Raw genomic sequence first — 57,239 nt, 5'->3', positions numbered from 1 at the left:
CCGATAGCCCGGCGCCTGCGCGTCAGTCGATGCCGAGGGCTTTGCGGAGCCTCGCGACGTGGCCGGTCGCCTTCACGTTGTACTGGGCCAGGGCGACCGTGCCGTCCTTTGCGACGACGACGGTGGAGCGGATGACGCCGGTGACAGTGCGCCCGTAGTTCTTCTTCTCGCCCCACGCGCCCCACGCCTCGAGGACACCGTGGGAGGGGTCGGAGGCGAGGGGGAAGACCAGGGACTGGGCCTCGGCGAAGCGCTCGAGGGCGCTGATCGGATCGGGGGACACGCCGATGACGGAGTACCCGGCGCCCGCCAGGCCCTCCAGGGAGTCGCGGAAGTCGCAGGCCTCCTTCGTGCATCCGGGCGTGGACGCCTTCGGGTAGAAGTAGACGACGACGCCTTTGCCGCTGCGCTCCAGCGCATCGGCCAGCGACAAGCTGCCCTTCGTCGTTTCGAGCGTGAATCCGGGGGCGCGCTGCCCCGCTTCGAGCCGGGTCATGCCCCCAGTGTAGGAATCCCCGCCCCCGGGCGCCCGGGCGGCCGGGCGGCCGGGCGGCCAGCGTACCCGGTTGTTGCCGGCGCCTGTGTGCCTGTGTGCCTGTGTGCCTGTGTGCCTGTGTGCCTGTGTGCCTGTGTGCCTGTGCAGGCAGCGTACCCGGTTGTTGCCGGCGCCTGTGGTTCCCGGCCCCGCGCACGCCTACAGCCAGCGCCGTGCACTGCGGCGGTAGCGCTCGTACTCGTCGCCGAAGGCTCGGCGCAGGGCCCGCTCCTCGATGGGGATGATGAGCCAGTTCAGCACCGAGAAGCAGACCAGAGGGCACAGGAGGGCCACCCAGGACCCGCTCGCCAGCGCGCAGCCCAGCACGGCAAGCACGTAGGCCAGGTAGAGCGGGTTGCGGGAGAGGCCGAAGGGCCCGGAGGCGAGCAAAGCGGTCGGCTCGTCGACGGGGTTGGTCGATGTGGCGGCGCGGCGCAACGCGCCCAGCACCGCGCCGATGACGAGCGCCGCCGCGACGACGAATGCCCCGCCCACCAGCCTGAGCCAACCGGGCAGGACCACCGCCCACGGCCAGAGCCACGCCGAGGCGACGGCCGCAGCGCCCAAGCCCAGGAGGCACAGGTCGGGGATGTGGTTGTACACGGGACTCCGCTCCATCTGACGAGCATACTGCCGTGAGCAACGGGACACCGACGGACGGTCCGATGGGTGCCGACGACTAGGTCGAAACGAAGTGGGATCCGACCGGATCGCGGGCGCGTGGTCTGCGTCAGGCCCTCGAGAAGGCGAGGGAACGAAGCAGGGCTCGGTCGGACTGCGGGCGCGTGGACCGCATCGGGGTTGGCCAGCATTTTGCGGATCAAGACGAATACGGCCGAATGAGAATCGGTCATCGTGGGACACGGCTAGGATCATGCTCGATCGCTCGGCCTCCCAAGATAGTCCGCCCTGAAAGGACTCGGGAACCCATCGCCGAGCAGCGTGAACGACGAGTTCGGGACGATAGTCCGCCTTGAAAGGACTGGGGAACCCAGCGAAGGAACCACCAACACGTTATCGGACTCACTCCCATACGGCGGCCTGGTGCGCCGCCGCGCGCTGGGCTCTCAGTACTGGCCCGCGCCCCGGGTATTGTCACGGGCACTCCGGGCGTCTAGGGCCGTTTTCACAGCGATACCTCCACTTTCACAGCGATACCACACTTTGCAAGCGTTATAACACTTGCAAAGTGAGGGTATCCCTTTGAAAACTCCACTTCGCTTTCAAAACAAACCCCCGCGCCCGTTCTAGGGGCGAGACATCCCTTTGAAAGCGGTCAAGTCCAGTGGAGTGGTGTAATCGTTTCGTGTCCTTCGGGTGGGATTATGCGGTGAGTGTGAGTGGGGTGTTCTCCTGGTGGGTGGGGTGTGAGCCGAGATTAGCCCCCCTCCAGATCGGGGCGATGGTCCGAAATGCGTCTGGGTTTCGCCGCTTCTGGGAGTCACTGCGGCAGGTTGGTCCAAAATGCGTCTCAGTCTCGCGGTTTTGGCTGGATCCAGGCGAATTCGCGTAGACTCAGACGCATTTTGGACCAGATGCCCGGAAAGACCCCGTTCCCGCCCGGGACTCAGACGCATTTTGGACCAGCGGAGCGAAACAGGGGTGCCACGTGGCGCGGGTGCGGTTCCCCATCGGCCTTCGAGCGTGAAGTTATCACTGTGAAAACAGCCCCTTCCCGCCGCGTACCTCCGCCTCCCCGCAGGGCGGCGGCCTGCCCCGCCTGAGACGGCCGCAGAGTCTGTTTCCCAGAGTGAGGGTTCGCAAGACGAACCCGTGGTGCGCGAGATGGGACTCGAACCCACACGTCTAGGACACTGGAACCTAAATCCAGCGCGTCTGCCAATTCCGCCACTCGCGCGCCCGCCCAGTGTATCCGATTCGCCCGCGCTCCTGACGAGGCGAGCGCCGCCCGCCACCAGAGCCGACCCGCCGGAGCCGGCGACTGCGAGGGCCGACCACGCCCGGCCGCGCCCGCAGCCCCGCCAGTACTCCAACGCCCGCACGCCTCACGAGGCACCGAGCACGCGTAGCGGAGCAGTCGGCCTTCTCGTGGGCGGAGAGCCGCGCTCCCGACGAGGCGAGGGCCGCGCCCGCCCCCACTCGGCCTTCTCGTAGGCGCAAAGCCGCCCGCCTCACGAGGCGAGCGCCGCCCCGGCCCGGGACGTGGCGTCGATGGTCCCCTCCCCCAGGACGCGGTCGCCCCGGTAGACGACCAGGGACTGCCCGCGGGCCACGCCCCGGGCGGCCTCGGCGAGGCCGACGACGATCCGCGCGCCGGCGCCCCCAGGCGCCTCGCGGACCAGGGACGCCACGGGCACCGGGCGGCCGTGGGCGCGGAACTGGGCGAAGAGGCCGCCGGAGGCGGCGTCGCCCGGGTCGTCGGGCGCCAGCCACACGGCGTTGGAGCACTCTATGCGGTCGACGGTGAGCAGTTCGCGGGCGCCGACGACCACCTGGTTCGTCTCGGGCCTGGTCTCCAGGACGTAGCGGGGGCGCCCATCGGGCGCGGGCACCCCGATGCCGAGGCCCTTGCGCTGGCCGACCGTGTAGTTCCAGTAGCCGCCGTGGCGGCCAAGGATCCGCCCGTCGGGGGTGACGATCTCCCCCTCGGCCGACCCCAGGTGGGCGCGGAGGAACCCCTGGGTGTCCCCGTCGGGGATGAAGCAGATGTCGTAGGAGTCGGGTTTGTCGGACACTCCCAGGCCCAGGCGCTCCGCCTCGGCGCGCACCCACGCCTTGGAGGGGGCCTCCCCCAGGGGCAGGACGACGCGGCGCAGCTCGTCGGGGCCCATGACGGCGAGCACGTAGGACTGGTCCTTCGCGGCGTCGGCGCCCCGGTGGAGCTCGGGCCCCTGCTCCCCTTCGACGATGGCCGCGTAGTGGCCTGTGCACACGGCGTCGAAGCCGAGTGCGCGCGCCCGGTCCGCCAATTCGCGGAACTTCACGAACTCGTTGCAGCGCACGCACGGGTTGGGGGTGCGCCCCGCCCGGTACTGGGCGATGAAGTCGGTGATGACGGTCTGTTCGAACTCCTCGGCCAGGTCCCACACGTAGAAGGGGATGCCGATGGTCTCGGCGGCGCGGGCCGCGTCCCCGGCGTCCTCGACGGAGCAGCAGCCCCGCGACCCGATGCGGCACTGGGCGGGCTGGCTGGACAGCGCCATGTGGACGCCGACCACGTCGTGGCCCGCCTCGACGGCTTTGGCTGCGGCGACGGCGGAGTCGACTCCGCCCGACAGCGCGGCGAGCACCCGCATCAGTCCGCCTCCTGGTTCCTCGTGTTCCGCGCGCGGGGCACCCCGTCCAGGGCCTGTCCTGCGCGGATCGCCGCCGGCAGCGCCGCGACGAGGGCGTCGATGTCGTCTTCGGTGGTGGCTGCGCCCAGGGAGACGCGCAGGACGCCCAGCGCGCCGGCCTCGTCGCGCCCCATCGCCATGACGACCCGGGAGGGGCGCGCCACGCCCGCGTGGCAGGCGCTGCCCGCCGACACGACGACGCCCGCCATGTCCATCGCCATGAGCACGGCCTCGGGGCGCGAGGTGGGGATCGACAGGTGGATGATCGAGGGGACGGCGTCGGCCGGGGCCACGGTGGGGGCGCAGCCGGGCGGCAGGGCCGCGAGGAGCCGCTGGCGCAGGGCAACGGCCCGGGAGGCGAACGCCTCGCGCCTGGCGGCAGTGGCCTCCAGGGCGGCTGCGAGGGCGAGCGCGCCCGCCACGTCCGGGGTCCCCGAGCGGAGCCCGCGCTCGTGGCCGCCGCCGGGGCGGTCCGTGAGCACCGGGATCCCGCGCCGGGCCACCAAGCACCCCACTCCGACTGGCGCCCCCGCCTTGTGCCCGGCGATGCTCATGAGGTCCACGCCCAGTTCGTCGAAGCGCACCTCGACGACGGGCACGGCCTGGGCGGCGTCCGTGTGGGTGCGCGCCCCGCCTGGAGCCACCGCCCGCGCCAGGGCCGCCACGGGTTGGACCGCGCCCGTCTCGGAGCACACGAGGCACATCGAGGCCACTGCCACCGACGGCGCCAGTGCGGCCAGGGCCCCCTCGTCAATGGGGGTGGTCCCGGTGGGGGCGACGGGCAGTTCCTCCCAGGCGAAGCCCTCCCTGTCGGCGACCGCGCGCTGGTTCGCGACCGCGTCGTGCTCGACGGAGGAGACCAGGATCCGCGTGCGCGCGGGGTCCGAGGCGCGGGCCCCCCTCGCCGCCGCCATCACCCCGAGGGCGTCGGACTCGGTGGCGCCCGATGTGAAGAGCACCTCGTGGATGTCGGCGCCCAGCTGGTGGGCGACCCTCTCGCGGGCGTCGTCGAGCATGCGGCGGGCCCGCCGTCCCCCTGAGTGGAGGGCGGCGGGGTTGCCGGGGGCGGCCCCGAGGTCGCGCTGTGCCCGCACCCACGCCTCGAGCGCCGCGGGGTCGAGGGGCGAGGTGGCCGCGTGGTCCAGGTAGTGGCTCACTCGGCGGCGCGGGCCTTGCGGATCTCGTCGAGGGCCTGGGGAACGACTTCCGCGACGTCGCCGACCACGCCGAAGTCGGCGAGTTCGAAGATGGGGGCGTCCGGGTCGTCGCAGACCGCGACGATGTGGGCGCTCGACTGCATTCCCACCGTGTGGTGGACGGCGCCGGACACGCCCAGGCCCACGTAGAGGTTGGGCGAGACGGACAGGCCGGTCTGGCCGATCTGCTCGCCGCGGGGGGCCCAGCCCTCGTCGCACGCCACGCGGGTGGCGCCGACCGCGCCCCCCAGGGCGTCGGCCAGTTCCTTGACCATCGTGAAGTCGCCGTCCACGCCGCGCCCGCCGACGACGACGGTCGAGGCGTCGGCCAGGGACACCCCGCCGGTGTCCTCCGGCGTTGAGGCGAGGACCGCGACCGCCTGGGCGCGGGGGCTGAGCGCCACGTCGAGGGCCTCCACGGCGGGCGTCGTGGGCGAGGCGGCCCTCGCCTCGTCGACGGCCCCGGAAGCGACGCCGACGACCGGGGTCTGGCCCTCCACGACGATGCGCAGCGACCACGATCCGGCCAGCGCGGTCTTGGCGATCTCCAGGACGCCGCCGTCGTAGGAGACGGAGGAGGCGCCGGAGACGACCCCGGCGTCGGTGGTGGCGGCCACGGCTCCGGCGATCTCGCGGCCCCGGTAGTCGGAGGGGAGCAGTACGAGGCCGTAGGAGCCCGCCTCCAGGGCGGCGACGACCGCGTCGGCGGCGGCCACCGAGGCGCGGGCCGCCCCGCCCAGGGGCGCGCTGAGCACCCGGTCGGCGCCCAGGGCCCCCAGGGCCTCCATGTCGATCGCGTCGGTGAGGACCAGGGCGTCCACGCCGCCCGAGGTGAGGGAGCGGGCCAGGGTGAGCAGCTGCCCGGCGGCGGGCGTCAGCCGCGCCTGACCGGCGGCGTGGTCGGCGAGGACCAGTACGGGTGCGGACATCGTTTCTGTCATTTCACTTCACCACTTCGAGGATGTAGGCGGCCAGCGCGCGCCCGGCGTCGCCGGAGTTCTGGATGATCGTCCCCGCGCCCGAGCGCGTGATCTCCTCGCTGTGCCTCACGGACGTCAGGGCGCGCCGCAGGGTGGGCGCCCCCCCTCCGGGGGTTTGGACGAGGTCGTCGATGCCCCACTGGTCGATGGGCTTCTTGCGCGCCGCCCTCATGGCGGCGAACGCCGGGTAGCGCGGCTCGTTGATCTGGTCCGTGACCGAGACGACGGCGGGCAGCGGGGCGCTCAGTCGCTCGTCGTAGCCGTCCACTGTGCGGCTGATTTCGACGCGCTGGCCCTCCACGTCCATCCGCCTGGCCAGGCCAAGCAGCGGCATCCCCGCCTTGGCGGCCAGGGCGGCGGGCAGCATCGAGGTCATGGCGTCCAGCGACGCCATGCCCGTGACCACCAGGTCCACGGCCCCGCCCTCGTCGGCGATCCTGGCGATGGCCGCGGCCAGCACGGACGCGGTCGTCACCACGTCGGAGCCCTCCAACAGGTCGTCGCTGACGAGGACCCCGCGGTCGGCGCCCATCTGCAGCGCGCGCATAATGGCGTCCTCGGCGTCCTCGGGCCCCATCGTCAGCGCGACGACCTCCGCCTCGCGCCCGGCGCCCCTCTCTTCCTCCGCCAGGCGGACGGCGGCCTCGATGGCGTTCTCATCGAGCTCGTTGAGGACGTCGTCCTCACCGCGCACCAGGCGGCCGTCCTCGAAGCGCCGCTGCGAGGCCGCGTCGGGCACATGTTTCACACACACGACAATTCTCATGGCCCCTAGCGTGCCACAAACGCCGTCCGCCTCCCATATGAGCATCTCCTCATGCGCCGGAGCAGGATTGTTCCCGCTTCGTTGTGGGGGTACGGTGGCGCCTGGCGGGTATGTCGCTACAATTGGGCGGGTCGTCCGTCCACTGTGGCGCCCGTGCGCCGCCGGGGCATGACGGGCGCCGGAGTTAAAGAAGTAATGGCTGTCCGCATATGGAAGGCTCGAGGAGATGAGTGAACTGCTCGTGTTCGACACCTCCCCGACGCGCGTTCGCGTAGGGGAGCCGAATCCGATCCCGACGCGACTGGGCGTGCATCCCTCGGCGGGCGGCCTCGATGTGGCCGTCGTCGCGCGCAACGCCACGGGCGTGGACCTGTGCGTCTTCGACGAGGCCGGCCACGAGACCCAGTTCGCCCTCCTCGGTCCGACGACCGGCGTGTGGCACGGGCACATCCCCGGACTGGGGGCGGGAACCCGCTACGGCCTGAGGGTCCACGGGCCGTGGGACCCCGACGGCGGCATGTTCCACAACTCGCGCAAGCTCCTGCTGGACCCCTACGGGCGCGGAGTCGAGGGCGGCGTCGACCTGGGGGCGTCCGTGTACGCGCACTGCGTGGACGAGGACCTCTACCCCGACGAGTACCCGATGCGCCGGTCCCCGCTGGACTCGGCGCCCCACATGCCGCGCAACGTCGTCGTCACCCCCTCCTTCCCCATCGCCGCCAAGCCCCGGATCCCGTGGGACCGCACGATCCTGTACGAGGTCCACGTCAAGGGCTTCACGAAGAACATGCCCGGCGTGCCGCCCGAGCTGCGCGGCACCTACGCGGGCCTGGCCCACCCCTCGTGCGTGTCCTACCTGCTGGACCTGGGGGTGACCTCCATAGAGCTGCTGCCCGTCCACGCCAAGTGCGACGAGCCCTTCCTCACCGAGCGCGGGCTCACCAACTACTGGGGCTACTCGACGCTGTCGTTCTTCGCCCCCGAGCCCACCTACGCGACCGCCGCCGCCCGGATGCGCGGCGCCCAGGCCGTCGTCGACGAGTTCCGCGGAATGGTGTCCATCCTCCACGAGGCGGGCATCGAGGTCATCCTCGACGTCGTCTACAACCACACGTGCGAGGGCGGCGACTCGGGCCCCTCCCTGTCGTGGAGGGGCCTGGACTCGGACCTGTACTACCGGCACACCTCGTCAAGGCCCACGCAGATCATCGACGTGACGGGCACGGGCAACACCTTGAACATGGACAACCCCAAGGCCATCCAGATGGTCCTGGACTCCCTGCGCTACTGGGCCTCCGACATGGGCGTCGACGGGTTCCGCTTCGACCTGGCGGCCACGCTGGGCCGCTTCGCCACCGGCTTCTCCCCCATGCACCCCCTGCTGGTCGCCATGGCCGCCGACGAGGTCATCGGATCGGCCAAGCTCATCGCCGAGCCCTGGGACGTGGGCCCCGGGGGCTGGCAGACGGGCAACTTCCCCGTGCCCTTCTCCGAGTGGAACGACCACTACCGGGGCGCACTGCGCAACTTCTGGCTGGCGGACGTGCGCGCGCAGGCGTCGGGGGCCCGCGTGTCGGGGCCCAACGACCTCGCCACGCGCCTGGCCGGATCGCGCGACGTCTTCGACCACGGGCACGGCAGCCTGCGCGGACCCCGCGCGTCGGTGAACTTCATCACCGCCCACGACGGCTTCACCCTGGCCGACCTCACCGCCTACGACCGCAAGCACAATATGGCGAACCTGGAGGGCAACCGCGACGGCTCGAACGACAACCGGTCGTGGAACCACGGCGTCGAGGGCACCCTGGCGGCCTCGGCGACCCACCCCAATGCGCTGACGCCATTCACCATCTTGCAGGACACGACGATCGCGGGGCTGCGCCAGCGCTCCCAGCGCAACCTGCTCACCACGCTCTTCGTCTCGGCGGGCACGCCGATGCTGCTGGGCGGCGACGAGTTCGGGCGCACCCAGTACGGCAACAACAACGCGTACTGCCAGGACGACCCGATCTCCTGGGTGGACTGGAACCTGGCGGCCACGCAGCAGGAGAACATCGACCTGGTGTCGTGGCTCATCGCCCTGCGCAAAGCCCATCCGGTGCTGCGCCCCGACTGCTTCGCCACCGGGAGCCCCTACGGGGCCGACACCATCCCCGACGTCTCGTGGTACACGGCGTGGGGCGAGGCGATGCCCGATTCGGCGTGGAGCGACCCGGCCCACCGCACCTTCCAGATGCTGCGCTCGGGCGTACCCTGGGGGGACCGCGACGCCCTGGTCATCATCAACGCGAACCTGCAGGACGTGACGGTGACGCTGCCACGCGGCCACGACCTCGACTGGCTGGTCGCCATGAACACCGTGTGGGACTCCCCCGACGACGGCGGCATCGGGCCCAGGCGCGACCCCCGCGACCTCGGTCTCGATGTCGAGCACATCGCCCCGCGCTCCGAGATCCCCATGCAGGCGCTGTCGATGATGGTGCTCCTGTCCGACGTGGCCGCCCACGTCGGACGCTGATCCCCCCACGCCCCCGATAGACCCCACACAGTTAGGATTGCCCGTGACACGCAGTGAAGACGCCCTGGCGAGCTCCACATCCGACGCCTCCTTGGCCCGTTCGAAGGCCCGCAGCGCCGAGATCGACCTCGCGATCGACCAGGACCCGTCGCGTTTCCGCGTCCTCACGGGCGACCGCCCGACGGGGCACCTCCACCTGGGCCACTACTTCGGCACCCTGCGCAACCGGGTCTTCCTGCAGGACCGGGGCGTGGACACCTGGGTGCTGGTCGCCGACTACCAGGTCATCACCGACCGCGACGGAGTCGGGCCGATCCGTGAGCGCGTTCTCGGACTCGTTGCCGACTACCTCGCAGCCGGGATCGACCCGGAGCGGTCCACGATCTTCAACCACTCGGCCGTGCCCGGCCTCAACCAGCTCATGCTGCCCTTCCTCTCTCTCGTCACCGAGGCCGAACTGCACCGCAATCCCACGGTGAAGGCCGAGTTGGAGGCGACCGAGGGCCGTGCGATGACCGGGCTCATGCTCACCTACCCGGTGCACCAGGCGGCGGACATCCTCTTCTGCAAGGCGAACATCGTCCCCGTCGGCCAGGACCAGCTGCCGCACCTGGAGCAGGCCCGCCTCATCGCCCAGCGCTTCGACAAGCGCTACGGCAGGGTGGATCCCGACCAGCCGGTGTTCCGCAGGCCCGAGGCGCTGCTGTCGGAGGTTCCGCTGCTGCTGGGCACCGACGGGCAGAAGATGTCGAAGTCCCGGGGCAACACCATCGAGCTGGGGATGAGCGCGGACGAGACGGCGAGGATCCTCAAGAAGGCGAAGACCGACGCTGAGCGGCTCATCACATTCGACCCCGTTGGCCGTCCCGAGGTGTCGAACCTGCTGATGCTGGCCTCCCTGTCGTCGGGCGAGGCGCCCGAGGCCATCGCCGAGCGCATCGGGGACTCCGGCGCGGGCGCGCTCAAGGCCCTGGTCACCGAGTCCCTCAACGAAATGCTCGCGCCACTGCGGGCCCGCCGCGCCGATCTGCTCGCCAACGAGGACCACCTGCTCGCCGTCCTGGCCGCGGGCAACGAGCGCGCCAACGCGCAGGCCGACGAGACCCTCGCCCAGGTGCGCGGCGCAATGCGGATGGACTACTGAGCCCCACCCGGCGGCCCCTCGGCGGAGGGTGAGGAACGCCCGTGTACTCGTCGCCCGCGTTTTCCATTAGGCTGGGAGTGTGAGCGACGAACTATTGCCCCGAATCCCCGCAATCGAAGTGTTCCCCGTCGTCGAAGACGGGACACTGCCCGCGAAGGCCACGCAGGGGGAGCCGTTCCCCATCCGCGCGACTGTGTTCCGCGAGGGCCATGACGCCTACGCCGCCGAGGCTGTCCTCATCGATCCCGACGGGCGCGAGTACTCCCGCACCCGCATGGTCGACATCATGCCCGGCCTCGACCGCTACGAGGCGTGGGTGTGCGCCGACCGCCCCGGCGACTGGACGTTCCGGATCGACACCTGGTCGGATCCCTACGCGACGTGGCGCCACGACGCGACGGTGAAGATCGACGCGCGCGTCGACGTGGAGCTGATGCTGGAGGAGGGCGCGCGCCTCATGGAGCGCGCCGCGGCGGGCGAGGCACTGGCGAACCCCGGTCAGTCCCACCCCTCCCCCGCCGACGCCGAAGTCCTCGTCGATGCGGCCGCCCGCCTGCGCGACGCGAACCGCAGCCCCCAGCAGCGCCTCTCGGCAGGCGTGTCCTCGCGGGTGCGCGTCATCTTCCGGGACTCCCCGCTGCGCGACCTGGTCGGCTCGACCCGGTCGTACCCGTTGGGAGTCGCCCGCCCGCTGGCCCTGGCCGGCGCATGGTACGAGATCTTCCCGCGCTCCGAGGGGGCCTTCCAACGTCCTGACGGCTCCTGGGTGTCGGGCACGCTGCGCACGGCGGCGGAGGACCTGCCGCGCATCTCCTCCATGGGATTTGACGTGGTGTACCTCACGCCAGTCCATCCGATCGGCACGACCCACCGGAAGGGCAAGAACAACGCCCTCGTGGCGGAGCCCGGCGACCCTGGCTCCCCTTACGGGATCGGCTCGGCCGAGGGCGGCCACGACGCGGTCCACCCGGACCTGGGGGGCTTCGAGGCCTTCGACGCCTTCGTGTCGCGCGCGCGGTCCCTGGGCATGGAAGTCGCCCTCGATCTGGCCCTCCAGTGCTCGCCCGACCACCCGTGGGTGGCCGAGCACCCGGAGTGGTTCACCACCCGGGCCGACGGGACGATCGCCTACGCGGAGAATCCGCCGAAGAAGTACCAGGACATCTACCCCCTGAACTTCGACAACGACCCGGAGGGGATCTACGACGCGATCCGCGCGGTAATCGAAGTGTGGATCTCGCACGGAGTCACGATCTTCCGGGTCGACAACCCCCACACCAAACCCGTGCGCTTCTGGCAGCGGATCCTGGACGACGTGCACCGGGCGCACCCGGGGACCCTCTTCCTCGCCGAGGCGTTCACCCGGCCCGCGATGATGCGGACCCTGGGCGCAGTGGGCTTCGACCAGTCCTACACGTACTTCGCGTGGCGCACCCACAAGCACGAGATCGAGGAGTACCTGGAGGAGGTCTCCACGCAGACCGCGCACCTCATGCGCCCGACCTTCTGGCCGACCACCCACGACATCCTCACTCCGCAGATGTGGGACGGGGGGACTGCCGTCTTCGCGATCCGGGCGATGCTGGCAGCGCTGGGCTCGCCGACGTGGGGCGTGTACTCCGGGTACGAGTTCGTGGAGAACACGCCGCGCGGCTCCTTCGAGGAACCCAACGACAACGAGAAGTACGAGTTCCGCCCGCGCCGCTGGGCCGATGCCGATCCGATCGGCATCTCGAAGCTCATTACGCTGCTCAACGCCGCCCGCTCCAAGCACCCCGCGCTGCGACAGCTGCACCAAATCCGTATCCACCCCACCAGCGACGACCGCTTGATCGCTTTCTCCCGCCAGATCCCGGGGCGTTTCACCGACTCAGGGCAGACGGACACAGTGATCTGCGTGATCTCGCTGGACCCCCACAACGGCGTGGACGGCTCCGTGTACCTGGACCTGACGGAACTGGGACTGGAGACCTCCGGCGGCCACTTCACCGTGGTCGACGAGCTCGACGGGCACACCTACCTGTGGGGCGCCGACAACTGGGTGTCCCTGTCGCCGGTGACCCGCCTGGGCCACGTCCTCTCCGTGGAGCAGGCCCACACCTCTCCCTGGTCGCACCACGAGTGAGACGGGCGGGGGCCCTGGACGCCCCCGCCCCCCTGTTCTCCGCGCGGGCCGGCCCCTCCCGCGCGACTCCCGCCCCCAGGGGCGCGGCGCCCGTCACACGAAACGGCGACGGGCTGGGGCCAGCACCGATACACTGGCAAACGAGAGCCATTCTCGAGGAGTAAGGAACCGCAATGACTGCTCTGCCCAATCCGATTCCGGTCGATGATGACACCCTCGACGCCGTCGCCGCGGGCGCCTTCTACTCGCCCCACTCCGTGCTCGGCGCGCACGTGGGCGAGGGAGGGATCACAATACGCGCGGTGGCGCACCTGGCCGACGCGGTAGAGGTCGTCACCCCCCAGGGGGCCTTCCCGGCCGTCCACGAGCGCGGGGGCGTGTGGGTGGCCGTCGTCCCCGGCGACCAAGTGCCCGACTACCGGCTGAGGGTCACTTACGGCAAGGACACGAACACCGTCGACGACCCCTACCACTACCTGCCGACCCTGGGCGAGATGGACACCTACCTGATCTCCGAGGGCCGCCACGAGAACCTGTGGAAGGTCCTGGGCGCGCACGTGCGCCATTTCGACGGTGACATGGGCGGTTCCGACGGCGTCGCCTTCGCCGTGTGGGCGCCGAACGCCCGGGCGGTCCGCGTCGTCGGCGACTTCAACTACTGGGACGGCACGGCCTCGTCGATGCGCTCCCTGGGCGCCTCGGGCATCTGGGAGCTGTTCATCCCGGGCGTGGGCGTGGGCGCCCGCTACAAGTTCGAGATCCAGGGCCCGGGCGGCAACTGGTTCCAGAAGGCCGATCCGCTGGCCCGCGCCACGGAGATCCCGCCCGCCACCGCCTCAGTGGTCACCGACTACTTCCACGAGTGGGGCGACGACGAGTGGCTGGCCAACAGGGCGCGCCACAGCGTCCACAACGGCCCGATGTCCGTCTACGAGGTGCATGTCGGCTCGTGGCGGCAGGGACTGGGCTACCGGGATCTTGCCGACGAGCTCGTCCCCTACGTGAAGGAGATGGGCTTCACCCACGTGGAGTTCATGCCCGTGGCGGAGCACCCCTTCGGCGGCTCGTGGGGCTACCAGGTGACCTCGTACTTCGCCCCCACGTCCCGCTACGGCACCCCCGACGACTTCCGCTACTTGATCGACGCCCTCCACCGCGCCGGCATCGGCGTCATCCTCGACTGGGTGCCCGCCCACTTCCCCAAGGACGACTGGGCGCTGGCCCGCTTCGACGGCACCCCCCTGTACGAGGATCCGGATCCCCTGCGCGGCGAGCACCCCGACTGGGGCACCTACGTCTTCAACTTCGGCCGCCGCGAGGTGCGCAACTTCCTGGTCGCCAACGCCCTGTACTGGCTGGAGGACTTCCACGTCGATGGCCTGCGGGTGGACGCGGTCGCCTCGATGCTCTACCTGGACTACTCCCGCAAGGACGGCCAGTGGCGCCCCAACCAGTACGGCGGCCGTGAGAACCTGGAGGCCATCGGCTTCATCCAGGAGGCGAACGCCACCGCGTACCGCCGCCACCCGGGCATCGTGATGATCGCCGAGGAGTCCACGGCGTGGCCGGGCGTCACCGCCCCCACCAGCGGAGGGGGCCTGGGCTACGGGATGAAGTGGAACATGGGGTGGATGAACGACACCCTGCGCTACATGGAGGAGGACCCTGTCAACCGCCGGTGGCACCACGGGGAGCTCACGTTCTCCCTGGTGTACGCCTTCTCGGAGAACTACGTTCTGCCCCTGTCCCACGACGAGGTCGTCCACGGCAAGGGCTCCATCATCTCGAAGATGCCGGGCGACAAGTGGCAGCGCCTGGCGGGGCTGCGCTCCCTGTACGCCTACCAGTGGAGCCACCCGGGCAAGCAGCTGCTCTTCATGGGCCAGGAGATCGGCCAGGAGCAGGAGTGGAACGAGTCCTACTCACTGGACTGGTGGCTGACGGACCAGGAGGGCCACGCCGGGGTCCAGGCGCTCGTGGCGCGCCTCAACGCCATCTACACGTCGAATCCCGCGTTGTGGGACGACGACTACACGGGCTTCGAGTGGATCGACGCCTCCGACGGCGACCACAACCTCATCTCGTACCTGCGCAAGGGAACAGGCAAGGACGGCAGCCGCCAGGTGCTCGTGTGCGTGTCGAACTTCGCGGGCAACCCGCATGAGGGCTACCGGATCGGCCTGCCCTTCGGCGGCGAATGGGCGGAGGTCCTGAACACGGACGCCGAGGAGTTCGGGGGCTCCGGCGTGGTGAACGTCGGAACGCAGATCGCCGAGGACCTCCCGTGGAACGGCCGCCCCGCCTCCATCGAGTTGCGGGTGCCGCCGCTGGGCGCCGTCTGGCTGGCGCCCGTCTCGCAACAGCAGTGAGCTGAGCGCGCCGGGGCCGGGGCTGGATATCCAGCCCCGGCCCCGGCGCTCGAGCCGTTCCGGGCAGCAGCCCGACAGTGCTCCCCCGCGCGAGCGGGGCGGACGGTCCTCACATGAGGAGCATCGACAGCAGCGTTCTGGCCTTCTTGACCTCGGGGGTGGCGCCCGCGACGCGGAAGAGGTCGACGAGGCGCTGGCGCAGGGCCTCGCGCTCCTCCGGGTCGGAGGCTGCCCCGATCAGGTCCAGGAGCACCTGGAACGCGCCCGCCTGGTCGCCCGCGGCGAAGAGGGCGTCGGCCCTCGAGGCCGGGTCGCCGGCTCCGTCCGCCTCCGCGTTCCTCTGCGCGAGGCGCACGCGGGACAGGTGGGCCTTCGCGGCCTCGTCGCGGGGGTTGAGCTCGATGACCCTCTCCCACGCCGCCACGGCGTCCGCCAGGCGCCCCTCCGCCTCGGCCGCCAGGGGCGCCTCGTGCTCGGACGGCGTCGGCTCCTGCGTCTGCTCGACGGACACGGCGACGCGCCCCGTCACGCCCATCTGCGCAGCGGCCTCGAGGACCTGGTCGATGACGGGAACGATCTGCTCCTTCGCGGCGCTCCCCTGGAAGAGCGGCAGGGGGCGGGCGCCCACCAGGGCGATGACGCTGGGGACCGCCTGGACTTGGAACGCCTGGGCGATCTGGGGCGCGGCCTCGACCTCCACCTCGACCAATTGGAAGGCCCCGGCCTTCTCGCGGGCGATCTCCTCCAGCACGCCCATGGTCGGCTTCGACTCGAGGGAGCGCTGCGACCACAGGACCAGGACGACGGGCACAGTCTGCGAGGTGGACATGACGTCCTGGAAACCCGCCTCGTCCGTCTCGGTCACCAGCGGGATCCGCAGGCCGTCTCCGGGCCCGTCCGGCTGGGCCGTTCGCGTCGGCGCGGCGGCCAGGTCGACCGCCCCCCGCGAGTCGGCGGCCCGGACCGTGGTCTCCTGCTGGGTGTCCTTGTCCTCGTTCATCAGCGCTCCTTGACGTGGCGGCCTACGCGGCCCGATAGTTTCTCCGGGCTCGATTCTAGGCGAGGCGGAGGGCTGCTACGACGGATAACGCCGCGAGTGAAAACACTCGCGGCGTCCCGTGCCCGGCCGATCCCCGTCAGTCCGGCTTGGACGAGGCGTCGAGCGTGACGGACTGGATGAGCCTCTCACCTCCGACGACCTGGATCTGGCCGCCCGCCGTAGCACTGGGGATGCGCATGACGACGGTGCCGATGTACTTCACCGTCGCCGTCCCCTCCACTGTGGCGCCATCGGGCGATAGGGACGCGGTCTGCCCGCCCAGCGTCATGGTGGAGCCCGCCACCGTGCGCTGGTAGGTGAGCGTGTAGGTGAAGTTCGCCGAGACCAGGGCGGAGCCGTCCTGCAGGACCAGGCCCGAGACGGGGTAGTCCGTGGCGGACGCTTGAGCGGTCACCGTTCCTGCCGCGGACACCGACGAGTTGAGGCTGGAGATGTCGTCGATGTACTTCTTCGTGAACTCATCGGCCGTGAACGCACTGGTGTCCTGCGTGCCCGAGTTGATCATCGTGATGTACTGCGTGAGCGCCATTTCGGGGCTGGACACGAAACCGGACTCGTTCCCCGTCACGTAGGCGCTTCCCGTTCCCACCGGCGGGAGGACGAACTGCGTGCCGCCGAGCAGGCGCGCCCACGAGGTGAGCTGGTACTCCGAGCGCGCCGAGTCCTGGACGAAGACCTCCAGGACCGGGAGCACTGACGAGGAGGAATCCGCCTCCGTGATGTGGAAGATCGCCCTCGGCCAGGACTCGGAGTTCGTGATCGCGATGCGCGACGAGGTCGTGAAGTCCAACGGCGCGATCGCGTTGCCCGAGGCCTTCGCGAGCGCGTACTGGGCGCCCCTCGCCTCAAGGGCGCCCTGGGAGACCCGGCCGGACAGGGGCGCGGTGTCGAGTTCGGCGTCCGCTTTCGTCATGGCGTCGTTCGTGGCCGACAGCACCGACGCGATACGGTCGATATCGAGGTTCGCGGCGGATTGCGAGTTCGCCCCGGACTGGGCGACGAGCTCCCTCGAGCACGCGCCCAGCGCCACCGCAGCGGCGAGCGCGGCGCACACCGCCAGGGCACCCAAACGGAAGTTCCGCATCACTTCCCCCCCTTTCCGCTGTCACTGAGCCAGCCCGACATGATGGAGGTCCAACCGCCGGTCGCCGAGGCGTCGTCGTCGGCGGCACCGGTCGGCGCCTCGCCCAGGGCGTCCTCGTCGTCGCTGACGGCGGGGATGAGGCCCGTGTCGTACTCCTGGCCATCGACGACCAGGACGTGCTCGCCCTTCTCGCGGGCCTCGCGCAGCGCCCGCCTCGAAGGAAGCGTGACGCCGGGGCGGATCGCCGACAGGTCGATGATCCCCGTGTCGGTGGGCTCGGTCTGCGGAGGATCCTCGTGGATGACGCGTTCCCCGATTCCGTGGCGCCCGCCCTGCGAGGCGCCGTCGTCGGCGGAGGGCCATTCGCCCTGCGGGGGACCCCACTGCTGGGGCTCCTCCTGCGCCTCCTCGGCGTCGTACCATTCGGCCGGATCGTCGTAGCCGCCGTCCGCGTCGGAGTCGAGGGCGCCCCCGGTCTCCTCCGCGATGGCCTCGACGACCGCGTCGATGTCGCTACTGGACGCGCCGTCGGACTCCGCCGTCGCGCCGCGCGCGGCCTCGACCCTGGCGGTCTCCTCGTCGCGCAGGGCAGCCGCCTTCTTGGCGACCTCGTGGGAATCGATGGAACTGGTCTCCAAGCCGTCAGCACGGCGCCGCTCGTCGATGCGGCGGGCGCGCTCGGCGCGGTGGCGCAGCAGCTGCCACCTGGTGAGGAAGAGCACCAGGGCGATGAGGGCGAAGACGAGCGCCGCTAGGAAGGCGATGATCGCGGGGGTGTTGGACTGGTCGTTCACCCACGACAGGGTGAGGGTCACGTCGCCCGCTCCTGCTGTGGACACCGCGAGCACCGAGCGCGCCTGGGGGACGTCGACGAGGTCGAGCGAAGCGCTGCCCTCCCCCGAAGAGCGGGCGAGCCACATGTCCGAGCCCGCCAACTGCTCCGCCAGGTTGGAGGCGCCGGAGCCGGACTGGGCCTGCGTGGCCCCTGCGCCGATCGCGTCGTGGACCTGGGTCTTCAGCGCCTCGCGGTTGGCCTCGAGCCCGACGACCTCCGTGTACGCGGCATCGCCGATCCACCCCTTGACGTCCTGCGTGGTGCCGAAGATCAAAGTGACTTCGGCGCCGGAGACGGAGGTCGCTGTGACAGTCACATCGTCCTTGACCAGGGGGAGGACGCCGTCGCGCGTCATCACCAGGTCCGTCGAGGACTGCACCGAGGACTCCGAGCGCGCCGGCGGGCGGAAGACCGTCAACGCGAGCAGACCCACGAGCACGCACACCAGCGCCACGACGCCCACGCACGAGGCCGCCGGGTACCGTTTGAATCTCAACACGTTCGCTCCTCGATTCACCTGCGTCCACCGGGGACGCGCACTTGACCTACCCCACTTTAAGTGCTTGGGGCCGCCCTCGGCACATCAGTGCCCCGCGTGGTGACACATCACATTCGCCAATCAATCATAGTGGTGCGCGGAAAGGCGCGCCCACGGGCGCCCCGCGCCGACGGGGCCCACGGCCTGTGCCCTCACGTGGGTCGGAGCCCCCGGCGCCAGCACTCCGTGTGCCAGTGGCGCCTGGCCCCGACGCCCTGGGGGAGGCCGAAGGGCGTCTCCTCCGGCCAGGCCACCACGTGCGCGGAGCCCGGACGGACGGGGCGCAAGCACCCGGGGCACGTGTACTCCTTCGCCGCACTGCGCAGGTAGCGGACCTGGTAGTCGGCGCCATCGGGGCCCCGCTCGGTGCGCGCCACTGACGCCAGCGCGCCCATGTCGAGAGGGCGGCTGGTGCCCCATGGCCGTTTCGATGATCGTTTCCCCCTCACACGACCACAGTGCCACGCCTGCGGACGCAGCGCACGTTCAAATCCGCGTCCACCTCGACGATGTCCGCGCGCTTGCCGGCCGCCAGGGCGCCGACACTGGAGTCGCCGAGGATCCGGGCGCCCTGCTCAGAAGCCATGTAGACGGCGTCGACCAGCGGGATCCCGGCGGCCATGACCGCGACGCGCACGCAGTCCAGCAGATGGGCGGTGCCGCCCGCGATCGACTCCCCCTCCGCCAGGCGCGCGACGCCGTCGCGCACGACGACGTCCTGGGGGCCCAGGGTGTAGCGACCGTCGGGCATGCCCGCCGCCGCCATCGCGTCGGTGACGAACACGGCGTGGTCGCGCCCCACCAGTTCGTACACGTCGCGCACGATCGAGGGGTCGAGGTGGATGCCGTCGCAGATCATCTCCACCACTGCCCCGCCGCGCGCCGCGTCGGAGAGGAACTCCGCGATAGGGCCCGTGTCGCGGTGGTGCAGGGGCCTCATCCCGTTGAACAGGTGGGTGATCGTGGCGCGGGGGCCGCGCGGCGTGCGCGCCTCGGCGAACCGGCGCCGCGAGTACTCCAGGGCAGCGCGGGCGCAGGCGGCGTTGGAGTCCGTGTGCCCCCACGAGGGGATGGCGCCGCCGTCGATGAGGGCCTCGGCGACCGACCCCTCCCCGTAGGCGCGCGGCTTCTCCGGCGCCAGCGTCATGGACAGGGCGTGTCCGCCGCATATGTCCAGCAGTTCCCGGGTGAGCGCGGGATCGGGGTCGATGATGTAGGCCGGATCCTGCGCCCCGCAGCGCGCCTCGGAGACGAAGGGGCCCTCGAAGTGGATGCCCGCGATCTCGCCGCTGCCGGCAAGGCCCGCGAGCGTGGCGGCCCGGGCCCGCAGGACGTCGGCCGACGCGGTGACGCACGAGGCGACCAGGGAGGTGGTGCCGTGGCGGCGGTGCTCCATGACCGCCACCAGTGCTTCCTGAGGGGTCGCGGCGTTGGGGAAGGACTCCCCTCCCCCGCCGTGGCAGTGGACATCGACCAGGCCCGGCAGGAAGGTAGAACCGGTCGGGCCCGGCAGGCCCTGGCCGTACTGGGAGGCGGGCGCGACGCGGACGATGGCGCCGTCGCGCACCTCGATGACGCCGTCGTCGATCACGGAGTCGGCCAGCACCACGCGGCCGCGGAGAACACAATCACTCATAGAACATATTGTGGCACAAATCGCAGGCGCGCATGGTTGCTCACGCCAGCCAGCGCATGCGCCGCTCCATCGCCGCCCGGGCCTGCGAGCGCGCGGTTTCGGGGGCGCCGTCGAGGAACTCGAGGCCGCCCGAGGGCAGGCGCACAGCCACGACCCTGCCCCTGCGCACCACGATCGGCCTGAACATGCCGTTGCGCGACGGGCAGATCGTCCTCTCCCCCGCCTCGTCGGTCAAGCAGGACCGGTCCCGGTAGCCCACGTGCAGCTCGTCGAAGGACGGCAGGGCGAACACCCCGTCGGCCCGGCGGCGCAGCCCGGCCACCAGATCCGGCAGATCCTCGCGCTCGAACCCCCGGGAGCGCTCCACGATGGGGATGGCCCCGCCCCTGGATGCCTCGACGGCGGCGGCGAGGGCCCGCCTGGCCCCGGAGACGGGAAGGGAGGCCCAGCGCGCCAAGTCCTGGGCGCTGACGGGGCCGTGCCCGCGGGCGTAGCGCTCGGCCAGGCGGGCCAGCGCTTCGGCGTGGGAGGCTCCCCCCTTGGCGACATCCCCCGCAGCGGGCAGCGAGGAGGCGTCGACGACCAGGTGCTCGTTGCCCCGCACCGGGCCCTGTGCGAGCACGCCGTCAATGTGGAGGCGGACCATCAGGTGGCGCCTGTTGACCGGGCTCCCCGGCGCGTCTTTCCCAAGCGCCTCGGGGCCGCCCGTCGCGATCCCCGCGTCCTCCCACACTTCGATGAGCTGGGCGCGGGTGCGCGGGCCCGAGCGGGCGATCTCCTCCACCGCGACCTGGCCCGCACGGTCCACGACCGATTGGGCCAGCCCGTTCCGGGTGGTCTGCGCCAGCCACGCGGAGTAGCGGTGCGCCAAGCAGGCGCGCAGCCAGTGGTGGTCGCGCGCGCTGGTCACGTGGATGGTGCCCCGCATCGGCCACGAGCGCACCAGTTCCACCCTCTCGAAGGCGTCCTCGATGTCGGCGCGCACCGCCCCCTCGGCGCGCACTCCGATGGCCCATGGGATCGCGCTGGGCTGCTGGCCCTGGATGGCCAGCAGGGCCTCCACCGCAGCGACGGGGCCCGGAAGCGGAGCGGCCAGGCCCTGGCTGACGATGCGGGCCGCGGACACTTCGCGCGGCGCGTCCAGGGCCGCCATCAGAACAAGCGGGACTCGGGGTCGTCGAAGCCGCGCATCGCGTCGTAGTCGAGGACGACGCAGCGGATGCCCCGGTCCTCGGCCAGGGTGCGCGCCTGTTTGGATATCTCCTGGGCCGCGAACACCCCCGTGAGCCCCTCCAGCAGGGAGTCGCGCCCCAGCAGCGACAGGTACCGGGTCAACTGCTCCACCCCGTCGATGCCGCCGCGGCGTTTCACCTCGATCGCGACGTGGCGCCCCTCGGCGTCGCGCACCATGAGGTCCACGGGGCCGACCGGCGTGGGGTACTCCCGGCGCACCAGCTCCCAGCCCTCGCCGAGCACCTGGGGGACCTGCTCGGCCAGCAGCGCCTGCAGGTGGGTTTCCACCCCGTCCTTGACCAGGCCCGGATCCACGCCGAGGTCCTCCGTGATGTCACTGACCACGTCGAAGACGCGAATGACCAGGCGGTCGTCGCTCTTGGCTGCCTGGACGCTCCACACCTCGGTGACGCCCTCGGCCTCGTCGGCGGGGCCCGGGGCCTCGCTGACGACCGTGCACGGCGCGGTCATCCAGTTGAGGGGCTTGTAAGAGCCGCCATCGGAGTGGATCAGGACCGAGCCGTCACCCTTGACCATGATGACGCGCTTGGCGGCGTCGAGGTGGGCGGACAGGCGGCCTGAGTAATCGACGGTGCAGGTTGCAATCACGATTCGCACGCCCTCAAAACTACCAGGGCGCCCCCTGCGGGGCGCGCAGGAGCGACCTCGGGGGCTGTGAGGAGGCGGACTCCGGGCTCGGGCAGGTTGTGCAGCACGGCGAGGCGGACTCCGGGCTCGGGCCGGCCCCTGCCCTCACATGTGGGGCGGACCGGACTCCACCCACGACACGAGGCCGTTGTACGTCTCGCGCTGCACGGCGACCTCGTAGCGGTGGTCCCCGTGCGCCAGGCGCACCTCGACCACGCCGCCGTCGGCGCTGCGCGCGATCGGAGCGGACACCTCGAGCCCACGGCGCGGCAGCGAGTACACGGGCGAGGGCCGCAGCCCCATCAGCCGGTACCACGACAGGGTCTCCACGCCGTAGACGCCGATGCCCGCCGTCCAGCCCGAGTGCATGTCGGGGCGGGACCAGCACTGGAACGCGCCCACGCGCCGCGAGAGCCTGCGCGCGCGGACGTTGAGGTACGCCCACAGGCACGCGCCGCACAGCAGGAGGATCACCAGTGTCCACACGATCACGTGGAAAGGTCTCATCACATCCTCCTGCGGCGCGCGGCGCGCCTAGTCCTGGGGCACCACCGACGCGTGGTCAGCCACAACGGTTACGAAATCGGAGTCGACCGAGGCGAAGCCGCCGTTGACCTCGAAGACCATCTGGCCGTCGGCGACATCCACGTGGACGCGGCCGACCGCCAGTTGCGCGAGCAGGGGCTGACGGCCCGGCAGGATGCCGAGGGAGCCATCGATCCCCGGCACCCGGACCGCCAGGGCGTTCCCGTGCCACAGCCTCCCCTCGTGGGAGACGACCTCGACCTGCAGGTGGTTCGCCGACGCCATCAGGCGTCCTTCTGCAACTCGTGCCAGTTGCGCTCGAGGTCGTCGATGCCGCCGCAGTTGTAGAACGCTTGCTCGGGCACTTCGTCGTAGCGGCCCTCCGCGATGCGCTTGAACGCCTCGACGGTCTCCGACAGGGGAACCGTCGAGCCGGGGACGCCCGTGAACTTCTCAGCCATGTACATGTTCTGGGAGAGGAACTGCTCGATGCGGCGGGCGCGCGCCACGGCCACCTTGTCGTCCTCGCTCAGCTCGTCGACGCCGAGGATGGCGATGATGTCTTGGAGCTCCTTGTTCTTCTGCAGGATCGCCTTGACGTGCGTGGCGACGTCGTAGTGCTCGCGCCCCACCAGGGCGGGATCCAGGATCCGCGATGTCGAGGCCAGGGGGTCCACCGCCGGGTAGATGCCCTTGGCCGCGATCTCGCGGGACAGCTCCGTCGTCGCGTCCAAGTGGGCGAAGGTCGTGGCCGGCGCCGGGTCCGTGTAGTCGTCGGCTGGCACGTAGATCGCCTGCAGGGAAGTGATGGAGTGGCCCCCCGCAGAGGTGATGCGCTCCTGGAGCTGGCCCATCTCGTCGGCCAGGTTGGGCTGGTAGCCCACGGCCGAGGGCATCCGGCCCAGCAGCGTGGACACCTCGGATCCGGCCTGGGTGAAGCGGAAGATGTTGTCGATGAACAGCAGCACGTCCTGGTGCTGGACATCGCGGAAGTACTCCGCCATCGTCAGGCCCGTGAGCGCGATCCGCAGTCGCGTGCCCGGCGGCTCGTCCATCTGGCCGAACACCAGCGCGGTCTTGTCGAAGACTCCGGCCTCGCCCATCTCCTTGATGAGGTCGTTGCCCTCGCGGGTGCGCTCGCCCACGCCGGCGAACACGGAGACGCCGCCGTGGTCCTGGGCGACGCGCTGGATCATCTCCTGGATGAGCACGGTCTTGCCCACGCCCGCGCCGCCGAAGAGGCCGATCTTCCCGCCCTGCACGTAGGGGGTGAGCAGGTCGATGACCTTGATGCCCGTCTCGAACATCTTCGTGCGGGCCTCGAGCTGGTCGAAGGCGGGGGGCTGGCGGTGGATGGGCCACCGCTCCTTGATCTCCAGGGACTCCCCCTCCTTGAGGTTGAGGACGTCACCGGTGACGTTGAAGACGTGGCCCTTGGTCACGTCGCCGACGGGGACCGTGATCGCCGATCCCGTGTCGGTGACCTTCGCGCCGCGCACGAGCCCGTCGGTCGGTTTGAGGGCGATGGCGCGGACGAGGTTCCCGCCCAGGTGCTGGGCGACCTCGAGGGTCATCGTGAAGGAGCCCTCGTCCTCGCCCTGGCCGGAGAGATCCACATCGACCAGCAGGGCGTTGTACAGCGGCGGGATGCGATCGGGCGGGAACTCGACGTCGACCACGGGGCCGACGACTCGGGCGACGCGCCCTTCCGCGATGGGGGTTTCTTGTGTCATGGTTGTTCTCCGTGTCGAAAGGGGCTCAGCCCGCGTTCAATGCGTCGGCCCCGCCCACGATCTCCGTGATCTCCTGGGTGATTTCCGCCTGGCGGGCCGAGTTCGCCAGGCGCGTGTACTTCGTGATGAGCTCTTCGGCGTTGTCCGTGGCCGTGTGCATGGCGCGTTGGCGGGAGGCCAGCTCAGAGGCCGCGGACTGCAGGAGCACGTTGTGGATGCGCGACTCGACGTACAGGGGCAGCAGCACGTCGAGCACAGCCTCGGCGGAGGGGATGAACTCGTACTCCGGGAAGGACGCGGCCGGGTCGTCGTGGAACCCCCGCTCCGCCTCGCGCTCCTGGTCGGCGTGCGGGGAGTCCACCACGGACAGGGGCAGCATCTGGCGCACCTCGGGCACCTGGCTCATCACGTTGTTGAAGCGCGTGTACACCAAGTGCACGGATCCGACGCCCGCGGCGGGGTCCTTGTCCAGGAAACGGCCGAGCAGTTCGGCGGCCACCTCCCGGGTCGTTTCGATGGTGGGAGCGTCCGACTCCCCCTCCCAGGCCCGCTCGATGGGCACCGAGCGGAAGCGGAAGTACGCCGCTGCCCTGCGCCCGAAGGTGTAGATGACCGGCTCGTACCCCCCCGACTCCAGGTCCGCGATGAGTTTCTCGGACTCGCGCAGGATGGTGGCGGCGTAGGCGCCCGCCATGCCCCTGTCCGAGGCGACGACCAGCACTGCGACACGCGTCGTGTCCGCGCGCTCCCGGGTGAGGGGGTGGTCCAGGTCCGTGTGGATCGCGACCGCGGCGACCGCCTGGGTGAGCGCCTTCTCGTAGGGGCCCGCCTCTGTCGCCGCGCGCCGCGCCGCGCCGATGCGGGACGCGGCGATCATCTCCATCGCGCGGAAGACCTTGGCCAGCGTCATCGTCGAGGCGATGCGCTGCTTGTAGATCCTCTGCTGCCCGCCCACGGGTCAGGCCTTCGCTTCCGCTGCCCCGGCCGGACGGGCGCGCGTGATCTCCTCGCGCACGCGCTCGGCCTCGACCTCGCCCTCGTCGAGCCCGGAGGCGCCGCGCCCGGCGATGATCCACTGGGAGTGGAAGCCCTCGACGGCCTCCTTGAGGGCGTCCTCGGTCTGGGCGGACAGGTCCCCCGTGGAGGCGATCTCGTCCAGGACGCCCGAGTTGGCGCGCAGGTGGTCCAGGAGCGCGCGCTCGAAGGCGAGGACGTCCGTGACCTCCAGGTCGTCGAGGTAGCCGTGGGTGCCCGTCCAGATGGACGCGACCTGCTCCTCCAACGGGTAGGGCGTCGATTGGGGCTGTTTGAGCAGTTCCATAAGGCGCTCGCCCCGGGTGAGCTGGCGCCGGGTCGCCGCGTCCAGGTCGGAGGCGAACATCGCGAACGCCGCCATGGAGCGGTACTGGGCGAGGGTGAGCTTGAGCGTGCCCGCGACCTTCTTCATGGCCTTGGGCTGGGCGTCGCCGCCCACGCGCGACACTGAGATCCCGACGTCGACCGCGGGGCGCTGGTTGGCGTTGAACAGGTCGGACTGCAAGAAGATCTGCCCGTCGGTGATGGAGATGACGTTCGTGGGGATGTAGGCCGACACGTCGTTGGCCTTGGTCTCGATGATGGGCAGACCCGTCATCGAGCCCCCGCCGAGCTCGTCGGAGAGCTTGGCACAGCGCTCCAGCAGGCGCGAGTGCAGGTAGAAGACGTCACCGGGGTAGGCCTCGCGCCCCGGCGGGCGGCGCAGCAGCAGCGACACGGCGCGGTAGGCCTCGGCCTGCTTGGACAGGTCGTCGAAGACGATGAGCACGTGCTTGCCCTGGTACATCCAGTGCTGGCCGATGGCGGAGCCCGTGTAGGGCGCCATGTACTTGTAGCCGGCGGGGTCCGAGGCGGGGGAGGCGACGATGGTCGTGTACTCCATCGCTCCCGCGTCCTCCAGCGTCGAGCGCACCGACGCGATGGTCGAGCCCTTCTGGCCGATCGCCACGTAGATGCAGCGCACCTGCTTGTCCGGGTCGCCGCTCTTCCAGTTGTCGCGCTGGTTGAGGATGGTGTCCAGGGCGATGGCGGTCTTGCCGGTCTTGCGGTCGCCGATGATGAGCTGGCGCTGGCCGCGGCCGACGGGGATCATCGAGTCGATGGCCTTCAATCCGGTCGCCAGCGGCTCGTGGACGCTCTTGCGCATCATGACGCCGGGGGCTTGCAGCTCCAGGGCGCGCCGTCCCTCGACGGCGGCGATCTCCCCGAGCCCGTCAATGGGGCGCCCCAGCGGGTCGACGGTGCGCCCCAGGTACCCCTCGCCGACGGGGACTGAGAGCACCTCGCCCGTGCGGTGGACGGCCTGCCCCTCCTCGATGCCGCCGAAGTCGCCCAGGATGACCGCGCCGATCTCGCGCTGGTCGAGGTTCATGGCCAGGCCCAGCGTCCCGTCGTCGAAGCGCAGCAGTTCGTTCGCCATAGTGCCGGGCAGGCCCTCGATGTGCGCGATGCCGTCGGCGGTCTCGATGACGTGGCCGACTTCCTCGGTGGCCACCTGGGCCGGGCGGTACGACTCCATGAAGGAGTCAAGGGCTCCGCGGATCTCCTCCGGGGAGATGCTGAGGTCAGCCATTAGCCTTCCTTACTTCCGTAGAATTGATGTGTTCGCATTGCGTGTCAGACCACGATCCGGGCCCGAGCGTCGGCCAGGCGGGTCCGCACCGTCGCGTCGACGGCCGTGGATCCGGCGCGCAGGACGAACCCTCCGATGACATCGGGGTCGATCGAGATCGCCAGGTCGATCGCGGCGCCGAAGCGCTTGGACAGGATCGAGCGCAGGCGCTCCACCTGGGTGTCGCTCATGGGGTGGGCCGTGGCGACGGTGACGAAGAGGCGGTCCTGCATGGTCGCCGCCCACGCGGCGTAGCGCCGGAGGTTGTGCAGCAGGCGCCCGTGGTGGCTGCGTCCGACGGCGCGGCGGATGAGGCGCATCGTCCAGGAGCTGACGCGGGAGGCGAAGACGGCGCTGGCCAGGTCGCCGCGCTCGTGCTCGTCGCCGAGGCGCAGGTCCGACAGCCTCACGCGCAGGTCGCGGGTGTTCTGCAGGAAGTAGCGGACCTGGAACAGCTCCTCCCGCACATCGTCGAGCGCGTTGTGCCCGAGAGCGTCGTTGAGGACGGCGAGGATGCCCAGGACCTCAAGGGCGGCGTCGACGTCCTCCGGCCTGGTCCAGTGGTCGGAGGCCATGGCGGCGACGACGGAGGATGTGGCCGCGGTGACGTGGGGGCCGAATGCGGTCCGCACGAGCGCGCGCTTGTCGGAGGCGCTTCTAGAGGGGTCGGTGAGCGCGCGGGCGAGCTTCTGGTCCGCCTTCACGATGTCGGCGAGGCCGAAGAAGTCCTCCGCGACGCGCATCGTGTCAGTGCCGGGCACGGCCAGCGCGTCGGCGAGGACGCGCGAGTAGGGCACCGATTCGATCGTGCGGACCGCCGTCATCGCGCGCCGCCCCGTGCCGCGTTCGTGTCCTCCTCGAGCTCGTCGAGGAAACGGTCGACGACGCGGCTTGTGAGCGCGGTGTCGCGCAGCTGCTCCCCGATGATCTTCTCGGCGAGCTCACTGGCCAGCAGCCCGACCTCGGCGCGCAGCGAGATCTGCGCCGCCTGCTTCTCGGCCAGGATCTGGCGCTGGGCGACCTCGAGGATGCGGTTGGCCTCGTCCTGGGCCTCGGCGCGGCCAGCCGCGACGATGGATTTCGCCTCCTCGTTGGCGCGCTCACGGATCTCGTGGGCCTCGGCATTGGCGTCGCGCAGGACGGCGTCGCGCTCGCGCGCGGCGGCCGCCTGGTCGGCCTTCGCTTTCTCCGCCGCGCCCAGGCCCTCCTCGATCTTCGCCGCGCGCTCGTCCATGACCCGGTAGATCCGGGGCAGGGCGAACCTGCCGACGAGCAGCAGCACGACGAGGAGGACGACGGCGGACCAGAAGATCTCGTAAGGCGGCGGCAGGATGACGGCGATGCCGCCCTTCTCCTGCGCCGCGGCGAGGACGTGGAACATGGCGGTCAGCGGACGATGAGGGGCAGGACGAAGCCGATGAGGCCCAGGGCCTCGACCATGCCGGCGCCGATGATCATGTTCGTGAAGAGCCTGCCGGCGACCTCGGGCTGACGAGCGGTCGCGTCCTGGGTCTTACCGACCAGGAGTCCGATGCCCAGCGCCGGGCCGAGGGTGGCCAGGGCGTATCCCAGGTAGGCGAATGCTGCGGTTCCCATATGTGTTTCCTTTTGGTTGCAACGCCGGAAGGCGTTGGGATCGGATCGAGGATCAGTGATGCTCGATGGACAACTTGATGTAGACGGTGGACAGGATCGTAAAAATGTACGCCTGCAGGAAGGCGACGAAGACCTCGAAGGCGGTCATGACGAACATCGCGGCCCCGGTGAAGGCGCCCGCCGCGGACAGGGCCGTGAGCTGGTGGAGCAGCGCCGCTGTGCCGAAGTAGGTCATACCGAGCAGCAGGTGCCCGGAGACCATATTGCACAGGAGACGCAGCGTCAGCGTGACCGGACGCACCACGAAGGTCGAGAGGAACTCGATCGGCGTGATGAGGAAGTAGATCGGCCACGGAAGCCCCGGGGGGAAGAGTTGCGACCTGAAGAATCCACCCGCCCCTTGCTTCGCGATGCCCGCGCCGATGAAGGTGGCGTAGGAGATGACGGCGAACACCAGCGGCACGGCGACCACTGAGGAGGCCGCGATATTGATACCGGGCAGGACGCCGGCGATGTTCATCGCGAGGACCCCGAAGAAGAGGAAGCCGATGAACCCCGCGAACTTGCGCCCGTTCTTGTTGCCCAGCATCTCCAGGGCGACGTTGCTCCTGATGTACCCGGCGACGGCCTCGACGGCCATCTGGCCGCGCGAGGGCACCAGCGACGCACGGCGGGCGACCAGCATGAGCACCAGGCACACCAGCAGGCCCATGATGAGGCGGGCCAGCGTGAGGCGGTTGAACTCGAACACGGTCCCCTCGCCGAAGATGGCGGGTTCGAAGAAGTCGTCGATGGAGGGCTGGTGGGGGTCGTCCGAGAAAGCGGGGACCGCGGTCGCCGCGATCACGGCGACCAGCAGGGCGAGGCACACCCAGTACCAGCGGGGTTTGCGCGTGGCCGGGGCCTTCGGCGCGGATTCGGCAGACAGGGGATGCCTCCTCGGGGTGGACATCATCAATGCGCGCGGGGCTAACCGCAGGACCCCATTCTACCAGGAAGTTTCCAGGGGGCGTGGGCGCAGGGGCAGCGCCTCAATCGCCGCGGCGCCCCATCCTGGCCATGACGACCGCCTCTCCCGCGCTCGCGACGATGATCGCGACGATGGCGCCGATGGCGGCCGCGCGCACGTCGACGCCGAGGGCCCGGGGCAGGTAGAGCCCCAGTGAGAGCAGGAGGATCTTGGCGGCGTAGCCGCCCCCCACCCACGCGGCGAAGTGGGCGCGGTCCACCATGGCGCGCCTCGTGAAGAACCACTGCGCGACGACGACGAGGACGACGACGGCCAGGGCGAGGACGTAGCTCATCGGCCCTCCTGTGCGCCTCGGGCGCGGATGCGTTTGACTCCCGGGAACTCGCGCATGGTGACGACGATCCCCACGCCGACCGCTCCGGCCGTGGTGATGAGGACCCGCCACCAGTCGAAGGTGAGCAGGCCGACGGCGGGCAGGCACACGATGGCGGTCCACATCCACAGGATCGCGACGACGCGCCTGTGGGAGTGCCCCGCCACCATGAGGCGGTCGTGGAAGTGGCTCCTGTCCGCCATGAAGGGGCTCTTGCCCTTGCGCATGCGGCGGATCGAGGTGACGACGAGGTCGAGGACCGGCATGAATATGACCGCCAGGGGCAGCAGGATGGGCAGCAGGCCGACGAGTATCTGCTGCTTGCCCAGCAGCGACGGGTCGATCTGGCCCGTCACTATGATGCCGCCCGCGGCCAGCACCAGGCCCATCGTCTCCGCGCCTCCGCCCATCATGATCGACGAGGGGTGGAAGTTGAACCACAGGAACCCGGTGCACACCCCCACCAGGGCGATGACGATCAACGAGGCTACGGTGGCGTAGGAGGCCGCGCCCATGAGCCGCGTGATCGCGTAGGAGTAGACGAAGAACGCGCCTGCTCCGATGGCGATCATGCCGGCGGCCAGACCGTCGAGCCCGTCGATGAAGTTCACGGCGTTGATGATGCCCACGACGATGAACACCGTGGCGAAGAGCGACAGGCGCGACGAGCCGATGGTGACCCCGAAGATCGGGAAGGTGACCAGTTGGACCCCGCCCAGCGCCATGCCCCCGGTGATGAGGATCTGACCGGCCAGCTTGGCCATCCAGTCGAGTTCGATGATGTCGTCGATGACCCCCAGGGCGCACATACCCGCTGCCGCCGTCATCACGGACCAGGGGATCGCCGTCGTGAACAAGGGCGCCATGTAGGGGATGCGGCTGGCGATGAGCATCGTGATGATCAGGGCGATGGTCATGGCCACGCCCCCCAGGCGCGGGATGGGCGTGGCCTGCAGATCGCGGCTGCGCAGCTGGGGAACGATGCCCCACTTGAGGCACACGAAGCGCACCAGTGGCGTCACGAGCAGGGTGAGTGCGATCGCCACGCACATGAGCAGCAGGTAGACCTTCATCGGGCGTTGTCCCCTTCCCCAGGGCGGTCCTCCGGCTCGAGCGGGGCCAGGGCGGCGATGCCGTCCGCCCCGAGCGCCCCGTGGCGCAGGATGCGCGCCGCCCCGCCGGTGAAGGCGACGATCGTGGACGGCGTGGACGAGGCGGTGGGCCCGGCGTCCACGTAGAGGCCGACGGCGTCACCGAAGTAGGCGACCGCCTGGTCGATGGTGGTGGCCGGCGGCTGTCCCGTGGTGTTGGCACTGGTGACCGCCATCGGGCCGGTCGCGCGCAGCAGGGCGAGCGCCCCGGGGTGGTCGGGCACGCGCAGCGCGATGGTGCCCCCCGTGTCCCCCAGGTCCCAGCCGAGGCCGTCGCGGGCGCGTAGGACCAGGGTGAGGGGGCCCGGCCAGTGCGCGCGCGCGAGGCGCCGGGCCGCCTCCGGCACGTCCGCGCACAGCCTGTCGATGGAGTCCGCGTCCGCGACGAGCACGGGCGGCGGCATCTGCCTTCCCCTGCCCTTCACGGCGAGCAGGCGCGCGACGGCGCCGGGGTTCGCCGCATCCGCCCCGATGCCGTAGACGGTGTCGGTGGGAATGACCAGGAGGGCGCCCGAGGCGGCCGCCAGCCGCGCCTTGTCCAGGTCGGGCGCGGCCCACCGGGGCGCGCAGGCGACGATCGTGGGCGTGGTGTTCATCGTGCTCATTGTGTCACGCCGGGGCGCTCGGCGACGAGGTAGCGGTCCCGCCCTGCCAGATCGCGGTGGGTGGAGGCGCCACAGTACCCCAGGGACCCGGCGGCGCGGCGCATCGCGGCCGACTGGGAGGGCGAGTGCTCCATGACGAGCGCGCCCCCGGGCGCCAGGAGGCCCAGGGCCCGTCGCGCGACGAGGCGGGGGACGGCGGTCCCGTCGGGGCTGCCCCCGTAGAGCGCCCCGGCGGGGTCGGCCAGCGCCTCGGGCTGGTCGGGCATCTCGTCGGCGGGCACGTAGGGGGGGTTGGACACGACGACGTCGGCGCTCCCGTCGAGGTGGGCCAGGGTGGCTCCGTCGGTGGCGTCAGCGAGCAGGAGCTCCACGCGCCCCGGAGCCAGGGAGGCGATGTTCGAGGCGGCCAGGCGCGCCGCCGCCTCGTCGGCCTCGACCGCCCAGACGCGGCAGCCGGGGACCTCGGTGGCCACCGCGATGGCGATGGCGCCCGAGCCGGAGCACAGGTCGACCACGGTCGCCGAGCCCCTGCGGCCCACAGCCAGGCGGGCGCGGTCGATGGCGGCCTGGGCGACGCACTCCGTCTCTGGGCGCACGACGAAGACGCCTGGCGCGGCTTGCAGGGCGAGGGCGCGGAAGTGCATGCGCCCGGTGATGTGCTGCAGGGGGACGCGCCGGGCGCGGGCGCTGACGGCGCCGCGCAGGCGCTCCACATCGTCCGGGGCGAGCAGGGGCGGGGCGGACCACAGGGAGTCGGCGCCGCACGCCCATTCGACCAGTGCGCGGGCTTCCGCTGCGGGACTGTCGACCCCGGCTGCGGACAGCTCCCGCGCCGCCCAGTCCACGAGGGCGCGCGGCGCAGTGCTGTGGACTGTCACGGCGCCGAGGTCGCCCGGGCGAGTCTTTCGGCTTCGTCGGCCTCCCGCAGCGAGGCGATCACGGGGTCCAGGGCGCCGTCGAGCACCTGGTCGAGGTTGTGGGCCTTGAAGCCCGTGCGGTGGTCGGCGATCCTGTTCTCCGGGAAGTTGTAGGTGCGGATCCTCTCGGAGCGGTCGACGGTGCGCACCTGGGAGAGGCGCTGGGCCGAGGCCTCGGCCTCTTTCTTGGCGCGCGCCTCGGCGGCCAGGCGCGAGGCGAGCACCCGTAGCGCCGCCTCCTTGTTCTGCAGTTGGGACTTCTCGTTCTGCATCGACACGACAATGCCGGAGGGCAGGTGCGTGATGCGCACCGCCGAGTCGGTGGTGTTGACCGACTGGCCTCCCGGGCCGCTCGAACGGTAGACGTCGATGCGCAGGTCGTTCGGGTCGATGACGATGTCCTCGTCGTCTTCGATCTCGGGCATGGCGAACACGCCGACGGCGCTCGTGTGGATGCGGCCCGCCGATTCGGTGACCGGGACGCGCTGGACGCGGTGGACTCCGCCCTCGTACTTGAGGTGGGCCCACACGCCCTCGTCGGGCGCGGGGCTGCCCTTGGCACGGATTGCGAGGGTCACGTCCTTGAAGCCGCCGAGCTCCGTGTGGGTCGCGCTCATTTCGGTGACGCTCCAGCCGTGCGCCTCCGCGTAGCGGGCGTACATGCGGGCAAGGTCGGAGGCGAAGAGCGCGGACTCCTCGCCCCCCTCCCCCGCTTTGATCTCGAGGATGGCGTTGAGGGCGTCCTGCGGGTCGCGCGGCGCCAGGATCCGCATCAGCGCCTCGTGGGCTGCGGCCGCTTCCTCCTCCAGGGCGGGTACCTCCGGGGCGAAGGAGGGGTCCTCCGCGGCGATCTCGCGGGCCGCGCCCAGGTCGTCGCGCGCCGCGGCCAATCGGTCGGCCGCGGCTTTGACCCTGCCGAGTTTGGCGTACCTGCGCCCCACGCGGCGCAGGCGCGCGGGATCGGCCAGGGTGGCCGGGGATGCCATGTCCTGTTCGACCTCGGCGTACTCCGCCAGCAGGGGCTCCAGGGACGCGAGGTCGTCGTGGGGCTGGTTCATCATGCTCCTCGTGTGAGAAAAGCGCTGCGGCGGCCCACCGCCCGGGGGCGCGGGCGCCGCAGCGCCGGGGTCCTGCGCGGACGGCTCACTTCTTGGGACGCACGCGCTTGCCATAGCGGGCCTCGAATCGGGCGACGCGGCCGCCGGTGTCGAGGATCTTCTGCTTGCCCGTGTAGAACGGGTGGCAGGCCGAGCACACGTCCACGCGCATCTGGCCCGACGCGATAGTGGAGCGGGTGTGGAACGAGTTGCCGCAGGTGCAGGTCACGACGGTGTCCACGTATTCGGGGTGGATGCCCTTCTTCATGGGTTTCTCCTGGATCGTTTGATGCCCCGGGTCCGGACACGCGGCGCCCCCCGCATCTTACGGGGGCCGCTTTCCAGCGCGCCTGGACCGCAGGGCCCTGGCGCCTGGGGCATGCCGGTGAACCGGAAAGCCGACGCGCCATTATGGCACGCCCGGGGCGGCCGGGTCCACGCGCGCGCTGTGCTGTGCGCGAAACCTCGTACAGCCCGGGCGGCGCTGGCCCTCAGAACGAGCCCGAATTGCCCGATCCGGAGAAACTGCCGCCGGAGGAGCCGTAGCTGCCGCTGCCCACCGAGGTCGACGACGAGGATGACGAGGACGACGAGGGCGTCCACGAGTGCTCGTCGTAGTACCTTCCGTTCATCATGCTCAGCGGCACGAAGACCGGGACGCTCCCGCTGCCCTGGGCCTGGCCGAATCCGGCCATCTTCAGCTCGGCGACGCCCGGCACGGAGAAGTTCGGGCGGATCGTTCGGCTGGGGTCGTAGTCGATGAACTCCCCGTTGAGCTTGTAGGCGCCGTCCGGTTCCGCCATGTCGTCCTCCGGCGGCTTGGTCTGGGCCTTCTGCCAGCGCAGCCGCCGTTTCCACGAGTACTCGGACGTGTCGGCGTCCAGGGAGGCGTTGATGACATCGACTGCGCACGAGCGGGTCTGCTCGCTGATGGCGTCGAGGCCTGCGAGCGCCTCGTCGGGGGTGGTCGTACCGTCGCGCAGCTGCTCGCGCATCCCCATGATGGCGTTCGTTTGCGTCCTGATCCAGCGTATGATCCCATCGCGGCTGGCGCGCGCCTCAGCGGTCTTGATCTCGTCGGTAACGGTATCGACCAGCTCTTCGAGCGAGTTGAGATCCTCCATGACCGGGCCGATCTCGTTCGCCCACGCCCCCTCCCAATCGCCCCGCATGCTGAAGAAGTCGGAGGCGGAGACGATGGCGTCGTCGCTGAGGTCGAGCTCCTTGGCCGCGGAGGCGAGCGCCTTGGCGTCGTTGCGCGCGGGCACTGAGAAGCGCAGCGCACCGCGAACATCGGCATCCGGCCTGCTCTCGGCGAGCCTGGCGATCTCGTTCTTGTAGTGGGCGAAGCGCTCCTCGACGATGGCACCGTACCGCGAGCCCGGGGGTATGGCCGCAAGCGCCGCCTCCGTCGTGGCCCTGTCCCTGTCGACATTGCCCAGGTGGAGGTCGAAATCGCGCTTGGCGCGGGCGGTCTTCCGCGGATTCGAGGCGAACACCCAGATCTCGCCCAGGCCGATGAGAGCGCCGATGATACTGAAGAAGTGCCCCGAGCCGGACACGTGGAACGCCCCCGCGTGGGGCGCAATGGCGCGCGCCCCAGCGAGCATTCCCGCGTCCCAGTTCTTGCCCTTGAACTCGGCGCGCATGGCGTCGAGGGTGTCCTCCCCCACGGATTCGCCCGGATCGCGGTCCTCACCGCGGTAGGTGGCGGCCTCCCGCTGTTTTGGAGCTACCGCGAAGATCAGGGTGCCCGATGCCCACTTGTCCGGGTTCGCCCCGTCGATGAGCCCGAGTTGCGGGTTGTTGCGGGCGAAGGTGAGCACCGCCTCGTTGAAGTTGCCCGTGGGCACCTCGGCGAGGGTGAGGTAGACGACCCTGGAGGGCTTGGCGAACTCCATGGCGTTGGTCTCCCGGGACAAGAGGTCCTGGTCGAGGACTCCGGCCTGGTCGTAGACCTCGACGCCAGTGGGGGCGGCGTGGCCCATTCCGCGGTTGCCCGCCAGGCCGACCCAGATCCACACGAGGGGCGCCAGGAGCGCGAAGGCCACGAGCAGCCTGAGGAAGGCGCGCACGACGCGCCAGCGCTTCTTGGCTTCCTTGGCGGGATCCTTCGATTGGCCTGGGATTTGGCCGACGTAGTCGATCATAGTGCTTGATTCTACCGCCCCCCGTATTCGGAGGTGCGGGCTCTGCAACAAGATCCACCACCGCCGCGCAGGCCCTGGCCCCGGCCCGTATTCGGGGGTGCGGGTTCGCCGCGCGATTTCAGAGGTGCGGGCTCGCCGCGCGACCGGAAGGCCGTGACCACCTGCTCCACCGGCACCCCGTATTCAGAGGTGCGGGCTCGCCGCGCGATGAGGCTACTCGCCGACGCGATAGGCGCGCTCGCCGGCGCACGCCTTCCCGCATCAGGGCGCAGTCCCCGGCAGTCCGACCAGCGTGGAGCAAGAACCCAGCCGCCCCCCCTGCCACGGCGCACGCCTTCCCGCATCGGGGCGGGCAACGGTGCATTGGGATAGGCAATTTGCCTGCCCCAATGAGTGGTTCCCTGCCCGTTGTGGCCACCATGCTCCCGGGGGTGCCGCGGGTCCCGTTTTCACAGCGATACCGCCACTTTCACAGCGATACCACACTTTGCAAGTGTTATAACGCTTGCAAAGTGTGGTATCCCTTTGAAACCGTGACATCGCTTGTAAAGCAGCACTCACGCAGTCCCGAACACCTCGATTTCCAATACATGACTCGGCCAAGCGCGCCCAACGAGACGAGGACAGCCCCAACCAGTCCGATTTCCAATACAGAACTCCACGAGACTGGTCCAACCGGACAGGCAGAGCCACGAGCTCCCCACTGACCGGTGCGCTATTGACTCCGCGACTCCGCCAAGAGCGCCCGGACGACCAAGGCAGCCCCGCCACGGAACCCTCCCGAGCCCAACGGAGGGCATTGGGGCAGGAAACCACCTACTGGGGCAGGTTAGCCCACATTGGGGCAGGTTAATAACCTGCCCCAATGCACCGTAACCTACCCCAATGCGACAGCGCACCCACCCCAGCAGTGCTCGACTGCGGAGAAGCTGCTCCCATTGCCCACCCTGCTGACCCGTTGCCCACTCCGATGCTGGGCCCCCGCCCGGTCGACCGGGCGGGGGCAGCGGGAAGGGCGGGGCGCCTCACTCCACCGATGGCGTCGTCTTCTGGACGAGCATGAGGAACTCGGCGTTCGACTGGGTCTCCTTGAGTTTGTCGAGAACCAGTTCCAGACCGGACTGCTGGTCGAGAGTGCCCAGGACACGGCGCAGTTTCCACATGATCCGCAGCTCCTCGGGCTTGAAGAGCATCTCCTCGCGGCGCGTGCCCGACGCGTTGACGTCGATGGCGGGGAAGATGCGGCGGTCGGCCAACTGGCGCGACAGGCGCAGCTCCATGTTGCCGGTCCCCTTGAACTCCTCGAAGATGACCTCGTCCATCTTCGAGCCCGTCTCCACCAGCGCGGAGGCGATGATCGTCAGGGAGCCGCCCTCCTTGAGGTTGCGGGCGGCGCCGAAGAACTTCTTCGGCGGGTACAGGGCGGAGGCGTCGACGCCACCGGAGAGGATGCGCCCCGAGGCCGGCGCGGCCAGGTTGTAGGCGCGCGACAGGCGGGTCAGGGAGTCCAGCAGCACGACGACGTCCTGGCCGAGTTCGACGAGGCGCTTGGCGCGTTCGATGGCCAGCTCGGCGACGGTCGTGTGGTCGGAGGCCGGGCGGTCGAATGTGGAGGCGATGACCTCGCCCTTGACGATCGACCGCATGTCGGTGACCTCTTCGGGGCGCTCGTCCACGAGGACGACCATGAGGTGGACCTCGGGGTTGTTGAGCTCGATGGCCTTCGCGATCTGCTGGATGATCATCGTCTTGCCGGCCTTGGGCGGGGAGACGATGAGGCCGCGCTGGCCCTTGCCCACGGGGGCGACCAGGTCGATGACGCGGGGCGTGTACGCCTTCGCGGAGGTCTCCATGCGCAGCTGCTCGGAGGGGTACAGGGGCGTGAGCTTGCCGAACTCGCGCCGGGACTTGGCCTCCTCCGGGGTCATGCCGTTGACGGAGTCGACGCGAACGAGGGCGTTGTACTTCTGGCGCTGGCGCTCGCCTTCGCGGGGCAGCCGCACGGCGCCCGCGACGGCGTCCCCGGCGCGCAGCCCCCAGCGGCGCACGTTGCCCAGGGTCACGTAGACGTCGTTGGACCCCGGCAGGTAGCCGGATGTGCGCACGAAAGCGTGGTTCTCCTGGACGTCGAGGATGCCGGCGATGGGCGCCAACTGGTCGTCGCCGCCCTCGCGCCCGCCCCTCTGGCCGCGGTCCTGGCGGTCGCCGCGCTCGCGCCGCTCGCGGTTGGAGATCCGCTCGGAGCGCTCGAGTTTGCGCCTACGGGGCTGCTCGCGGCGCTCGCGCTGGGTCTCGGCGGTGTTGTCGCCCTCGGGCAGTTCGATGTCGAGGATGGCCCCCACCGCACTGGGCCCGGCGTCCGCCCCGGCCTCCTTGGTGGTGGGGGGCAGGTCGATGGTGACGCGGGCGGGCTCAACGGCGCCCTGGGTCACGGCGCGCCGCCTGCGCGAGCGGCGGGGGCGCGACGAGGCGCGCGCCGCGTCGTCCTGTTCCCCTTCCGCGCCACTCCCCTCCTCCTGAGGGGCGGGCACGGCCTCGGCTGCCGCGTCCTGCGCGGGAGCGGAGGCCGGTTCAGTCCCAGGAGCGGGGTTCTGCGCGGATGCAGTGGCCTTGGATGCGGAGGGTTCGGGGGCGGGGCGAGCGTCGTTGCTCAGCAACTCGACGAGTTGGGGTTTGCGCAGCTGGGAGATTCCCTTGAGGCCGCGGCTTTGGGCGAGCGCCTTGAGTTCAGGCAGCTTCATGGCCTTCAGCGACTGGGTCGTTGCTTCGGCGGATGTTTCGTTGCTCACGAAGGATCCTTACTGAATGCGCCCTTGGAGGGCGGAGTGAAGTCCCAGGAATCCGCGAATCCTAAATTCCGGGGTGAAGGGTGCGCGCCGGATGTGCGTCGATGCGCGCAGAAAGACTGAATGCGGCGAACCGCACCGCGTCTACGCTGGATAGTAGCAATATACACACGCAACTGTCGACGCGTATGCCCCATGCGCACCAGTTGCGCATTAAGTCACACGCGCCGACCATGCGTTAAGCCGGTTCACCGCCCCTGTGCTCCCGCACTCGACGGGCCAGAAGTCAGCGGAATGCCCGTCGGGGGCGGCGCGCGCGTGGGCCTCGGCCCGGTCGCGTGGGCCTCGGCCCGGTCGCGTGGGCCAGAACAGAGGAAGGCCACCGGGAGGACGCAGGAGCGCCCCTGGACGATCCCGGCCGCTCCCGGACGGCCCCTGCTGGCCGACGTGGGGACAAGGCGCACTGGACGATCCCAGTCGCCCCCCGGACGACCAACCGGACCCCTGGACGCCCCCAACCGGGCCCCAGGACGATCCCGGCCGCGCCCCGGACGGCCAACCGGGCCCCGCGCGATGCGCTGGTGCAGGCGCGCGGCGGCCCGGCCCCTCACTCGGCGAGGCGCCCCTGCGTGATGCGCGCGCCCGTTGCGGCCACCGGCAGCGGCAGGACGCGCCAGCCAGCCTTCCGCGCGTCCTCGCAGATCTGCGGATCAACGTCCTCCAGCGACAGCACCGTGGGGCCCGCCCCCGACACGACCGCCGCCATCCCAGCGCCCCTGAGCCAGTCCACCAGGGCCAGCGAGGGCTCCATCGCCGGGCGGCGCGCGTCCTGGTGGAGGCGGTCCTCGGTGGCGTCCATGAGCAGTCCGTGCAGGGGCCCCTGCCCCGCCTCCGACGAGGCCCCCGCCAGCAGGGCCGACAGCAGTGCGGCGCGCGAGACGTTGAAGCAGGCGTCGGCGTGGGGCACGGAAGAGGACAGTGCGGCACGCGCGGCACTGGTTTTCAGCTCGAAATCGGGGATGAACGCGACAGGCCGGATAATGTCCGGCGGATCGAGGCGCACCGCCCTGGCACGCTTGACCGTGCCCTCCAGGCCCATCCATGCAATGGTGGCGCCCCCCAGCACAGCGGGGGCGACGTTATCGGGGTGCCCTTCCATCTCCGTGCCGATATCGAGGACTTCGTCGGGGGTGAGCACCGACGGGTCGCCGATCAGGGCGCGGGCCGCGACCACCCCGGCGACGATGGCGCTGGCGGAGGACCCCAGCCCCCGCGAATGGGGGATCCGGTTCGTGCAGTGCATGCGAATGCCGACCTGGGGGGCGCCCACGCGGTCGAGCGCCAGGCGCAGGGCGCGCACGATCAGGTTGTCGTCGCCCTTCTCCACATCGTCGGCGCCCTCCCCCTCGACGACGACCGAGGTCGCCCTGGTCGTCGCGTGGACCACGACCTCGTCCCACAGGTCCAGCGCCATCCCCATGGAGTCGAAGCCAGGACCCAGGTTCGCCGTCGTCGCGGGCACCGCCACCGCGACGCGGTCTTCGCGCACCCTCATCTCAGTCGCCCTCCACGCGGATGGCCGAGACGATCTCGCGCACGGATGCGCAGTGCCCGAGGGCGCGCACGACCGCGCGCAGATCCGCCTCGCGCGCCATGTGGGTGGTGACGATGAGCGAGCACGCCCCGGGCTCGGAGTCGTCGTGCTGACTCACCGCCTGGATGGATGCGCCGTGGCCCGCGAAGACGCCTGCCACGTCCGCCAGGACGCCGATGCTGTCCTCGACCCGCATGCGCACGTGGTACCGGGTGCGGGCGCAGCCGGGGTCGAGGACCGGCAGATGGGCGTAGACGGACTCCCGGGGCGCGTGCCCCCCGTAGGCGCGGTGGTGCGCAGCGGCGACCACGTCGGAGAGGACGGCCGAGGCTGTGGGCGCGCCTCCCGCGCCCTGGCCGTAGAACATGAGGCGCCCGGCGGCCTCGCCCTCGACCACGATGGCGTTGAAAGCGCCGTCGACGCTGGCCAGGGGGTGGTCGGCGGGGATCTGGGCGGGGTGGACGCGCATGCTCACGCCCTCGCGCCCATCGTCTCCGGTGCGCCGCTCCGCAATGGCGAGCAGTTTGATCACGCGCCCCTCCCTGCGGGCTTGGGCCATGTCCTCGGCGGTGACACGGGTGATCCCCTCGACCTCGACGTCGTCGATGCCGACCCGGGTGTGGAAGGCCAGCGACGCCAGGATCGAGCACTTCGCAGCCGCGTCGAGGCCCTCGACGTCGGCGGCGGGATCGGCCTCGGCGTACCCCAGGCGCTGCGCCTCGGCCAGCGCGTCGGCGTACCCAAGGCCCTGGGAGTCCATCGCGTCGAGGATGAAGTTGGTGGTCCCGTTGACGATGCCCATGACTTTGGTGATCCGATCGCCGGCCAGGGACTCGCGCAGGCCGTAGACGACGGGGACTGCGCCGGCGACGGCGGCCTCGTAGTACAGGTCGGCGCCCGAGGCGGCGGCGGCCTCGTACAACTCGGGGCCGTGGGCGGCGAGCAGAGCCTTGTTCCCCGTGACCACGGAGGCCCCCTGGCGCAGGGCGCGCAGCACCAGGGTACGGGCCGGTTCGATGCCGCCGATGAGTTCGACGACCAGGTCCATCCCGTCGATGGCCGCGGCGGGATCGGTGGTGAGCAGGGCGGGGTCGATCTCCACGTCGCGGGGGGCGCCGGGGTCGCGGACCAGGACGGCGCCGATGGAGAGCCCGGCACCGGAGCGCTGGGCGAAGTCCGCGCTCGAGGATTCGAGGATTCGGATGACCTGGCTGCCGACGGTTCCGGCTCCTAGGATGCCGACGGTCAGTTCAGGAAGCGGGCGTGTCACAGGTTGTCTCCATTCTCCTCGGGCGGCACGACTGGGCTCTCGCCCCTAGTTTAAGAGGAAGCGGGCACGCTCCCATAATGGTGCCCACGCGCTGACCAGGGACCTTAGTCCCAGCTTTTGGTCTTCCTTCCCACCGCCCTCGACGGAGTGAGACATAGCGCATGCGTCACGGGCTGACACCTCTTGATCGCAACCAAAGTCCCGTAGGACAATAGGCCCAGGCACCACATTCCGGTGCAACCAGGAGCAGCGCTCCACACGGCCCGCCTCCCCCACCCCGGGGGGGACGGAAAAGCGAGAAGAGGAAGTATGACGACAGACGAAAACGCCTGGGAAGGCTTCGTCGAGGGCACTTGGTCACAGGAGATCGACGTCCGTGATTTCATCCAACGCAACTACACGCCGTACGAGGGCGACGCCTCGTTCCTCGCGGGTCCGACGGAGAAGACCCTGCGCGTGTGGAACACCCTCGAGGAGAAGTACCTCTCCGAGGAGCGCAAGGTCCGCATCCTCGACGTCGACACCGACACCCCGGCTGACATCGACGCGTTCAAGCCCGGCTACATCTGCGAGGACGACGACGTCATCGTCGGCCTCCAGACCGACGCCCCCCTCAAGCGCGCCATGATGCCCAACGGCGGCTGGCGCATGGTCGAGACCGCGATCCACGAGGCGGGCAAGGAGTACAACCCCGAGGTGAAGAAGATCTTCACCAAGTACCGCAAGACCCACAACGACGCCGTCTTCGACATCTACACCCCCCGCATCCGCGCCGCCCGCTCCTCCCATATCATCACGGGCCTGCCCGACGCCTACGGCCGCGGCCGCATCATCGGCGACTACCGCCGCGTCGCCCTGTACGGCGTGGACCACCTGATCGAGCAGAAGCAGAAGGACAAGGACCGCTACGTCGACCAGCCCTTCTCCGAGCACTGGGCCCGCTACCGCGAGGAGCACTCCGAGCAGATCAAGGCCCTCAAGAAGCTCAAGAAGCTCGCCGCGGACTACGGCTACGACATCTCCGGTCCCGCCAAGAACGCCCACGAGGCGGTCCAGTGGACGTACTTCGGCTACCTTGCCTCCGTCAAGAGCCAGGACGGCGCGGCCATGTCGATCGGCCGCCTGTCGGGCTTCTTCGACTGCTACTTCGAGCGCGACCTGAAGAACGGCGTGCTCGACGAGGCCGGCGCCCAGGAGATCATCGACGCGCTCGTCATCAAGCTGCGCATCACCCGGTTCCTGCGCACCGTCGCCTACGACCAGATCTTCTCCGGGGACCCCTACTGGGCGACCTGGTCCGACGCCGGCTTCGGCGACGACGGGCGCACCCTGGTCACCAAGACCTCGTTCCGCCTGCTCCAGACCCTGGTGAACCTCGGCCCGGCCCCCGAGCCGAACATCACGATCTTCTGGGACGAGAACCTGCCCAAGGGCTACAAGGAGTTCTGCGCCTTCATCTCGATCACGACCTCGTCCATCCAGTACGAGTCCGATCCGCAGATCCGCCAGCACTGGGGCGACGACGCCGCCATCGCCTGCTGCGTGTCCCCCATGCGCGTGGGCAAGCAGATGCAGTTCTTCGGCGCCCGCGTCAACGCCGCCAAGGCGCTCCTCTACGCGATCAACGGCGGCCGCGACGAGATGAGCGGCAAGCAGGTCATGGAGGGCTACGCCCCCATCCAGGGCGACGGCCCCCTCGACTTCGACGAGATCTGGGCGAAGTACGAGGACATGCTCGACTGGGTCGTCGGCACCTACGTGGAGGCGCTGAACATCATCCACTACTGCCACGACCGCTACGCCTACGAGGCCGTCGAGATGGCCCTGCACGACGCGGAGATCGTGCGCACCATGGGCTGCGGCATCGCCGGCCTGTCCATCGTGGCCGACTCCCTGGCCGCCATCAAGTACGCGAAGGTCTACCCGATCCGCGACGAGACCGGCCTGGTGGTCGACTACCGCACCGAGGGCGAGTTCCCGACCTACGGCAACGACGACGACCGCGCCGACGACATCGCCGCGACCGTGGTCCACACCATCATGGACAAGATCCGCGCCATCCCGATGTACCGCGACGCGGTCCCGACCCAGTCGGTCCTCACGATCACGTCGAACGTCGTCTACGGCAAGGCCACCGGCGCCTTCCCGTCGGGACACAAGAAGGGCACGCCCTTCGCCCCCGGCGCCAACCCGGAGAACGGCATCGACACCCACGGCATGGTCGCCTCCATGCTGTCGGTCGGCAAGCTGGACTACAACGACGCGCTCGACGGCATTTCGCTGACGAACACGATCACCCCCCAGGGCCTGGGGCGCACGCAGCAGGAGCAGATCACCAACCTGGTGGGCATCCTCGACGCGGGATTCGTCCCCGACGACTCCTGCGCCTACGACGGCACCAAGGGCTACTGACCCCAAGGGTTCTGCCCCGGCCGGGGCGGCGGCACGACCATTGCCGCCCCGGCCCCACCCAATGAACGTGGGCGAGGTGGGAGACCCCCATCGACTGCCCTGAGCCGGTCCACCGGCTCCACAACAAGGAGAAACGATCATGGCAACCAAGACCTACGAAGAGCGCCTCGCCGACATGAAGGCAGCCCGCGAAGAGCGTGGCGATCAGGACGGCCTCTACCACGCGAACATCAACGTCCTCGAGGAAGCGACCCTCAAGGACGCGATGGAGCACCCCGAGAAGTACCCGAACCTCACGGTCCGCGTCTCCGGCTACGCCGTCAACTTCGTCAAGCTCACCCGCGAGCAGCAGCTGGACGTCCTGTCCCGCACCTTCCACCACTCCGCCTGAGAGGTAGTGGGTGCGGAAGGGGCGCCGGTCTTCCGGCGCCCCTTCTCAGCGCCCACGCGCCAATGCCCGTGCCAGCTGCCAAAGCAGCGGCCGCACCCGCGGGCGATAACCGATCGAGGCCCGCCGCGCCGCCGCGACAGCCCGTAGCGGCCGCACCCGCAGCCACCACGGACAGCCACCGCACAGACCCCTACCGCACAGAACGACCGCCTCGGTGGGTTCCGGCCACCGCCTCCTCGCCGAGCACGGCCGCGCGGAACAACGACACCGCACGGCCCGTCCGCCGACTCCACTCCGAGCACGGCCGCGCGGCACAACCACCGCCACCACGCCCACCCATTCGCGGGCGCCACATGATTGGGGGACCAATGTCGACCACTGCACTGCCGCTTCCCACATTCCGCGAACAGGATTTCCAGGCCCCCCAGGCCCGTACAGTGGGCCAGGGTGTGGAGGGCCTCGAGGAACTCACCGACCTCCAGCGCTCCGAGCGCCTCAAGCGCATGCGGGAGGGCACCCTCGGCTCCATCCACTCCTGGGAGCTGGTGACCGCTGTGGACGGCCCTGGCACGCGCATGACCGTGTTCCTCAACGGCTGCCCTCTGCGCTGCCTGTACTGCCACAACCCCGACACCTTCCTCATGAAGGATGGGGCCCCCATCTCCGACGAGGAGCTGCTGAGCCGCATCGCCCGCTACCGGCGGATCTTCCGCGCCACGAACGGCGGTATCACGCTCTCGGGTGGCGAGGTCCTCATGCAGCCCGCTTTCGCCAAGCGCATCATCCACGGCGCCAAGCAGATGGGCGTGCACACCTGCATCGACACCTCCGGCTACCTGGGGGCGAACTGCGACGACCAGATGCTCGACGAGCTCGACCTAGTGCTCCTGGACGTGAAGTCCGGCGACGAGGAGACCTACAAGGCCGCCACAGGGCGGGAACTGGCGCCCACCATCGCCTTCGGCGACCGCATCGCCCAGCGCGGCGGCCCCACACGGATGTGGATCCGCTTCGTCCTGGTCCCCGGCCTGACCGACGACGAGGAGAACATACGCCAAGTCGGCCAGATCATCAGCCGCTGGAAGAACGTCATCGACCGGGTCGAGGTGCTGCCCTTCCACCAGCTGGGCAGGGACAAGTGGCACTCCCTGGGACTGGAGTACAAGCTGGAGGGCACGAACGCGCCGTCCCCCGAGGCCACTGAGAAAGTCCGTGACTACTTCCGGTCCCTCGGCTTCGAGGTGCACTGACCGCTGGGCCCGGCGGTACAGCGGTGGGACTCCTCCCCGATCCCCATGATTCCTGTTCCGCGTGCCGCGCCGTGCGGGCGACTGGGGCGCCGTGCCGCGCGGGTGACTGTTGGCCAGGGCACCGCGCCTCGCCTGCGGGCGACTGGGGCGCCGTGCCTCGCTGTGCGGTTGACTGGGCCGCCTCGCTGTGTCTGCGGGCGACTGGGGCACCTCGCCGCGGCGGTGCAGCGGTGTGACTCCTCCCCGATCCACATGACCCCTGCCACGCGCCTCGCCATGCAATTGACGAGGCAACCGGGCGCAGGGTTGGCGCGGAGGCGCCCGAGGCTGACTACCGTAGCCGATGGCGGCCGCCCCCGCATTCAGACTGTTGATATCGCATGGACGCGCGTTGTCGACACCGACGCGCGTTATATCCCCCTCGCGGTGTCGACAACCCCCTCACGGTGTCAGTGTCCTCCGCGACGGCGATGAGGAGCCGCTCGATCGGGTGTCGACAACCCCCTCACGATGTCAGTGTCCTCCTCACGCAGTCGTGCACAACCCCGACCCCGCCTCGGCGACTGTCCACAACCCCTCCATGATGATTCGAAAGACGACGACGCCACCACGTATGACGGAGGCATGTCGCAGTTCCATTTCGCACTCGTCCGATCGACTGCCCAGAATTATGCGGATTTGCTCCGGGACCCTTCCTTCGCCCACCTGCGCAGGGGGTTCTTCCTCCACACACTGAACATGGAGGAGCAACCACCCGTATACGACGTGTGGCGAGAAGTGGCATACCACCGGCTTCAGGCGGTGCGCCTGTCTTCCACCTCACCACCAGTCTTCGTCGGAGAATCCGCGTTGCTGGCCCACGGAATCCCTCTATGGGAATCGAATCCGAACGTGTGCATCCACACAGCCGGGCGCGTGCAACGCTATCCGTTCCCACATGTCCGCATCGGTGGGCTGACCATTCCGGGGTGCGCCGTCCGTTCCTTCACCAAGCCTCCCACGAACCAGACGACAAGCATCTCGGGCCTCGAATGCGAAGACGTCATCGACGCCCTGATCCGCGTCATCGCATCCGAGGAGCGGCTGTCCGCTTTCGTCGCTGCCTGCATGGGCATCCGGCACCTCTCGCGATTCGACACGCGGTCACTCGCCGCGTCCCGCAGCCGCGAACGCGAGGTGAAACGTCAGATACTCGTGCGAATGCGCTCATCACCCTACCGACGGTCGCACATTCTCATCGAACAGATCGTCGACAACGCGGACGCCGGATGCGAGTCAGTCCTGGAGGCGGCTCTGCTGTGGGTCGTGCTCAGTGTCTGCCCCTATGATGTGCGGACCCAGTTCGTTATCGACACGCCGGACGGGCACTTCCGGGCGGACTGGGCGATCATCGAGCTCGGACTCGTGGGCGAGGCCGATGGCGCGGCCAAGCTCGGATCGACGATCACCGCCTTCCGCACCGCGCAACGCGCATGGATGGCGCGCCAGCGGGCGCTGGAGCAGGAGGGGTGGACCATCCGCCGCTACCAGTGGGCGGACTTCGAGGACATACCCGCACTGCGCGAGCAGCTGGCCCGCGCAGTCAACCCCCATGACCTGCCCATCCCTCCGTCGCGCGGGCGGTTGTGGAGGCCTCCTCGCGACTGCGACAGCCCACAGCGCCGTTTCCACGTCCGTCCCGCCGACCAGTACTGACGGCAGTCACGTGTGAGCGCGCATCGTGGCATGCGACTCGTACACTCACGCCGAGACGATGGACGGCAGTCACGTGGGGGTGGGTGTCGTTGGCATGAGCGCGGGTTGTCAGTATTATCGTAGGGCGCCAGCATCGACCCATGCCGTCGGCGTGAACACGCATTGTCAGCACCGAGGTGGGCTGTCCGTCCGCACCGAGGCGGGCTGTCTGTCCGCACCAACGCGCGTTGTCGACACCGACGCGCGTTATATCCCCCTCGCGGTGTCGACAACCCCCTCACGGTGTCGACAACCCCCTCGCGGCGCGAACGACCGCGTCCGACGGTGGACACGGCGCTCGTTTGCCAGGAGCACTGCCATCCCCGAAAGGCGCGCCCCCTCGGTCATCCCCTCCCGAGGGCGCGCAGTCGCGCTCAGTGGCGTGTGCGAGCCTTGTCAGCCCTTGCGCCCGCTCAGTGGCGGGAGCGGCCCCAGCAATCCTTGCGCCCGCTCAGTGGCGTGTGCGAGCCTTGTCAGCCCTTGCGCCCGCTCATGCGGCCAGCGTAGTGGATACGCGTTCGAGGCGCGGGGCGCGCCGTGCGTCCAGGTGCGCCAGGAGCGCCCGCAGCTGGTCGATGTCGGCCGCGGGGTCCTCGGGGTGCCATTGGACGCCGATGATCGGGGCATCGCGGTGCTCAACGGCCTCGACGGTGCCGTCTTCCGCAGTCGCGCACACCGCCAGCCCCTCTCCCGGCGCGTCGACGCGCTGGTGGTGGGCCGAGGACACCACGGTCGAGGCTCCAGTCAGCAACGGGCCGAGCGCCCGGTACAGTTCCATCCCCGCCGCCACCCGGACCCCGTGGCGGACGAAACGGTGGTCAGTGAGGATCAAGGGGTTCGTGTGCGTGCCCTCGGCGCCCTCGATGTGCTGCTCGAGCGTGCCGCCGAAAGCGACGTTGATGAGCTGCATGCCGCGGCAGATGCCCAGCAGTGGCGTGCCCGTGGCCCTCGCGTGGTCGATGAGCGCCAGCTGCCCCAGGTCCGCGCGGTACCAGTGGCGGCCCTCGCCCTCGTATCCCTGCGGGCGCCCGTACAGGGACGGGTGCACGTCCTCGCCACCCATGACGACGATGGCGTCGGCGCCCCGGGCGCGCAGGCGGGCGCCCTCCGGCCCGTCCTCCTGGGCGTACTCGCGGACCACGTGCCACGTCGGCAGCGCCGCGCTCAGCAGGCGGTCCCACAGGCGCATGCAGATCGCGTTGTATGCCGGGTCCCCCGGACGCGCCGGTAGGACGTTGGAGATCAACAACGTCGGCCTGTGGGAGTTCATGGGCCCATAGTGCCAGGCCACGGCGCACCGCCACCAGGGCGTCCACGCCGTGGCCGATTGTGACAAGAGAGCGGGGACTGCGAAGGGCCCGCGGCCCCCGCTCGGATTCCCCGGGGAGCGGGGCGGGGCCCGGGGCCGCACGCCCAGCGCCGATCGTCACGTCGCGCGCCTCCACACCTGGAAACAGCGGAACCCGGGGCCGCAACCCAGCGTCGATCATCACGTCGCGCGCCTCCACGCCTGGAGACAGCGTGGCCCGGGGCCGCGCACCCAGCGGTGGCGGTCCCGGGCCCCGGACACGGATCAGGCGAGGGTGCCCATCGGGTCCCACGCGGGCAGGTGCGCGGGCTCCTCGGTGAGCGCGCCGACCAGTTCAGCGGGCAGGGAGTCCACGGGGACGACGACCTCGAAGACGTACTCGGAGAACCACGCGTCGTCCATCGTGAAGAACCCCTTGTCGCCGGGCTCCTCGCCCCACGAGTTCTCCACGCGCCAGCGGCGCGGCGCTCCGGCCTCGTCGACGTCGACGCCGGTGAAGAGCATGGCGTGGTTCATCGCGGACTCGCCGGTGTTGACGCGCTGCTCCTTCGTCATCGCCAGGTCCACGCCGAACAGGGAGGAGAAGTCGAAGAGGCCCTCGACGAAGAGGCCGGACTTCCTGTCCGACTGCTGGGAGCAGTCGGCGCCGAACCACACGGGCTTGCCGGCGCGCAGCGAATCGGCGGCGAGGCGCTTGATCGTGTCCATCTCGGCGTTGATGTAGCGGATGGGCCGACCGCCCACGACATTGCCCAGGTGGTCGACGGTGAGGGCCCTGCCCTTGGGGTGCTCGCGGCGGGGGTCGTCCACCAGGCACACGTACTGCGTGAGGTCCGCCTCCACGTAGCGCGCGAAGAACTCGCGGGGCGTCAGGGTGCCGTCGCGGTGGAAGTCGCCATTGTCGTCGCGCCACTCCCATTCGAAGGAGGCGGGCGGCTCCCCGAGGCTGATGACGAGGATGCGCCACACCTGGGCGAGGGCCTTTTCTTTGGCGGCGGCGACCGCCTCGTCGGAAGCCCCCTGGGCGACCAGTTCCCGCAGCTCCAGGGCGGTGCGCCGCAGCAGCACTTGGAGCAGGGTGTTCATGCGGTGGCTGTTGGAGGACGACTCGGTTTCGGGCATGGCCTGCTTGGGCACGAGGCCGTGCTTGACGTAGAGGGAGACCGCCATGTCCCACTGGCCGCCGTCGGAGAGCACGTCGGCGAGCAGGAATTGGAGCAGCCGCCCGTCGAGGTCCTCGGTGGCGGCGGTGGCGATGACGTCCGTGAGGAACCAGTTCGCGCGTTCGAACTTGTCCCAGAAGAACACGTAGTTCTGCGAGAACTCGAAGTCCTTGAGGCCCAGGCGCTCCCTGGCGGCGGAGCGGATGAGGTTGAGGGACGAGAACAGCCAGCAGCGCCCCGATTTCTTCTGGGAGGTCACCTTCCAGTCGTCGATACGGTCGGAGACGACAGTGGGCGTCGCGACGACGCGGTCGCGGTCCGTCGAGGCGGCTTCGATGCCGGCCACGGTGACGGCGTTGCGGGCGACGGTGCGCGCGGGGTCACCGCTGGCGCGCAGGCGCTCGATGAGTTCTTCGCTGATCTGGTGGGGCATTGGGGGTGTCTATCCTTCCTTCGTGTGGCGGGGCGTTCACGCCTACCGGCCAGGGTACCGCCCCGGCGTGACGCCCGCTACCATTCGCCCTTTAGAATGGGGGCACGACAACTCGGGTCCGCTTCGCGGGCGGGACAGGCAGGGAGGCCCTTGTGACCACGCACACGCTATCTGGTACGGAACTGACCCTCTCCTCGGGCGACTACACGGCTCGGGTGGTGACCGTGGGCGCGGGCCTGGCGGGGCTGGAGTGGCGGGGGCACCGGATCGTCCTCCCCCACGGCGCCGACCAGGTCCCCCCGGCCTACATGGGCAAGGTCCTGGTGCCGTGGCCGAACCGCATCGCGGGCGGGGCGTACACGTGGCAGGGACGGCGCTACAGCGTGCCCGTCAACGAGCCGGAGCTGGGGACCGCGCTGCACGGGCTGGCCGCCTGGACCGACTGGCGGGTCGTCCACGCGGACTCCGACTCGGCGACGCTGGGCCTTTTCATCGCCCCCACCTACGGGTACCCGTGGCCGTTGCAAGCGTGGGTGACCTACGCGGTCGATGCGGCGCGCGGCCTGAGCGTGACGGTCTCGACGAAGAACATCGGCCAGGCCGCGGCCCCCTACGGGACGGGCATACACCCGTATTTGACGGTGGACGAGCGCCCCGCGGACTCCTACGAGCTCACCCTGCCGGCCTCGTCGGCGCTCACCACGGACGCGAGCCTGATCCCGACCGGGCGGGTCGCGGTCGACGAGGCGGGAGTGGACTTCCGGGAGCCCGCCCTGATCGGGGGGCGCTCGATCGACCACGCTTTCACGGGGATTGAGGCCGAGGGCGCGTGGAGCGCGTCGATCGTCCACCGCGGAACCGGAATCGGGGCGGCCATCACCGCGGACACGCCGTGGGTGCAGGTGTACTCGGGCGAGCAGGTGTCCCGCAGGGGCGTGGCCATCGAGCCGATGACGTGTCCGCCCGACGCCTTCAACTCCCACACGGACCTGGTCGCCCTGGAGCCGGGGCAGACGCACTCGATGACCGTGGGGATCCACGGCTTCGCCCTGTAGGCGGGCGGGCGCCCGGGCGGACACTGCGGACCCCCTCCCGGGCTCCGGACCGTGCCGACGGGGCGGGGGCTGACGAGGCGGGGGCCGATGGGACCGCTGCCGGCGAGGCGGGGCCGGCGGGGTTGTGTTGACGGGGCCGCTGCCGTTCCAACACACCGGGCCGCTGTTCCGCTGGGGCTGGTGCTCCCGAACCCGCCCCCCCTTCCGCAGCGCGCGCCAGGCCGCTATTATTCGAATAGTTAGTGAGCGGACTCGTGGGACGGAGGGAAGAACGTGCCGCACCCGGGGATCGTCATGGCAGTGGCCCTGCTATTCGGATCGATTGTATTGTTCTTATGGCACCAGGAGATGTTCAGCGACGGGTACGTCGGACGGTTCAGCCGTCAGTCCAACGCCGAGCGACCAAAGAACATCACAGCCCTGGTCGCACCAGCGATCGGGTGCATGTCCCTATCCGTAGGATTCTGCGCGCTCTCGGCATTCGTGATGTCCTACAGCGATCCCCCGGCCGAGGAGCCGAGCGGGTTCTGGATGTATTGGGGCACGTTCTGGGGCGCACTCATACTCGTCTCACTGATCGTTGCCGCCGTCGGCTTCATCCCGCTCCCCTTACCGAAGTGGATGTACCCGCCTTACCACGAGGCGAAGCGGGAGGAGCAACGCCGGCGGGAAGCCGACGAGCGCACAGGGAGGCGTTGACAGGGCGGACGGATGACGGCCGTCAAGGAGAACGGTCCCGGCCAGACGGGACCCTCCTGAAACGGAACAACCGACGACGCCTTCTGAGGTGTCGTCGGCATTGCCACAGGGAGCCGCCATCGGCACCTTCGGAGGCCCCATCGGCATCGCCGCAGGCACAGTCATCAACGGAATCGCAGGAAGTTCAATCGGATCAGGAGCTGCTGATTTCTTGAAGTTGGGGGTAAGTTGGTTGCTCCACGGATAGAAATAGACCACGTCCTCATTGACTCAGACATACAGTCCCATATGAAAGGAAGAGCATGAAAGGACCGTTGTTACTGATTACAGCAGCAACCTTCGGCACTCTTATCCTGTACCTTTGGTACTGTGAGATGTTTAGCGACGGGTTTGTGGGCTCGTTTAGCCGAGCTTTCAACAGCAGGAGGGGGAAGAATTTCATCGCGCTTTCCCAACCCGCGTCAGGACTCGCCGCATGCTTTATCGGTATATCTGCACTCGGAACAGTAATAGATCCACACGTATTTAGCAGAGGTCACCACATCTTTCCATTTTGGGAGGTATGGACTCTGTTCTGGGGCATTCCAGCAGTGCTGTGCACGTTCCTCATCTTCATAGGTTTCATTCCGTTCAATCTGCCTGAGTGGATGTATCCGGAGTACCATGCGGCGAAGCGTGAGGAGCAGCGTAGGCGGGAGGCTGCCGAGCGTGGGGAGATTGAGGACCGCAACCCGTTCTTGGACGACAACGGCGTGTACACCTCACAACTGGGCAACGTCCCCGTCGACATCCCAGAAGCAGTCGGCCTGCCCGTCACAGGCGATCCCCCAACCCTCCAGGGACCGCCCAAAACGGAGGAGCCTGCACTCTACGACACCAGCGCCACCGGGGTCTTCGACATCACAGCCACTACCGCCGCACTGCCCCGCACCGGGGCGCCCACCAGCCACGGGATCCGCCCCGCCCGCGCCTCACGCGTCCACTGGTGCCCGCAGGAAGGCGACGCCACTCCAACAGCGGACAACGCCACGGATGAACCTGCTAGCACCGACGAAACGGAGCATTTGTCGGCGTCTTCAGAGGTCCCGCCAATGTCACCCTCCGAAACCGTCATCTGCAGAGTCATAGAAGGGCTTTTTGACACATTTGTCGAAGGGATCACAGGAGACAGAATCGCACAGAATTCTAAGTAGACTGATTCAAAGGGGTCGAAGATACAGTCGGATCAGCATTCACCTTCTACCGCTGCCCCAAGGAGGACAGAAAATGCGCGAACTACTAGGAGTAGTAGCGGGATTAATATTCAGTTCCACTGTTTTCTTCTTCTGGTACCACGAGATGTTCTCCGACGGCCCCGTTGGCGAGTTCAGTCGCTCTTTCGACAGTGGACGGGGGAAGAATTTCACCGCTCTCACACAACCAGTTTTCATAGTATTGAACATAAGCGCATCTATGATGCTCATCACAGGGTTCTTCACGTCGCGCTCCGCGCGCGAGGTTGCCCGCATGAATAGTCCATGGCGCGTGTGGGCGCTTTTTTGGGCGATAATGTGCCTATTCTCATTGCTTGTTCTTGCTATTAGCTTCATCCCATTCACTCTGCCTGAGTGGATGTATCCGGAGTACCATGCGGCGAAACGTGAGGAGCAGCGTAGGCGGGAGGCTGCCGAGCGTGGGGAGATTGAGGACCGCAACCCGTTCCTGGACGACAACGGCGTGTACACCTCACAACTGGGCAACGTCCCCATCGACATTCCGGAGGCAGTCGGCTTGCCCGCCACAGGCGATCCCCCGCCCCTCCAGGGCCCACCCGAAACGGAGGAGCCTGCACTCTACGACTCCGACACCACCGACGCCTTCGACATCACCGCCACTACCGCCGCACTACCCCACACCGGGGCGCCCACCAGCAACGGCGCCCGCCCCGCCCGCGCCTCGTGCGCCTACAGGGGCCCGCAAGAGGATAGGGACACTGCGGTGGCGCACAGCACTGCGGAGCAGGCTGCCAGGATCGAAGAGTGAGACAGGTAGGAGAAGGGTGTTGACTGTCCTGTTATCCGATCAATAACGTGATAGGGGCAAGCAGTTGATTGGACGGTGGTTGAGATGGTCGACGGGATACGGATCCGGACCCTGTTGAGCCCGGGTGTTCCGCGCGGACTGCGCGCTGAGATGTTCAAGCACCAGCAGGACCTCAACGCCATTGCCCAGGATCTGCAAACCGCGCGGGACATGGTTGAGGCCGGGGACCTGCAAGGGGCCACCGCCGACCGCCTCTTCGACGCGATGAGCGACAACACGGATAACGCCAAGACGCTGGTGGAGGCCGTAGAGTCCCTGGTCGAGGCCCTGGGAACCCTGGCGGACGCCCTGACCAGCACTGGCCTGTGGTTCGACAACCTCGCGGACGCTGCCGTCGCCGAGCACCTGGAGGTCACCGAGGACGAGATCGTGGTCCCCGCCGGCCCCACGAATCCCGCCTACGACGCCCAAGTGGAGGCCTACTCCCAATTCTGCGAGGAGTCCTACGAGATCTACGAGAAGGAACGCAAGGCCTACGAAGACTTCGAATCAGCCTGCCAGGGCATCGCAGGACCACTCGCATGGATCGCCGGTCAGCTCTTACCCAATGGGTCGTGGGAGGATGTCCCGAAGTGGCACGGTCTGATCGATAACACCACTTCCGTGATCATGTGGGGCGCGGTCTACAAAGCGAGAGGACGCTTCGCCCCCCGGTGGCCGGCGGGAGCGACGAATGCGATGGGGCAGAGCCTTAAAGGAAAGTTCAGGAACGTCCAGCAGATGGGGTGGTTCAGGCGCCACTGGGAGATGACCAAACACGAGAACTGGGTCTCCGGCTTCAAACAGGGCAACAAGCCCGCCGCAACCATCGGAAGAGCCGCACGACGATTCGGCAATCTCCTGGGCCGCGTCGGCATCGTGACCACACTCGCCGACGGCGCACTATCCGCCGTGGACCAGTGGAACAGTGACGCCCTCAACCCGCAGATCGGCACCGGCGAGCGCATCGCGCGCGCAACCACCACAGGAGCCGCAACAGCAGGCGGCGGATGGCTAGGCGCATGGGGCGGCGCCAAGGCCGGCGCCTTCATCGGCACCTTCGGAGGCCCCATCGGAATCGCCGCAGGAACCATCATCGGCGGAGTCATCGGAGGAATCGCAGGAAGCTCAATCGGATCAGCGGCTGCTGGCATTGCGAAGGGAGTACTGAACTGGCTATTCCACGGATAGAATACACTGCATCCCTTCACCATAATAACTACGGAGAACAATGAAACACTTGCTTCTAGTCATCTCTGGTTTTACACTCGGATCGTCCATGATATATTTCTGGTATTATGAAATGTTTTCCGACAACCCTATTGGCGAGTTTGGCCGCGCGTTCGACACCAACCGGGGGAAGAACTTCACTGCACTATCTCAACCTGCGGGCGGTTTGTTTTTTGTGTTTGGCGCCCTAGCATTAGTCGGCCCCATGATCGATCCCAACATCTTCAACTCACGCCATGGCCATAGTCCGTTCTGGAGCTATTGGACCGCCGTATTGGTGCTCCTCTCCATGCTTTTCATGTTCATCGCGTTAATCGGTATCATCCCGTTCTCTCTGCCTGAGTGGATGTATCCGGAGTACCATGCGGCGAAGCGTGAGGAGCAGCGCAGGCGGGAGGCCGCCGAGCGCGGGGAGATTGAGGACCGCAACCCGTTCTTGGACGACAACGGCGTGTACACCTCACAACTGGGAAACGTCCCCATCGACATCCCGGAAACAGTCGGCCTGCCCCCCACCGCGGATCCCTGCTCTCTCCAGGCCGCGCCCTCAGCAAAGGGTCCCCCACCCCTGCAGGGCGCGCCCGAAACAGGCATGTCTACGCTCCACGGCCCCGACGCCACCACCGGCTCCGACGCGAGCGCCGCCAATGCCTTCGATGTCACAGCCACTACCGCCGCACTGCCCCGCACCACTCCCCTCACCAGCCACGGCGCCCGACCCGCCCGTGCCTCGCGCGCCCGCAGGGGCCACGGCGGCGCGGCGACCACACCCACCGGAACCCAGGAGGACCCCAATGGGGACGCTTGACGACTACCTCCAGCAGGCGCGCGACGACGTCCGCCACGCGCAGAGCCAGGCGCAGGAAGTCGCGCAGTACTCCCAGCGCCTCAAACGGATACGGCAGACCGCCATCGACCCCACGCGCTCGGTCGCCGTCACCGTCGACGCCTCGGGCGCGCTCCTGGGCATCGAGACGCGCCTGGCGCCCCCGGCAGTCCTGGCCGCCATCGTCCAGACGTACCAGGCGGCCCGCAAACGCGCCAATTTCCTGCTCATCGACGAGGCGCGCAAGTCCTTCGGCGACGACTCGCGGATCGTGCGGCGCCTGGAGGACGACCTCGAGACCGTGGCCCCCTCCCGGGACCACCGGCCGTTCCAACCCGGCCGCTACCGCGCAGAAAGAGAGCGCCGCCGCGCAGAAAGGGAATCCTATGGATATTGAGATCGACACCGCTCTTGTGCGCCGCATCGGCGGGGAGAGCCAGCGGTGCTCCGACTCGCTCAACGCCGTGTCAGTGGCGGACGGCAGCGGCGGGCAGCTCGGCGGGGCCTACTCCTCCGTCATCGACCTCCTCCAAGCCGCAGTAGGCGAAGTGGCGAAGGCGACGGCACAGGCGGCCGAGAACGCCTCCCACGCCGCCGACCTCCACGACACGGTCGAAGAGCAGATCTCCGACTCCCTCTCCGCCATCCTCCCACAGCTCGACTGACCCCAGGAAGCACGCATGGACGACACCCGCCCCGCCATCGAGCACACCGGGCGGACCACCGCGGTCACCGCCTCCGACCGCTGGATCCGGCTCCCCCGCCCCGACGACCCCGACTTGACGCCCCCGATGCGCCTACTCGCCGACCAACTGCCGCCCGGCGTGCTCGACGACCCCCGCCTGGACCTCGTCCTCGCCAGGGCCGAGGGCACCGAGGAGTGGCACGACACCTTCACCACCGCGGTCGAGCCCTTCGGCCCCGGCGTCGGCGCCCAGCAATGGCAGCACCAGGTCACCAGCCTGTCGCTGCGGACGATCCCCGGGTACCAGATCGTCGACATGACGCCGTGGGCCACCGACGAGCAGGCCGGGCTGCTCACCACGGGCACGTACATCCTCGACACCATCTCCCTCACACTCACGCAGTGGACGTGGGTCGTCGAGGACGCCGACGGCGGTGGAAAGGGCATCACGGTGACCGCGATCTGCCCCACGCACCAGCTCGCCGACTCCTCCGCCGAGACCAACCCCATGTTCGAGAGCACAAGGGTCCTGTGATGCTGAGACTGCACACCGAAACACCCAACCCGTACTTCTCCATGAGCGGCGAGAAAGAACTCCTCGCCATCACCGCCTA

52 protein-coding genes and 1 tRNA gene (1 of these 53 cut by a window edge) are annotated in these 57,239 nt (G+C 69.4%); 18 read left to right on the top strand and 35 right to left on the bottom strand.

Annotated features, from left to right (window positions below):
• Positions 1 to 22: 22 nt before the first annotated feature.
• The 7 genes from G447_RS0110425 to G447_RS0110395 form a co-directional block, all read right to left on the bottom strand.
• Positions 23 to 496, bottom strand: a complete 474-nt coding sequence (locus G447_RS0110425; RefSeq protein WP_026431006.1) for a peroxiredoxin — start codon at positions 494 to 496, stop codon at positions 23 to 25.
• Between the two features lie 198 nt (positions 497 to 694).
• Entirely contained in the window at positions 695 to 1,153 is a 459-nt protein-coding gene (locus G447_RS0110420) for a methyltransferase family protein (protein ID WP_243442368.1), read from the bottom strand.
• Between the two features lie 1,156 nt (positions 1,154 to 2,309).
• Positions 2,310 to 2,393: transfer RNA gene (locus tag G447_RS0110415), tRNA-Leu, on the bottom strand.
• Between the two features lie 274 nt (positions 2,394 to 2,667).
• The gene (gene mnmA, locus G447_RS0110410) at positions 2,668 to 3,792 is read right to left on the bottom strand and encodes a tRNA 2-thiouridine(34) synthase MnmA (RefSeq protein ID WP_026431004.1); all 1,125 of its coding nucleotides are present in this window, start codon (positions 3,790 to 3,792) and stop codon (positions 2,668 to 2,670) included.
• Positions 3,792 to 4,988, bottom strand: a complete 1,197-nt coding sequence (locus G447_RS0110405; RefSeq protein ID WP_026431003.1) for a cysteine desulfurase family protein — start codon at positions 4,986 to 4,988, stop codon at positions 3,792 to 3,794. The genes mnmA and G447_RS0110405 overlap by 1 nt, the downstream gene beginning before the upstream one ends.
• On the bottom strand, positions 4,985 to 5,968 hold the full coding sequence (locus G447_RS0110400) for an electron transfer flavoprotein subunit alpha/FixB family protein (RefSeq protein ID WP_026431002.1): 984 nt from the start codon (positions 5,966 to 5,968) through the stop codon (positions 4,985 to 4,987). Before G447_RS0110400 ends, G447_RS0110405 begins: the two co-directional genes overlap by 4 nt.
• 1 nt (position 5,969) lies before the next feature.
• Positions 5,970 to 6,773 carry an electron transfer flavoprotein subunit beta/FixA family protein gene (locus tag G447_RS0110395; RefSeq protein ID WP_026431001.1) on the bottom strand — a complete coding sequence of 268 codons (804 nt, stop codon included), beginning with the start codon at positions 6,771 to 6,773 and terminating at the stop codon, positions 5,970 to 5,972.
• 226 nt (positions 6,774 to 6,999) lie between these two features.
• Between G447_RS0110395 and glgX the strand changes: the two genes are divergently transcribed.
• The 4 genes from glgX (at position 7,000) to glgB (ending at position 14,929) form a co-directional block, all read left to right on the top strand.
• Entirely contained in the window at positions 7,000 to 9,291 is a 2,292-nt protein-coding gene (gene glgX, locus G447_RS0110390; protein ID WP_026431000.1) for a glycogen debranching protein GlgX, read from the top strand.
• A gap of 43 nt (positions 9,292 to 9,334) precedes the next feature.
• A complete protein-coding gene (trpS, locus tag G447_RS0110385) occupies positions 9,335 to 10,435 on the top strand; it encodes a tryptophan--tRNA ligase (RefSeq protein WP_026430999.1) in 1,101 nt (366 codons plus the stop codon).
• A 79-nt stretch (positions 10,436 to 10,514) separates the two neighbouring features.
• Positions 10,515 to 12,560 (top strand): maltotransferase domain-containing protein, encoded by a 2,046-nt coding sequence (locus G447_RS0110380; protein ID WP_026430998.1) that lies wholly within the window; start codon positions 10,515 to 10,517, stop codon positions 12,558 to 12,560.
• A gap of 173 nt (positions 12,561 to 12,733) precedes the next feature.
• The gene (gene glgB, locus G447_RS0110375) at positions 12,734 to 14,929 is read left to right on the top strand and encodes a 1,4-alpha-glucan branching protein GlgB (RefSeq protein ID WP_026430997.1); all 2,196 of its coding nucleotides are present in this window, start codon (positions 12,734 to 12,736) and stop codon (positions 14,927 to 14,929) included.
• Between the two features lie 109 nt (positions 14,930 to 15,038).
• Here glgB and G447_RS0110370 read toward each other — a convergent pair whose 3' ends face one another.
• The 26 genes from G447_RS0110370 to G447_RS0110245 form a co-directional block, all read right to left on the bottom strand.
• Positions 15,039 to 15,929 carry a tetratricopeptide repeat protein gene (locus G447_RS0110370; RefSeq protein WP_005869220.1) on the bottom strand — a complete coding sequence of 297 codons (891 nt, stop codon included), beginning with the start codon at positions 15,927 to 15,929 and terminating at the stop codon, positions 15,039 to 15,041.
• Positions 15,930 to 16,065: 136 nt separating this feature from the next.
• Complete coding sequence (locus tag G447_RS0110365) at positions 16,066 to 17,073, bottom strand: hypothetical protein (protein ID WP_005869231.1); 1,008 nt, start codon at positions 17,071 to 17,073, stop codon at positions 16,066 to 16,068.
• Positions 17,073 to 18,407, bottom strand: coding sequence for a hypothetical protein (locus tag G447_RS0110360; protein WP_207382547.1), 1,335 nt, complete (start codon positions 18,405 to 18,407; stop codon positions 17,073 to 17,075). Before G447_RS0110360 ends, G447_RS0110365 begins: the two co-directional genes overlap by 1 nt.
• 191 nt (positions 18,408 to 18,598) lie before the next feature.
• Positions 18,599 to 18,841: a hypothetical protein gene (locus G447_RS0110355; protein ID WP_005869228.1), complete on the bottom strand. Its 243-nt coding sequence runs from the start codon at positions 18,839 to 18,841 to the stop codon at positions 18,599 to 18,601.
• 50 nt (positions 18,842 to 18,891) lie between these two features.
• Positions 18,892 to 20,082 carry an N-acetylglucosamine-6-phosphate deacetylase gene (locus G447_RS0110350; RefSeq protein ID WP_026430995.1) on the bottom strand — a complete coding sequence of 397 codons (1,191 nt, stop codon included), beginning with the start codon at positions 20,080 to 20,082 and terminating at the stop codon, positions 18,892 to 18,894.
• Between the two features lie 40 nt (positions 20,083 to 20,122).
• Complete coding sequence (locus G447_RS0110345) at positions 20,123 to 21,235, bottom strand: winged helix DNA-binding domain-containing protein (protein WP_026430994.1); 1,113 nt, start codon at positions 21,233 to 21,235, stop codon at positions 20,123 to 20,125.
• Complete coding sequence (nucS, locus tag G447_RS0110340; protein WP_026430993.1) at positions 21,235 to 21,933, bottom strand: endonuclease NucS; 699 nt, start codon at positions 21,931 to 21,933, stop codon at positions 21,235 to 21,237. Before nucS ends, G447_RS0110345 begins: the two co-directional genes overlap by 1 nt.
• A 135-nt stretch (positions 21,934 to 22,068) precedes the next feature.
• The gene (locus tag G447_RS0110335) at positions 22,069 to 22,470 is read right to left on the bottom strand and encodes a DUF2550 family protein (RefSeq protein ID WP_026430992.1); all 402 of its coding nucleotides are present in this window, start codon (positions 22,468 to 22,470) and stop codon (positions 22,069 to 22,071) included.
• Between the two features lie 27 nt (positions 22,471 to 22,497).
• The gene (locus G447_RS0110330; protein ID WP_005869216.1) at positions 22,498 to 22,773 is read right to left on the bottom strand and encodes a F0F1 ATP synthase subunit delta/epsilon; all 276 of its coding nucleotides are present in this window, start codon (positions 22,771 to 22,773) and stop codon (positions 22,498 to 22,500) included.
• Positions 22,773 to 24,221 (bottom strand): F0F1 ATP synthase subunit beta, encoded by a 1,449-nt coding sequence (atpD, locus tag G447_RS0110325; RefSeq protein ID WP_005869224.1) that lies wholly within the window; start codon positions 24,219 to 24,221, stop codon positions 22,773 to 22,775. Before atpD ends, G447_RS0110330 begins: the two co-directional genes overlap by 1 nt.
• 25 nt (positions 24,222 to 24,246) lie before the next feature.
• The gene (locus tag G447_RS0110320) at positions 24,247 to 25,176 is read right to left on the bottom strand and encodes a F0F1 ATP synthase subunit gamma (protein ID WP_005869244.1); all 930 of its coding nucleotides are present in this window, start codon (positions 25,174 to 25,176) and stop codon (positions 24,247 to 24,249) included.
• A gap of 3 nt (positions 25,177 to 25,179) precedes the next feature.
• A complete protein-coding gene (atpA, locus tag G447_RS0110315) occupies positions 25,180 to 26,829 on the bottom strand; it encodes a F0F1 ATP synthase subunit alpha (RefSeq protein ID WP_005869226.1) in 1,650 nt (549 codons plus the stop codon).
• A gap of 44 nt (positions 26,830 to 26,873) precedes the next feature.
• Positions 26,874 to 27,692 carry an ATP synthase F1 subunit delta gene (atpH, locus tag G447_RS0110310; protein ID WP_005869249.1) on the bottom strand — a complete coding sequence of 273 codons (819 nt, stop codon included), beginning with the start codon at positions 27,690 to 27,692 and terminating at the stop codon, positions 26,874 to 26,876.
• On the bottom strand, positions 27,689 to 28,249 hold the full coding sequence (locus G447_RS0110305; protein WP_005869217.1) for a F0F1 ATP synthase subunit B: 561 nt from the start codon (positions 28,247 to 28,249) through the stop codon (positions 27,689 to 27,691). The genes atpH and G447_RS0110305 overlap by 4 nt, the downstream gene beginning before the upstream one ends.
• A gap of 5 nt (positions 28,250 to 28,254) precedes the next feature.
• Positions 28,255 to 28,464 carry an ATP synthase F0 subunit C gene (gene atpE, locus G447_RS0110300; RefSeq protein ID WP_005869233.1) on the bottom strand — a complete coding sequence of 70 codons (210 nt, stop codon included), beginning with the start codon at positions 28,462 to 28,464 and terminating at the stop codon, positions 28,255 to 28,257.
• Positions 28,465 to 28,516: 52 nt separating this feature from the next.
• On the bottom strand, positions 28,517 to 29,416 hold the full coding sequence (gene atpB, locus G447_RS0110295; protein WP_026430991.1) for a F0F1 ATP synthase subunit A: 900 nt from the start codon (positions 29,414 to 29,416) through the stop codon (positions 28,517 to 28,519).
• A gap of 79 nt (positions 29,417 to 29,495) precedes the next feature.
• On the bottom strand, positions 29,496 to 29,768 hold the full coding sequence (locus tag G447_RS0110290) for a hypothetical protein (RefSeq protein WP_005869240.1): 273 nt from the start codon (positions 29,766 to 29,768) through the stop codon (positions 29,496 to 29,498).
• Positions 29,765 to 30,880 (bottom strand): glycosyltransferase family 4 protein, encoded by a 1,116-nt coding sequence (locus tag G447_RS0110285; RefSeq protein ID WP_026430990.1) that lies wholly within the window; start codon positions 30,878 to 30,880, stop codon positions 29,765 to 29,767. The genes G447_RS0110290 and G447_RS0110285 overlap by 4 nt, the downstream gene beginning before the upstream one ends.
• On the bottom strand, positions 30,877 to 31,563 hold the full coding sequence (locus G447_RS0110280) for an L-threonylcarbamoyladenylate synthase (protein ID WP_026430989.1): 687 nt from the start codon (positions 31,561 to 31,563) through the stop codon (positions 30,877 to 30,879). The genes G447_RS0110285 and G447_RS0110280 overlap by 4 nt, the downstream gene beginning before the upstream one ends.
• Positions 31,560 to 32,441, bottom strand: a complete 882-nt coding sequence (locus G447_RS0110275; RefSeq protein WP_026430988.1) for a N5-glutamine methyltransferase family protein — start codon at positions 32,439 to 32,441, stop codon at positions 31,560 to 31,562. Before G447_RS0110275 ends, G447_RS0110280 begins: the two co-directional genes overlap by 4 nt.
• On the bottom strand, positions 32,438 to 33,538 hold the full coding sequence (gene prfA / locus G447_RS0110270; RefSeq protein ID WP_005869254.1) for a peptide chain release factor 1: 1,101 nt from the start codon (positions 33,536 to 33,538) through the stop codon (positions 32,438 to 32,440). The genes G447_RS0110275 and prfA overlap by 4 nt, the downstream gene beginning before the upstream one ends.
• A gap of 85 nt (positions 33,539 to 33,623) precedes the next feature.
• Complete coding sequence (rpmE, locus tag G447_RS0110265; RefSeq protein ID WP_005869222.1) at positions 33,624 to 33,845, bottom strand: 50S ribosomal protein L31; 222 nt, start codon at positions 33,843 to 33,845, stop codon at positions 33,624 to 33,626.
• A gap of 223 nt (positions 33,846 to 34,068) precedes the next feature.
• Positions 34,069 to 35,727, bottom strand: a complete 1,659-nt coding sequence (locus G447_RS0110260) for a DUF5129 domain-containing protein (protein ID WP_026430987.1) — start codon at positions 35,725 to 35,727, stop codon at positions 34,069 to 34,071.
• Between the two features lie 1,025 nt (positions 35,728 to 36,752).
• On the bottom strand, positions 36,753 to 38,516 hold the full coding sequence (gene rho / locus G447_RS0110255) for a transcription termination factor Rho (protein ID WP_026430986.1): 1,764 nt from the start codon (positions 38,514 to 38,516) through the stop codon (positions 36,753 to 36,755).
• Between the two features lie 604 nt (positions 38,517 to 39,120).
• Complete coding sequence (gene thrB / locus G447_RS0110250; protein ID WP_026430985.1) at positions 39,121 to 40,068, bottom strand: homoserine kinase; 948 nt, start codon at positions 40,066 to 40,068, stop codon at positions 39,121 to 39,123.
• Position 40,069: 1 nt separating this feature from the next.
• Positions 40,070 to 41,377, bottom strand: a complete 1,308-nt coding sequence (locus G447_RS0110245) for a homoserine dehydrogenase (protein ID WP_026430984.1) — start codon at positions 41,375 to 41,377, stop codon at positions 40,070 to 40,072.
• Between the two features lie 309 nt (positions 41,378 to 41,686).
• On the opposite strand from G447_RS0110245, the gene G447_RS0110240 reads away from it, so the two are divergent.
• From G447_RS0110240 to G447_RS0110225, 4 genes are all read left to right on the top strand, one after another.
• Complete coding sequence (locus G447_RS0110240) at positions 41,687 to 43,789, top strand: pyruvate formate lyase family protein (protein ID WP_026430983.1); 2,103 nt, start codon at positions 41,687 to 41,689, stop codon at positions 43,787 to 43,789.
• A gap of 139 nt (positions 43,790 to 43,928) precedes the next feature.
• The gene (gene grcA2 / locus G447_RS0110235; protein ID WP_005870114.1) at positions 43,929 to 44,180 is read left to right on the top strand and encodes an autonomous glycyl radical cofactor GrcA2; all 252 of its coding nucleotides are present in this window, start codon (positions 43,929 to 43,931) and stop codon (positions 44,178 to 44,180) included.
• A gap of 368 nt (positions 44,181 to 44,548) precedes the next feature.
• Positions 44,549 to 45,430 (top strand): pyruvate formate-lyase-activating protein, encoded by an 882-nt coding sequence (gene pflA, locus G447_RS0110230; protein WP_026430982.1) that lies wholly within the window; start codon positions 44,549 to 44,551, stop codon positions 45,428 to 45,430.
• Between the two features lie 915 nt (positions 45,431 to 46,345).
• Complete coding sequence (locus tag G447_RS0110225) at positions 46,346 to 47,125, top strand: hypothetical protein (RefSeq protein ID WP_243442366.1); 780 nt, start codon at positions 46,346 to 46,348, stop codon at positions 47,123 to 47,125.
• Between the two features lie 529 nt (positions 47,126 to 47,654).
• Here the strand turns inward: G447_RS0110225 and G447_RS0110220 are convergent.
• Together G447_RS0110220 and G447_RS0110215 are read right to left on the bottom strand one after the other, a co-directional pair.
• The gene (locus G447_RS0110220) at positions 47,655 to 48,434 is read right to left on the bottom strand and encodes a gamma-glutamyl-gamma-aminobutyrate hydrolase family protein (RefSeq protein WP_026430980.1); all 780 of its coding nucleotides are present in this window, start codon (positions 48,432 to 48,434) and stop codon (positions 47,655 to 47,657) included.
• Positions 48,435 to 48,737: 303 nt separating this feature from the next.
• Positions 48,738 to 50,069 (bottom strand): C1 family peptidase, encoded by a 1,332-nt coding sequence (locus tag G447_RS0110215; RefSeq protein WP_026430979.1) that lies wholly within the window; start codon positions 50,067 to 50,069, stop codon positions 48,738 to 48,740.
• 152 nt (positions 50,070 to 50,221) lie between these two features.
• Here G447_RS0110215 and G447_RS0110210 point away from each other — a divergent pair, with 152 nt between their 5' ends.
• From G447_RS0110210 to G447_RS0110165, 10 genes are all read left to right on the top strand, one after another.
• Positions 50,222 to 51,124 (top strand): aldose-1-epimerase, encoded by a 903-nt coding sequence (locus tag G447_RS0110210; RefSeq protein ID WP_026430978.1) that lies wholly within the window; start codon positions 50,222 to 50,224, stop codon positions 51,122 to 51,124.
• A gap of 294 nt (positions 51,125 to 51,418) precedes the next feature.
• The gene (locus G447_RS0110205; protein WP_034477202.1) at positions 51,419 to 51,823 is read left to right on the top strand and encodes a hypothetical protein; all 405 of its coding nucleotides are present in this window, start codon (positions 51,419 to 51,421) and stop codon (positions 51,821 to 51,823) included.
• A gap of 302 nt (positions 51,824 to 52,125) precedes the next feature.
• Positions 52,126 to 53,016, top strand: coding sequence for a hypothetical protein (locus tag G447_RS12720; RefSeq protein WP_243442365.1), 891 nt, complete (start codon positions 52,126 to 52,128; stop codon positions 53,014 to 53,016).
• A 73-nt stretch (positions 53,017 to 53,089) separates the two neighbouring features.
• On the top strand, positions 53,090 to 53,845 hold the full coding sequence (locus G447_RS12715; RefSeq protein ID WP_243442364.1) for a hypothetical protein: 756 nt from the start codon (positions 53,090 to 53,092) through the stop codon (positions 53,843 to 53,845).
• Positions 53,846 to 53,920: 75 nt separating this feature from the next.
• Positions 53,921 to 55,075, top strand: a complete 1,155-nt coding sequence (locus G447_RS0110190; RefSeq protein WP_131295752.1) for a hypothetical protein — start codon at positions 53,921 to 53,923, stop codon at positions 55,073 to 55,075.
• Between the two features lie 88 nt (positions 55,076 to 55,163).
• Positions 55,164 to 55,922: a hypothetical protein gene (locus G447_RS12710; RefSeq protein WP_243442363.1), complete on the top strand. Its 759-nt coding sequence runs from the start codon at positions 55,164 to 55,166 to the stop codon at positions 55,920 to 55,922.
• Positions 55,909 to 56,337 carry a hypothetical protein gene (locus G447_RS0110180; protein ID WP_026430974.1) on the top strand — a complete coding sequence of 143 codons (429 nt, stop codon included), beginning with the start codon at positions 55,909 to 55,911 and terminating at the stop codon, positions 56,335 to 56,337. Before G447_RS12710 ends, G447_RS0110180 begins: the two co-directional genes overlap by 14 nt.
• Entirely contained in the window at positions 56,327 to 56,605 is a 279-nt protein-coding gene (locus G447_RS0110175; RefSeq protein WP_026430973.1) for a hypothetical protein, read from the top strand. The genes G447_RS0110180 and G447_RS0110175 overlap by 11 nt, the downstream gene beginning before the upstream one ends.
• A 15-nt stretch (positions 56,606 to 56,620) precedes the next feature.
• Positions 56,621 to 57,160 (top strand): hypothetical protein, encoded by a 540-nt coding sequence (locus G447_RS0110170; protein ID WP_026430972.1) that lies wholly within the window; start codon positions 56,621 to 56,623, stop codon positions 57,158 to 57,160.
• Positions 57,160 to 57,239 carry the 5' portion of a hypothetical protein gene (locus tag G447_RS0110165; protein ID WP_026430971.1) on the top strand. It continues 691 nt past the right edge of the window, so only the first 80 of its 771 coding nucleotides appear in the window; it begins with the start codon at positions 57,160 to 57,162; its stop codon lies beyond the right edge, outside the window. The genes G447_RS0110170 and G447_RS0110165 overlap by 1 nt, the downstream gene beginning before the upstream one ends.

The sequence above is a fragment of the Schaalia georgiae DSM 6843 genome (genome assembly GCF_000429245.1).
Classification (GTDB): Bacteria; Actinomycetota; Actinomycetes; order Actinomycetales; family Actinomycetaceae; genus Pauljensenia; species Pauljensenia georgiae.
The sequence above is the reverse complement of the archived record's forward strand: the minus strand, read 5'-3'. Positions and strand labels throughout refer to the sequence as shown.

Excerpts from the sequence above, each read along its gene's own strand:
- atpH (WP_005869249.1), bottom strand. The coding sequence starts at position 27,692 with ATGACGGCGGTCCGCACGATCGAATCGGTGCCCTACTCGCGCGTCCTC.
- atpA (WP_005869226.1), bottom strand. The coding sequence starts at position 26,829 with ATGGCTGACCTCAGCATCTCCCCGGAGGAGATCCGCGGAGCCCTTGAC.
- G447_RS0110170 (WP_026430972.1), top strand. The coding sequence starts at position 56,621 with ATGGACGACACCCGCCCCGCCATCGAGCACACCGGGCGGACCACCGCG.
- G447_RS0110260 (WP_026430987.1), bottom strand. The coding sequence starts at position 35,727 with ATGATCGACTACGTCGGCCAAATCCCAGGCCAATCGAAGGATCCCGCC.
- G447_RS0110285 (WP_026430990.1), bottom strand. The coding sequence starts at position 30,880 with ATGAAGGTCTACCTGCTGCTCATGTGCGTGGCGATCGCACTCACCCTG.
- G447_RS0110175 (WP_026430973.1), top strand. The coding sequence starts at position 56,327 with ATGGATATTGAGATCGACACCGCTCTTGTGCGCCGCATCGGCGGGGAG.
- G447_RS0110215 (WP_026430979.1), bottom strand. The coding sequence starts at position 50,069 with ATGCCCCACCAGATCAGCGAAGAACTCATCGAGCGCCTGCGCGCCAGC.
- G447_RS0110205 (WP_034477202.1), top strand. The coding sequence starts at position 51,419 with ATGGCAGTGGCCCTGCTATTCGGATCGATTGTATTGTTCTTATGGCAC.
- G447_RS0110290 (WP_005869240.1), bottom strand. The coding sequence starts at position 29,768 with ATGAGCTACGTCCTCGCCCTGGCCGTCGTCGTCCTCGTCGTCGTCGCG.
- G447_RS0110305 (WP_005869217.1), bottom strand. The coding sequence starts at position 28,249 with ATGTTCCACGTCCTCGCCGCGGCGCAGGAGAAGGGCGGCATCGCCGTC.
- G447_RS0110355 (WP_005869228.1), bottom strand. The coding sequence starts at position 18,841 with ATGGGCGCGCTGGCGTCAGTGGCGCGCACCGAGCGGGGCCCCGATGGC.
- glgB (WP_026430997.1), top strand. The coding sequence starts at position 12,734 with ATGACTGCTCTGCCCAATCCGATTCCGGTCGATGATGACACCCTCGAC.
- G447_RS0110425 (WP_026431006.1), bottom strand. The coding sequence starts at position 496 with ATGACCCGGCTCGAAGCGGGGCAGCGCGCCCCCGGATTCACGCTCGAA.
- grcA2 (WP_005870114.1), top strand. The coding sequence starts at position 43,929 with ATGGCAACCAAGACCTACGAAGAGCGCCTCGCCGACATGAAGGCAGCC.
- pflA (WP_026430982.1), top strand. The coding sequence starts at position 44,549 with ATGTCGACCACTGCACTGCCGCTTCCCACATTCCGCGAACAGGATTTC.
- atpE (WP_005869233.1), bottom strand. The coding sequence starts at position 28,464 with ATGGGAACCGCAGCATTCGCCTACCTGGGATACGCCCTGGCCACCCTC.
- mnmA (WP_026431004.1), bottom strand. The coding sequence starts at position 3,792 with ATGCGGGTGCTCGCCGCGCTGTCGGGCGGAGTCGACTCCGCCGTCGCC.
- atpD (WP_005869224.1), bottom strand. The coding sequence starts at position 24,221 with ATGACACAAGAAACCCCCATCGCGGAAGGGCGCGTCGCCCGAGTCGTC.
- G447_RS0110365 (WP_005869231.1), bottom strand. The coding sequence starts at position 17,073 with ATGCGGAACTTCCGTTTGGGTGCCCTGGCGGTGTGCGCCGCGCTCGCC.
- G447_RS0110335 (WP_026430992.1), bottom strand. The coding sequence starts at position 22,470 with ATGAGACCTTTCCACGTGATCGTGTGGACACTGGTGATCCTCCTGCTG.
- G447_RS0110400 (WP_026431002.1), bottom strand. The coding sequence starts at position 5,968 with ATGACAGAAACGATGTCCGCACCCGTACTGGTCCTCGCCGACCACGCC.
- G447_RS0110240 (WP_026430983.1), top strand. The coding sequence starts at position 41,687 with ATGACGACAGACGAAAACGCCTGGGAAGGCTTCGTCGAGGGCACTTGG.
- G447_RS0110395 (WP_026431001.1), bottom strand. The coding sequence starts at position 6,773 with ATGAGAATTGTCGTGTGTGTGAAACATGTGCCCGACGCGGCCTCGCAG.
- G447_RS12710 (WP_243442363.1), top strand. The coding sequence starts at position 55,164 with ATGATATATTTCTGGTATTATGAAATGTTTTCCGACAACCCTATTGGC.
- G447_RS12720 (WP_243442365.1), top strand. The coding sequence starts at position 52,126 with ATGAAAGGACCGTTGTTACTGATTACAGCAGCAACCTTCGGCACTCTT.
- G447_RS0110345 (WP_026430994.1), bottom strand. The coding sequence starts at position 21,235 with ATGGCGGCCCTGGACGCGCCGCGCGAAGTGTCCGCGGCCCGCATCGTC.
- atpB (WP_026430991.1), bottom strand. The coding sequence starts at position 29,416 with ATGTCCACCCCGAGGAGGCATCCCCTGTCTGCCGAATCCGCGCCGAAG.
- prfA (WP_005869254.1), bottom strand. The coding sequence starts at position 33,538 with ATGAACCAGCCCCACGACGACCTCGCGTCCCTGGAGCCCCTGCTGGCG.
- G447_RS12715 (WP_243442364.1), top strand. The coding sequence starts at position 53,090 with ATGCGCGAACTACTAGGAGTAGTAGCGGGATTAATATTCAGTTCCACT.
- G447_RS0110420 (WP_243442368.1), bottom strand. The coding sequence starts at position 1,153 with ATGGAGCGGAGTCCCGTGTACAACCACATCCCCGACCTGTGCCTCCTG.
- G447_RS0110370 (WP_005869220.1), bottom strand. The coding sequence starts at position 15,929 with ATGAACGAGGACAAGGACACCCAGCAGGAGACCACGGTCCGGGCCGCC.
- thrB (WP_026430985.1), bottom strand. The coding sequence starts at position 40,068 with ATGAGGGTGCGCGAAGACCGCGTCGCGGTGGCGGTGCCCGCGACGACG.
- G447_RS0110330 (WP_005869216.1), bottom strand. The coding sequence starts at position 22,773 with ATGGCGTCGGCGAACCACCTGCAGGTCGAGGTCGTCTCCCACGAGGGG.
- glgX (WP_026431000.1), top strand. The coding sequence starts at position 7,000 with ATGAGTGAACTGCTCGTGTTCGACACCTCCCCGACGCGCGTTCGCGTA.
- rpmE (WP_005869222.1), bottom strand. The coding sequence starts at position 33,845 with ATGAAGAAGGGCATCCACCCCGAATACGTGGACACCGTCGTGACCTGC.
- G447_RS0110220 (WP_026430980.1), bottom strand. The coding sequence starts at position 48,434 with ATGAACTCCCACAGGCCGACGTTGTTGATCTCCAACGTCCTACCGGCG.
- G447_RS0110180 (WP_026430974.1), top strand. The coding sequence starts at position 55,909 with ATGGGGACGCTTGACGACTACCTCCAGCAGGCGCGCGACGACGTCCGC.
- G447_RS0110280 (WP_026430989.1), bottom strand. The coding sequence starts at position 31,563 with ATGAGCACGATGAACACCACGCCCACGATCGTCGCCTGCGCGCCCCGG.
- G447_RS0110350 (WP_026430995.1), bottom strand. The coding sequence starts at position 20,082 with ATGAGTGATTGTGTTCTCCGCGGCCGCGTGGTGCTGGCCGACTCCGTG.